This is a genomic window from Rufibacter aurantiacus, from assembly GCF_017916345.1.
GTDB lineage: Bacteria > Bacteroidota > Bacteroidia > Cytophagales > Hymenobacteraceae > Nibribacter > Nibribacter roseolus.
On the sequence record NZ_JAFMSV010000001.1, the window covers coordinates 288357 to 346027 of the forward strand.

49 protein-coding genes and 1 riboswitch (2 of these 50 cut by a window edge) are annotated in these 57671 nt (G+C 51.6%); of the genes, 25 read left to right on the plus strand and 24 right to left on the minus strand.

The features are described from left to right. Nucleotides 1-2264 carry the 5' portion of a SusC/RagA family TonB-linked outer membrane protein gene (locus J3P34_RS01130; RefSeq protein ID WP_210486064.1) on the minus strand. Its footprint begins 694 nt before the window's first position, so only the first 2264 of its 2958 coding nucleotides appear in the window; its start codon is at nt 2262-2264; its stop codon lies beyond the left edge, outside the window. A gap of 476 nt (nt 2265-2740) precedes the next feature. Further along, nucleotides 2741-2844: riboswitch (SAM riboswitch) on the minus strand. 718 nt (nt 2845-3562) lie between these two features. Between J3P34_RS01130 and J3P34_RS01135 the strand changes: the two genes are divergently transcribed. Next, on the plus strand, nt 3563-4045 hold the full coding sequence (locus J3P34_RS01135; protein ID WP_210486065.1) for a phospholipase D-like domain-containing protein: 483 nt from the start codon (nt 3563-3565) through the stop codon (nt 4043-4045). Between the two features lie 15 nt (nt 4046-4060). Here J3P34_RS01135 and J3P34_RS01140 read toward each other — a convergent pair whose 3' ends face one another. From J3P34_RS01140 to J3P34_RS01150, 3 genes are all read right to left on the minus strand, one after another. Next, a complete protein-coding gene (locus J3P34_RS01140; protein WP_210486066.1) occupies nt 4061-4402 on the minus strand; it encodes a hypothetical protein in 342 nt (113 codons plus the stop codon). Nucleotides 4403-4505: 103 nt separating this feature from the next. Continuing rightward, entirely contained in the window at nt 4506-4847 is a 342-nt protein-coding gene (locus tag J3P34_RS01145; RefSeq protein ID WP_210486067.1) for an STAS domain-containing protein, read from the minus strand. A 19-nt stretch (nt 4848-4866) separates the two neighbouring features. Beyond that, the gene (locus J3P34_RS01150; protein ID WP_210486068.1) at nt 4867-5031 is read right to left on the minus strand and encodes a hypothetical protein; all 165 of its coding nucleotides are present in this window, start codon (nt 5029-5031) and stop codon (nt 4867-4869) included. 382 nt (nt 5032-5413) lie between these two features. Here J3P34_RS01150 and J3P34_RS01155 point away from each other — a divergent pair, with 382 nt between their 5' ends. Further along, entirely contained in the window at nt 5414-6349 is a 936-nt protein-coding gene (locus J3P34_RS01155) for an isoaspartyl peptidase/L-asparaginase family protein (RefSeq protein WP_210486069.1), read from the plus strand. A 955-nt stretch (nt 6350-7304) separates the two neighbouring features. Here the strand turns inward: J3P34_RS01155 and J3P34_RS01160 are convergent. The 3 genes from J3P34_RS01160 to J3P34_RS01170 form a co-directional block, all read right to left on the minus strand. After that, nucleotides 7305-7703 (minus strand): hypothetical protein, encoded by a 399-nt coding sequence (locus tag J3P34_RS01160; protein ID WP_210486070.1) that lies wholly within the window; start codon nt 7701-7703, stop codon nt 7305-7307. Nucleotides 7704-7728: 25 nt separating this feature from the next. Then, on the minus strand, nt 7729-8238 hold the full coding sequence (locus tag J3P34_RS01165; RefSeq protein ID WP_210465882.1) for a GAF domain-containing protein: 510 nt from the start codon (nt 8236-8238) through the stop codon (nt 7729-7731). A gap of 341 nt (nt 8239-8579) precedes the next feature. Then, on the minus strand, nt 8580-9632 hold the full coding sequence (locus tag J3P34_RS01170; protein ID WP_210486071.1) for a chemotaxis protein CheB: 1053 nt from the start codon (nt 9630-9632) through the stop codon (nt 8580-8582). Nucleotides 9633-9944: 312 nt separating this feature from the next. Between J3P34_RS01170 and J3P34_RS01175 the strand changes: the two genes are divergently transcribed. After that, entirely contained in the window at nt 9945-12926 is a 2982-nt protein-coding gene (locus J3P34_RS01175; protein ID WP_210486072.1) for a CheR family methyltransferase, read from the plus strand. A gap of 47 nt (nt 12927-12973) precedes the next feature. Continuing rightward, the gene (locus tag J3P34_RS01180; protein WP_210486073.1) at nt 12974-16063 is read left to right on the plus strand and encodes a PAS domain-containing sensor histidine kinase; all 3090 of its coding nucleotides are present in this window, start codon (nt 12974-12976) and stop codon (nt 16061-16063) included. A gap of 756 nt (nt 16064-16819) precedes the next feature. On the opposite strand, the gene J3P34_RS01185 is transcribed toward J3P34_RS01180, so the two are convergent. Next, complete coding sequence (locus J3P34_RS01185; RefSeq protein ID WP_210465886.1) at nt 16820-17155, minus strand: STAS domain-containing protein; 336 nt, start codon at nt 17153-17155, stop codon at nt 16820-16822. Nucleotides 17156-17218: 63 nt separating this feature from the next. Then, entirely contained in the window at nt 17219-17569 is a 351-nt protein-coding gene (locus tag J3P34_RS01190; RefSeq protein ID WP_210465887.1) for an STAS domain-containing protein, read from the minus strand. A 296-nt stretch (nt 17570-17865) separates the two neighbouring features. On the opposite strand from J3P34_RS01190, the gene J3P34_RS01195 reads away from it, so the two are divergent. Continuing rightward, nucleotides 17866-18516: a response regulator gene (locus J3P34_RS01195; RefSeq protein ID WP_210465888.1), complete on the plus strand. Its 651-nt coding sequence runs from the start codon at nt 17866-17868 to the stop codon at nt 18514-18516. 387 nt (nt 18517-18903) lie between these two features. Here J3P34_RS01195 and J3P34_RS01200 read toward each other — a convergent pair whose 3' ends face one another. Further along, nucleotides 18904-19164: a hypothetical protein gene (locus J3P34_RS01200; protein ID WP_210486074.1), complete on the minus strand. Its 261-nt coding sequence runs from the start codon at nt 19162-19164 to the stop codon at nt 18904-18906. 368 nt (nt 19165-19532) lie between these two features. On the opposite strand from J3P34_RS01200, the gene J3P34_RS01205 reads away from it, so the two are divergent. Next, nucleotides 19533-20531 (plus strand): cation diffusion facilitator family transporter, encoded by a 999-nt coding sequence (locus tag J3P34_RS01205; RefSeq protein ID WP_210465890.1) that lies wholly within the window; start codon nt 19533-19535, stop codon nt 20529-20531. Nucleotides 20532-21972: 1441 nt separating this feature from the next. Here the strand turns inward: J3P34_RS01205 and J3P34_RS01210 are convergent. Beyond that, nucleotides 21973-22977 carry an endonuclease/exonuclease/phosphatase family protein gene (locus J3P34_RS01210; protein WP_210486075.1) on the minus strand — a complete coding sequence of 335 codons (1005 nt, stop codon included), beginning with the start codon at nt 22975-22977 and terminating at the stop codon, nt 21973-21975. A gap of 728 nt (nt 22978-23705) precedes the next feature. Further along, nucleotides 23706-24809: a PA0069 family radical SAM protein gene (locus tag J3P34_RS01215; RefSeq protein WP_210486076.1), complete on the minus strand. Its 1104-nt coding sequence runs from the start codon at nt 24807-24809 to the stop codon at nt 23706-23708. A gap of 298 nt (nt 24810-25107) precedes the next feature. Between J3P34_RS01215 and J3P34_RS01220 the strand changes: the two genes are divergently transcribed. Beyond that, nucleotides 25108-25545, plus strand: coding sequence for a hypothetical protein (locus J3P34_RS01220; RefSeq protein ID WP_210486077.1), 438 nt, complete (start codon nt 25108-25110; stop codon nt 25543-25545). A 101-nt stretch (nt 25546-25646) separates the two neighbouring features. On the opposite strand, the gene J3P34_RS01225 is transcribed toward J3P34_RS01220, so the two are convergent. The 7 genes from J3P34_RS01225 to J3P34_RS01255 form a co-directional block, all read right to left on the minus strand. Further along, nucleotides 25647-26048, minus strand: coding sequence for a c-type cytochrome (locus tag J3P34_RS01225; protein ID WP_210486078.1), 402 nt, complete (start codon nt 26046-26048; stop codon nt 25647-25649). A 4-nt stretch (nt 26049-26052) separates the two neighbouring features. After that, entirely contained in the window at nt 26053-26697 is a 645-nt protein-coding gene (locus tag J3P34_RS01230; RefSeq protein WP_210465895.1) for an SCO family protein, read from the minus strand. Further along, nucleotides 26694-27116: a hypothetical protein gene (locus J3P34_RS01235; RefSeq protein WP_210486079.1), complete on the minus strand. Its 423-nt coding sequence runs from the start codon at nt 27114-27116 to the stop codon at nt 26694-26696. The genes J3P34_RS01230 and J3P34_RS01235 overlap by 4 nt, the downstream gene beginning before the upstream one ends. 561 nt (nt 27117-27677) lie before the next feature. Continuing rightward, nucleotides 27678-28670 (minus strand): hypothetical protein, encoded by a 993-nt coding sequence (locus J3P34_RS01240; protein ID WP_210486080.1) that lies wholly within the window; start codon nt 28668-28670, stop codon nt 27678-27680. A 113-nt stretch (nt 28671-28783) separates the two neighbouring features. Further along, nucleotides 28784-29050: a hypothetical protein gene (locus J3P34_RS01245; RefSeq protein WP_210465898.1), complete on the minus strand. Its 267-nt coding sequence runs from the start codon at nt 29048-29050 to the stop codon at nt 28784-28786. A 162-nt stretch (nt 29051-29212) separates the two neighbouring features. Beyond that, nucleotides 29213-29845, minus strand: a complete 633-nt coding sequence (locus tag J3P34_RS01250; RefSeq protein ID WP_210486081.1) for a hypothetical protein — start codon at nt 29843-29845, stop codon at nt 29213-29215. Nucleotides 29846-29949: 104 nt separating this feature from the next. Beyond that, nucleotides 29950-30240, minus strand: a complete 291-nt coding sequence (locus tag J3P34_RS01255; RefSeq protein ID WP_210486082.1) for a hypothetical protein — start codon at nt 30238-30240, stop codon at nt 29950-29952. 659 nt (nt 30241-30899) lie between these two features. Between J3P34_RS01255 and J3P34_RS01260 the strand changes: the two genes are divergently transcribed. From J3P34_RS01260 to J3P34_RS01285, 6 genes are all read left to right on the plus strand, one after another. Continuing rightward, entirely contained in the window at nt 30900-36083 is a 5184-nt protein-coding gene (locus J3P34_RS01260) for a T9SS type B sorting domain-containing protein (protein WP_210486083.1), read from the plus strand. A 6-nt stretch (nt 36084-36089) separates the two neighbouring features. Further along, nucleotides 36090-37112 (plus strand): PorP/SprF family type IX secretion system membrane protein, encoded by a 1023-nt coding sequence (locus J3P34_RS01265; protein WP_210486084.1) that lies wholly within the window; start codon nt 36090-36092, stop codon nt 37110-37112. Between the two features lie 494 nt (nt 37113-37606). Continuing rightward, a complete protein-coding gene (locus J3P34_RS01270; protein WP_210465903.1) occupies nt 37607-37999 on the plus strand; it encodes a hypothetical protein in 393 nt (130 codons plus the stop codon). Between the two features lie 286 nt (nt 38000-38285). After that, nucleotides 38286-38489 (plus strand): hypothetical protein, encoded by a 204-nt coding sequence (locus tag J3P34_RS01275; protein WP_246850340.1) that lies wholly within the window; start codon nt 38286-38288, stop codon nt 38487-38489. A gap of 297 nt (nt 38490-38786) precedes the next feature. Next, nucleotides 38787-39350, plus strand: a complete 564-nt coding sequence (locus J3P34_RS01280; protein WP_210486085.1) for an HD domain-containing protein — start codon at nt 38787-38789, stop codon at nt 39348-39350. A 21-nt stretch (nt 39351-39371) separates the two neighbouring features. Then, the gene (locus J3P34_RS01285; protein WP_210486086.1) at nt 39372-40361 is read left to right on the plus strand and encodes an ABC transporter ATP-binding protein; all 990 of its coding nucleotides are present in this window, start codon (nt 39372-39374) and stop codon (nt 40359-40361) included. A 343-nt stretch (nt 40362-40704) separates the two neighbouring features. On the opposite strand, the gene J3P34_RS01290 is transcribed toward J3P34_RS01285, so the two are convergent. Beyond that, nucleotides 40705-40995, minus strand: coding sequence for a YciI family protein (locus J3P34_RS01290; RefSeq protein WP_317195399.1), 291 nt, complete (start codon nt 40993-40995; stop codon nt 40705-40707). Nucleotides 40996-41444: 449 nt separating this feature from the next. On the opposite strand from J3P34_RS01290, the gene J3P34_RS01295 reads away from it, so the two are divergent. The 8 genes from J3P34_RS01295 (at nt 41445) to J3P34_RS01330 (ending at nt 50710) form a co-directional block, all read left to right on the plus strand. Then, complete coding sequence (locus J3P34_RS01295) at nt 41445-43949, plus strand: TonB-dependent receptor (protein ID WP_210486087.1); 2505 nt, start codon at nt 41445-41447, stop codon at nt 43947-43949. Between the two features lie 1004 nt (nt 43950-44953). Then, nucleotides 44954-45241, plus strand: coding sequence for a DUF1456 family protein (locus J3P34_RS01300; protein ID WP_210486088.1), 288 nt, complete (start codon nt 44954-44956; stop codon nt 45239-45241). 151 nt (nt 45242-45392) lie between these two features. Beyond that, nucleotides 45393-45773: a VOC family protein gene (locus tag J3P34_RS01305; protein WP_210486089.1), complete on the plus strand. Its 381-nt coding sequence runs from the start codon at nt 45393-45395 to the stop codon at nt 45771-45773. 506 nt (nt 45774-46279) lie between these two features. Further along, nucleotides 46280-46669 carry a YybH family protein gene (locus J3P34_RS01310; RefSeq protein WP_210486090.1) on the plus strand — a complete coding sequence of 130 codons (390 nt, stop codon included), beginning with the start codon at nt 46280-46282 and terminating at the stop codon, nt 46667-46669. Between the two features lie 372 nt (nt 46670-47041). Continuing rightward, a complete protein-coding gene (locus J3P34_RS01315) occupies nt 47042-47473 on the plus strand; it encodes a DUF5655 domain-containing protein (protein ID WP_210486091.1) in 432 nt (143 codons plus the stop codon). Nucleotides 47474-47493: 20 nt separating this feature from the next. Further along, on the plus strand, nt 47494-48180 hold the full coding sequence (locus tag J3P34_RS01320; RefSeq protein ID WP_210486092.1) for a hypothetical protein: 687 nt from the start codon (nt 47494-47496) through the stop codon (nt 48178-48180). Nucleotides 48181-48483: 303 nt separating this feature from the next. Then, nucleotides 48484-49707 carry a tyrosine--tRNA ligase gene (gene tyrS, locus J3P34_RS01325; protein ID WP_210486093.1) on the plus strand — a complete coding sequence of 408 codons (1224 nt, stop codon included), beginning with the start codon at nt 48484-48486 and terminating at the stop codon, nt 49705-49707. Between the two features lie 613 nt (nt 49708-50320). Then, a complete protein-coding gene (locus tag J3P34_RS01330; RefSeq protein ID WP_210486094.1) occupies nt 50321-50710 on the plus strand; it encodes a YybH family protein in 390 nt (129 codons plus the stop codon). 114 nt (nt 50711-50824) lie between these two features. Here the strand turns inward: J3P34_RS01330 and J3P34_RS01335 are convergent, their stop codons facing one another. Beyond that, nucleotides 50825-51313 (minus strand): YybH family protein, encoded by a 489-nt coding sequence (locus J3P34_RS01335; RefSeq protein ID WP_210486095.1) that lies wholly within the window; start codon nt 51311-51313, stop codon nt 50825-50827. Nucleotides 51314-51590: 277 nt separating this feature from the next. Here J3P34_RS01335 and lepB point away from each other — a divergent pair, with 277 nt between their 5' ends. Together lepB and J3P34_RS01345 are read left to right on the plus strand one after the other, a co-directional pair. After that, a complete protein-coding gene (gene lepB / locus J3P34_RS01340; RefSeq protein WP_210486096.1) occupies nt 51591-52691 on the plus strand; it encodes a signal peptidase I in 1101 nt (366 codons plus the stop codon). Between the two features lie 203 nt (nt 52692-52894). Further along, a complete protein-coding gene (locus J3P34_RS01345; RefSeq protein WP_210486097.1) occupies nt 52895-53422 on the plus strand; it encodes a hypothetical protein in 528 nt (175 codons plus the stop codon). Between the two features lie 325 nt (nt 53423-53747). Here the strand turns inward: J3P34_RS01345 and J3P34_RS22200 are convergent, their stop codons facing one another. Then, nucleotides 53748-53870, minus strand: coding sequence for a hypothetical protein (locus J3P34_RS22200; RefSeq protein ID WP_282597061.1), 123 nt, complete (start codon nt 53868-53870; stop codon nt 53748-53750). On the opposite strand from J3P34_RS22200, the gene J3P34_RS01350 reads away from it, so the two are divergent. Then, nucleotides 53862-54557, plus strand: a complete 696-nt coding sequence (locus tag J3P34_RS01350; RefSeq protein WP_210486098.1) for a DUF6089 family protein — start codon at nt 53862-53864, stop codon at nt 54555-54557. The two genes, J3P34_RS22200 and J3P34_RS01350, sit on opposite strands and share 9 nt — an antisense overlap. A 197-nt stretch (nt 54558-54754) precedes the next feature. Here J3P34_RS01350 and J3P34_RS01355 read toward each other — a convergent pair whose 3' ends face one another. Both J3P34_RS01355 and J3P34_RS01360 read right to left on the minus strand, forming a co-directional pair. Beyond that, nucleotides 54755-56470: a GMC oxidoreductase gene (locus J3P34_RS01355; protein WP_210486099.1), complete on the minus strand. Its 1716-nt coding sequence runs from the start codon at nt 56468-56470 to the stop codon at nt 54755-54757. 2 nt (nt 56471-56472) lie between these two features. Beyond that, nucleotides 56473-57009: a gluconate 2-dehydrogenase subunit 3 family protein gene (locus J3P34_RS01360; RefSeq protein ID WP_210486100.1), complete on the minus strand. Its 537-nt coding sequence runs from the start codon at nt 57007-57009 to the stop codon at nt 56473-56475. 324 nt (nt 57010-57333) lie between these two features. Between J3P34_RS01360 and J3P34_RS01365 the strand changes: the two genes are divergently transcribed. Beyond that, nucleotides 57334-57671, plus strand: the 5' portion of a protein-coding gene (locus J3P34_RS01365; protein WP_210486101.1) for a M48 family metalloprotease. Its footprint extends 316 nt past the window's final position; only the first 338 of its 654 coding nucleotides appear in the window; the start codon lies at nt 57334-57336; its stop codon lies off the right edge, out of view.

Genomic DNA, 57671 nt, shown 5'->3' on the forward strand with positions numbered 1-57671 from the left:
TCAATACGGTTCTTGTTCCGGGCAATATTGAAATCAGTGGACCACTGGAAATCATCTTTCTGGATGTTCACCGAGGAAATGCTCAGCTCCACTCCTTTGTTGCTCACCTCGCCCAGGTTCTCATACACGCTGGAATAGCCCAGTTTGGAAGGCACCGGCACCTGGATGAGCAGGTCTTTGGTGTATTTGCTGTAGTAGTTGGCCTCCACTTTGATGCGGTTCTGCAGGAAAGCCAGGTCCAGACCCACGTTCCACTGACGGGTGGTTTCCCAGGTCAGATCGGGGTTGCCCAACTGGCTGGGGCTGATGCCCGGGTTGTTCTGGTAGTTTCTGCCGGCTCTCCACAGGCTCTGTGAAGGGAAGTCATTGATGCCGTTCTGGTTACCGGACAACCCGATGTTGGCGCGTAGCTTGATTTGGTCAAACGGCAGGTTTTTCGCGAACGCCTCCTCTGAGACAATCCAGGACGCTCCTACCGACGGGAAGTAGCCCCACTTGTTACCCGCCGCAAACTTAGAGGAACCATCGGCGCGCAGGCTACCGTCCAGGCTGTACTTGTCTCTAAACGTGTAACTCGCCCTTCCGAAGAAAGACACCAACCCGTTCTGGCTCGAAGAAGTGCTCCCCGTCTGGATGGAAGATGAAGCGATTTCCTGGAAATTATCGCTCGGGAACTTCTGGCCCGAGAGCGTCAGGAAGTTGTACTTGGTGCTTTGGAGGGTATTTCCCAAAACCAGGTTCAAACGGTGGTCATCGCCCAAAGCTTTGTTATAGGTCAAGACCTGCTCGTTGATTAGGGTCACCAGGCTGGACTGCGTGTTGCTGCCGTTTCCGGCCGGAAGGCCCACGCTGATCTGGGTGTTGTTGTAGACTTTGTCTATGTAGCTGTTGTAGTCCAGGCTCCAGCTTGATTTGAACGACAAGCCCGGCAGAATCTCGTACTCGGCGTACAGGTTCCCGATGAGGCGGTTGCTGTGGCCCTGGATGTTCAGGTTCTCAATCAAGGCCAGGTGGTTGTCAAAGATGCTGTGGCGGGCATAGCTGCCATCCTCGTTGAACACGGGCAAGAACGTCTGCACGTACAGGGAGGAGTTAATCACCCCCTGCGCACTGTTGTCGTTGCGGCTCACGTTACGGTGGCTGTACGCGCCCGAGGCACTGATGCCCACCGTCAGTTTCTCGCTCAGGTTATGGTCAAAGTTGAACCGTCCGCTGAAACGCTCAAACTGGGCAGGTTTCACAATCCCTTCCTGTAAGAAATAACTGCCCCCAATAAAGTACCTGCTTTTGTCTGACCCACCCGAGGCTGACAAATCATAGCTCTGGGTTTTGGCGGTCTGGAACACATCCGGGATGCGGGAATAGGTGGTCTGCTCCTCCGGTAAGCCGCGGCCTCCTTCAGCTTTCGGGCGGAACGGCCGGGCAGCGAAAGCGCCGCCATCGTTCAGGAAAGCCTCATTGATGAGTTCGGCCTCCTGCTGCGCGTTCACTGTTTCATAAAGCTTAGGCGCCTTGGCCCAACCGAAGTACGTCTGAAAACTGATTTTGGAACCCGCATTCAGTTTGCCGCGCTTCGTGGTGATGAGCACCACCCCGTTCGCTCCCCTGGACCCGTAAATGGCCGTGGCGTTGGCGTCTTTCAGTACCTGAATGCTCTCAATATCTGTGGGGTTCAGGTCCGCCAGCGGATTGAAAGTCTGTCCACCTAAACCAAGGTTGCTCAGTGACTGATTGTTGATGAACACGCCGTCAATCACATATAAAGGCGAGTTGCTGGCATTGATGGAAGTGGCCCCGCGCACACTCACGCTGATACCGCCACCCGGCGCGCCGCTGGCCGAGGAAATCTGCACCCCGGCCGCTTTTCCTTGGATGAGTTGGTCGGGAGAAGTAACCGGCAAACCCCGCAGGTCTTCCACGTTCACGGTACTCACCGAGCTGGAAACTGCCCGCTGCGACTGCGTCCCGTAGCCCACTACCACAATCTCGTCCAGGCTTTTGGTGTCTTCTTTCAAGGTCACGTTCACGGTGGCTCCGTTCACCACCGCTTCCACAGACGTGTACCCGATACTGGAAAACACCAGCGTCTGGCCAGATGTTGCCGGAATGGAATAACGCCCCTCGGCGTTGGTGAAGGTGCCGCTGGTAGTGCCTTTCAGCACCACGCTTACGCCTGCCAGGGCTTCGTTGCCTTTGGTACCGGTCACCTGCCCTGTCACCGATTGGGCCTGGGCAAAAGCAGCATGGGTCAGCAATATTGCCAATAATACCCCTAGACTTACTAGACTTTTTAGAGTACTACTTGTATACGTTTTCATTTTTATAAAATAATAAAGACAAGATGATTCTTACCCGGCCTCAGGACGACACCGGTGATTCTTTTAAAGAAGCGAAAGGAGGATGTTAGCGCCTCGAATCCTGTATCAACAACAGCACATTCGGGCGAAGGTGGGCATGGCACCCATGGCTGGGACAGCGGGATAAGTGTGGAAGGATGTTCCGGAGGGAACATAGTTCTCCGGGGAAGAGAAGGGTAAAGAATGGTCCATAATGAACTAAGTTTGAAAAAAAGAAGACAAAAGCGCGCGTCACCGCAGGGTGAACAAGGCTACGCCAGGAAAGATGGAGGTGATGCCAGTTCTAACAGCAACAACAAGCCTGCATAAGCAGGATCTGCCGGGACGCAGGATGGCTGTTAGTAGTAAGGCGGGTGTTCAAACGCTGTAAGTGCATGGTCATTAATTTATAGTTCCCAAAAATGGGCAGGTGTTAGCACCTTTTCGGCGGGGCCGAAGGTTGCTAGAGGGTCCTGGAGCCTGCTCTCTCGCCTCTTCTTTATAAATCTCCAATAAAGATGCCCTAAAGGTAAGGGCACAACTTTTACAAAAACAACCTTTTTGCAGAAAATAATTTTTCCAAGTTTTCCTTAGCACTCCAACCAAATACAAATAATCCAACAAAGCAGAAAAAAATAAGCCCTTCTCCTACTTATAATTCAAATACATTTTTTTGAATCAAATACCCACTAGAAGGTTCACTGTAGAAGAGAATTCTGAAAACAATAAGTCTCTGGCTGTTAACCACCTCCACTCTAAAAGTAGCACGCATATAGTCCCCCTTTGAAGGGGGACATCCAGGCATCGTATCTAAAAAGTGAGTATTTGGAAAGCGACCGCTAGTAGTGTGTTAGCCGTTGTTGGTGTTATCACCAACAACCAAATCTGCGGTGGGCGGCGCAAGGACACCCACAAAGGATTGCCCCTACAGTCGTGAATACGGGTGATCAGCATGTGTTGTCATCCCCCTACCCCCTTCGAAGGGGACGGAATATGTGTTCTTTTTTTAGAGTACTATGCCTACAGAACAATGCCATTAGATTGGAGGAAGGTAACCAGGAAGGTCAAGTTGCCTTTACAGGAGCATTTCTCTGGGTTTTCTTTTTCAGGGCTACTTTTTGGAAAACAGGTAAAAAGCGGGTGTAGCCTAGAGTTTAGGCTGGGTTTAGCAACCCTGTATCTGGTTAGTTTGTATCTTACGCGCCAGAACCCTTAATCTTTCCTCTGTGAAATCTGTCCTTTCGTTGTTCAAGAGTGCCCCTAAAGTAAAAAACGCCGCCTACTTCAGTCCGGGCGAGGATTGTCTGATGGCCATTCTGGAGTTTATCGGGGCGGCTACGGCATCGCTTAAGATTTGCGTGTTCACCATCTCAGATGACCGTATCACCAACGCAATTCTGGCAGCATACCGGAAAGGGGTAGACATTCAACTGCTCACGGATAATGAGAAGCTTTTTGACAAGGGCTCAGACATCAGGCAGTTAGCGCAGGCGGGGATCGCTGTTAAGATAGACAACACCCCTAATCACATGCACCACAAGTTTGCCATCATGGACCACACGCAGGTGCTCACCGGCTCCTATAACTGGACCAGAAGCGCTGCCCTGTACAACCATGAGAATGTTCTGGTCACTTCAGACGCCCACGTGGTGGCAGGTTATTCAGGTGAATTCAACCAGCTGTGGAAAGAAATGGAGCGCTTCCGGTAAACGGATAGGGCCAGGTTACTGATCGGTGGGTTTAGGACTGCCTGGTTGGATTTGGTTGAGCTTCATGCGTACCAAAAACTCGCCAAACTGGGCATTGTCATAGGTAGAGCAGTTGTCAATGATGAAGCCTTTGAGACCATTCTTTGTCTGTACCGCGTACAGGACCGCCACGCTATGGGCGCCTCTGAATTGCTGAAACCGATGGTAGGCATCTACCTGTACTTCTTCCGGGGCGAAAACCTCCTGGGTCTCCGCGCAAAGCCATCCCTGTGGGCTGTATTGAAAGTTGTGAGAATATCCTTGCTGGTTTAAATAGGCCAGCCCCTCCTTCATGTCTTTGAATTCTTCCAGCCTCATGCTGTTTCTACCTCCTCGTGCTTTTCTTGAAGCCCTTACAAGACCTCAAACTTTTCTGTGTAGCCCAACCCTTCTGCCGGATAGATTAAACAGCCTGACCTTTCTAAGAAGCCTGTACCAAATGGTAGGCTTCCTCAAAATCCGGCACTACGCTGAAAAATGGTTCCACCCGCAGGAGTTGCAAAATTTGCCGCTGCTGTCGGCTAAGATTCAGCAGGGTAATATTTACCTCATAGACCTTTAACAAAAGCAATTGGTTCACAAAGTGACAGAATCCCAGCGATTTAATGCATTTCAGGCTGGCGCAGTCTACCCAGATATTGACCTGTCCGCCCTGGCGCGTACCCTGCAGCCGGCGTAGCAGACGCTGGTCAGACGCATCAAGGTCTTGCTGCAGCACAATAATTACTTTTTCGCCTATCTTTTCTGTGATGATCCTCTGCATGGCTTTCCGTCTCATTTGATTACTCTTCGGTTGATGTAAAAGGCATTTGGGTAAGGTTTTCATCCTGCGGCCTGGCAAGGGAATGGCTTCCGGCTGGGGCACCACCCTCTTTTCGGCGCAGCCATTTCTTCCCATTATCTGGTGACTTGAGCCAGGTTTTCCTGTATTTGGGATGAAAGGTCATAGGTTTTCTATTGCAGGGTAGAGATTGGAGAGGCCTAAACAGAACAGGTAAAATTTATATTTAAAACTCCCCTTGGATACTATGCATACGCGCTACGCCCCCTGGAAAGTGCCGGAACAAACACGGCAAATAGCCAGAGAAAACACGGAATTTTATAAAATACCACCCTACCGGCCGCAGACTTTGACTTTATTAAGGACGGTTTATACCTCTCAACTCTATTTTGCTCCAAAATCTGGAAAACAGAGCCAAAAACGGCTCATCAGTAAATTCCCTACTCCATTTCAGTATTTAACGGACCAACTGCGCCCCTTGCAGGCCGTACACTCAAACACCGGTACAGAACCCGGCACGTGCCATACAACTAAAAGACACTACCGTTATGAAGAAAAACTTCGTCATTGCTATTCATGGAGGAGCCGAGAACCAAAGCCGCGAAGAATTGGGCGAGGCCAAAGAGGCCGCCTATCAACAGGGCCTGGAAAACGCCCTGATGGCCGGCTGGCATATTCTGGAGCAGGGAGGCAGCGCCATTGATGCCGTAGAAGCCGCCGTGAAAAGCATGGAAAATAACCAACTTTTTAATGCCGGCCGTGGCGGAAGCCTGGCCAAAGACGAAAGCATTGAGTTTGATGCCGCCATCATGGACGGCAAAAACATGAAGGCGGGCGCCGTGTCTGGGGTCAAGCACGTGAAACACCCTATCACCCTGGCCAAAACCATTATGCAGCGTTCCCCGCACGTTCTGCTCACCAGTATTGGGGCCGAGAACTTTGCCATGGAACAGGAACTGGAAATGAAAGGCGATGACTACTTCAAAACCGAGGAAAAGATAAAGTCTCTGAGGAAGGCGAAGAAGAAAGAGAAGGATGAGCTCCTGAAAGACACCGTAGGCGCTGTGGCCCTAGACATGGACGGCAACCTGGCCGCGGCCACTTCTACCGGAGGCCTGGAAAACCAGTACCCCGGCCGGGTGGGTGACTCTCCCATCATTGGTTCCGGCACCTACGCCAACAACGAGGTGGTAGCCGTTTCCTGCACCGGCGATGGCGAGGGCATCATGCGCGCCAACGTGGCCCATGAACTGTACGCCCTTATGAAATATAAAAAGCTGCCTTTGAAGGAAGCCGCACAGGAAGCCATGACTGTGTACAAAGACCGCATTGAGGGGGACCGCAACTTCATCGCACTGGACCCGCAGGGCAACGTGGAGTTCAGCTTTGAGACCGCCCTCATGTTCAGGGCCTGCAAAAAGAACCATGACCCAACCTACCTGGCCATCTGGAAAGATGACACCGGGGAGTGGGAACAAGAATAAGCTTTTAAAATAAGGCTGTTTTCACATCTCGGCGGCCAAAACTCAAACGGAGATACCTACCCCTCCCGGGAGAGGATTTTGGTTTTCGGGAGTTGCTCTTGCTATTGACTGCGTAGGAGCCTGTTGGTGTTGATCAAGGTGAATTTGAAGGTAAGGTTCAGGTGCCCCATTACACAACTGAAACAGGTGAGCCAGAGCTTGAACCTACTTAAACCTGGTAACAAAGAATAAAATCAACCTTAAAAAGAGGCGAGCCATACAACCTTTGCCCTGGCTGCCATGGTAACTCAAACCGGCAGAAAATACGAACTCCCATTTAGGGCTTGTTTTCAGAGAAACAGGCCCTAAACGGGAGTTTGGTTTTGTTTTTAGGATGGTGACAGGAGCGTTACACTCTGTTTCTGGATTGGGGGTTTGACGAAGAATAAATATACAAGGGCATTGTAGGGTTAAGCGCTTCGTTAACGCCCGTTTTGGTGATGTAATATACCGGCTCGGCAAGACCCTGGGTGCTAATGAGGTATCCGTGGCTTTCCAGGGCTTTACAGCAGGCCTTTACTTGCTCCAGGGGCAAATCAGTGGCCTGGCTCATTGTTACGGGGGAAACCGGCAAGTGCACCGGCGACGGATCTCCTTTGACTAAACTAAATACGGTTTTCAGAATCTTCTCTTCCACTCTCATACCTTCTCCTTTCTGATTATTCTACCTGTTAACGAGTATTTCACAAGCAGGTTGTAATAATACGTACTTTTATTGGAGTAAATACGGTATTCTTCAGAAACCAGGTATAAACTAGCAATCCAGCTTAGCTAACAAGAAGCGGCAGGTGTTTAGGGGCTGAATAGAGACTTGCGGTAAAAAGGAAAAGGGGCTTGAAGCCCCTTGAGGTAATTGACAGTTGTTAGAAATTTGAAAGGCGCACCATCCTGGATTTTGCACCTGCCCTACAAAAAGCTACACAGCACAGAGCCATTCCTCGGCGGCGGTCCTTCCATTGAAAGTGGTGACCAGGATGCCTTTTATACCGAAATCTATGGTCTTTTCTACAGACAACCTGGCGTAGATGTCAGGCGAGTAAACGTGGGCCAGAAAGCGGCATCCGGCCTTTTCCATGCGGGGTACCCAGTCAAGGGCTACCCACTCCGCTGAGTCTGACCACATGCCTGTCACGTGGGTGTTGTCATTGAGCAGTTTAGCGCAACGGTACACGGTCATGAACCGGAGAATCTTCTCGCAGCCATCCCGCACGGTTTCCTGGGTCTGCTCCCCTTTCCAGTCAGCGGAGAGGGTGTCGTTGATCAGGTCATACCGGATGGTGATATATGATTCTTGGGCCAGTTGTTTTCCGTGCATAGCTGCGTTGGTATGGTGAATGCTTTTAGGTGGTACCGCGCTCAATGTTATCCATGACCACAGAGGCCAGGTTCTCCAGTACCTTCCGCTCTGCTTCAGAAAACTCCCGGGGCTCTGTGTCCACAATGCAGAGTGCCCCTATGTTGTACCCATCGCTGGTAGTGAGCGGGGCAGCCGCGTAGAACCGCAGCCCCATGCCACCCGTCACCATAGGGTTGGCCAACAGGCAGGGCTCCTGCAGCGCGTTCTCAAACACAGTGGCTTCTTGCCTGAGCACCGCCAATGAGCAGAGGCTGGTACCCCGGGGTACTGGCTCAGTTACGTCCAGGCCTTCATTGCCTTTGGTGTGCACGTACTCATCTTCCACCAGGTTCACCAACGCAATGGGCACGTTGAACATGCGCGCGGCCATGCTCGCGATGTGTTTGAAAGGCCCCTCTTCGCGGTGGGTGTCCAGGATATTAAAGCTGCGCAACTTGGCCAACCGCTCGTCTTCATTGTCGGGGATGATAGGTATCCCGAAGGTATTCTCCATTCTAAATTCAAAAGGGGATGAAAAGCTTTTTGTGTTGCCCTGTTCATGAGGTATACCTTTGCTTTTTTTCTAATGTTACCAATTTTCAGGACAAAAGAAGGTATGGTTCAGGGTTCCCCGGGCATGAAAACAACATCAAAGCTAGGGGGAATCATTCCATCAAAGGCGCAGACCGGGGTATACTCAAGGCTACTGCCCGGGCGGCGCTTTACTTTCATGAAACTAGCCCGCTCAGGCAAGGCCAAGCCGTGCCATAATAAACATCAGGGGAGTACAGCAGAAAGAGTAATTCTGCTTTAAGCCTGTTTTCCGGAAAACAAGCCGAAATCCGAAAGGAGGTATCAACTGGCTTCCTTTTCATCAGAATCCTCCTCAGACTCAAAGCGGTTTTTGGCATTGGCGTTGGCCATGAGCAGGTGCCGGATGCGGGCAATATGTTCTTTAAGCTCCTGGGCGCGCTCTTGCTGGGTCTCGGCCCAATGGCTGTGACCTTTGCGGCGGTCCTGCTCGGCCATGGCGTTGAGCAGGGTGCGGCGTTCCTCCAGCATGCGCAGGGCAATCCAGAGGGTTTCTTCAATAGACTCCACGTTGGCGTTGAGAAAGGCTTCTGGGGTAAAGGCGTGGCCAGCGTGGCACCGGAAATGCTTCACGTGGCCCTGGTTCACCTCCCAGAGTGCTCCCCCGCACGTGGGGCAGGAGTACGGAGAGCGGGGGCCCATGAGTTCTGTATCCTCAATCTCCCCGGTATCTACCATCAGGCGCTCGGCAATGGAGGCTTCATAGGTGATATCCTCCGGCACCTCGGCCGAGGAGGAGGCGGGCACAAACACCAGCTCCTGCAGCAGTTCGCCCATGGCCGAGACCGGCACCACGTAGTCTACCTCTATCTCGTTCAAGACGCTTTGGGGCATGTCTGGGTACTCGGCGTCTTCGGGCTTCTGCACCATGGTAATACCACCGCTGCGCTTGATCATTTCCATGCCCACGGTACCGTCTTGCAGCATGCCCGTGAGCACAATGCCAATAACCCGGGGGCCGTAGGCGGCGGCGGCAGACCGGAACAAAGGGTCAATGGCAGGCCGGAACAGGTTTTCCCGCGGGCCTTTGGTGACGAGGATCCTACCCTTCTGCAGCAGCATGTGGTTGTCCTGGGGCACAAAGTACACTTTGCCGGTTTCAATGACCTGCTCATTCTGGGCCACAAAACACTCCAACCCTGAGGTCTTGTTAAGGCGGTTCACCAGCACCTCGGCATTGGAGTTTCTGGACAGGTGCTGCACAATGAAAACAGAAGCCGGCAGGCCTGAGGGCAATTGCTCCAGCAAGGCGCAAAGCGCGTTCATGCCCCCGGCGGAAGTACCAATCACAATGATGTCATGGCGCGGAAGAGTCATAGGTTGGGGTTGTCTTGTTCAATAGTAAGTACGCACGCAGCCTGAAAAAAGCCAGATTTCTGATTCTTATGTGTAAACCGCGCTTTGCCCGCGGCAAGTACCTACCCAGCACCTACGCATTAATGCGGTTTCTTTAGGGCATGGAAGGCCACCAGGCTTGTTTGTGCGGTATAAATAGTACCTTGGAGGGTTATATTGAAGGCCAGCAACACCTTGGCTGGCGGGCGCCTGGGAAATTCTACATGAACTGGTTCTGGAAATAAATCGCCCACCTGCAGAAAAGCAGGTCTCCCTTTTTACGTACACAAATTTATGGACAACACAGAAACTGAGAACCCTACCGCTCCCACTCCCCCCAAGCCAGAGCCCTCCAGCCCCAAGGCACGGAAGGGCGTGGTGAAGCCTGCCAACCCTGCCCCGGAGTTCCAGGTGGTGGGCCTGGGAGGCTCAGCGGGGTCTTTAGAAGGGTTTGAGATTTTCTTCCAGCATTTGCCCCGCGGCACCAACATGGCCTTTGTGGTGATCCCCCACCTGGATCCCACCCAGAAAGGCATGATGACCGATATTATCAAGCGCTATACCTCTCTGCCGGTGCTGCAGATAGAAGACGGCATGCCGGTAGAGCCCGAGCACGTGTACGTGGTACCGCCCAACAAAGAGACCTCCCTGGAAAGAGGGACTTTCAGGTTGCATGACCCAGAGCTACCCAACGGCCAGCGCATGCCCATAGACTTCTTTTTCCAGAGCCTGGCCCAGAACCGCCGGGAGCACGCCATCGGGGCCATCCTTTCGGGAATGGGGTCAGACGGTACGCTGGGCGTGAAGATGATCATGGAGAACTTTGGGATGGTCATGGTGCAGGACCCCAACACCGCCCGCTTTGACGCCATGCCCCGCAACGCCATCAAGACCGAGTTTGTAGACTACGTACTGCCGGTGGAGGAAATGCCCAGGAAACTGGTGTCATACGCCAATATGCCCTCCATCAAAACCAAGAACATGGTAGAGGCCCACAAGTCTACCATCATGCTGCAGAAGATCTTCACGCTCATCCGCAACAAAACGGGCCATGACTTCTCGCTCTACAAACGCAACACCATTTTCCGGCGCATTGAACGCCGCATGAACAGCCACCAGATGGTGCTGTTCTCTGAGTACGTGCAGTTTCTGCAGGAAAACCCGCACGAGGTAGAGCAGCTTTTCAAAGAACTGCTCATTGGCGTGACCAAGTTTTTCAGGGATTCTGAGGCCTTTGCCATTCTGCAGGAAAGATACCTGCCAGACCTGCTCCGGAAAAAGCAGGAAGGAGACTATGTACGCGTGTGGGTGGCGGCCTGCTCTACCGGCGAAGAAGCCTACTCCATAGCCATTATGCTGCAGGAAACCATGGAGAAACTGAACCTGAACCTCAAGGTGCAGATCTTTGCCACTGACATTGACCCTGAGGCTATTGCCCGCGCCCGGGCAGCCACCTACCTGGAGAGCATCTCGGCAGATGTATCGCCGGAGCGTTTAAGGCGCTATTTTATCAAATCAGACAATAACTACATTGTTAAGAAAGAGCTGCGTGAAACAGTGGTGTTTGCCGTGCATGACATTAACCGTGATGCGCCCTTCACCAAACTGGACCTGCTCACCTGCCGCAACATCCTCATCTATCTTTCCTCAGAGCTGCAGAAAAAGCTGATCTCAATTTTCCATTACTCGCTTAACCCCGGCGGGTTGCTGTTTTTGGGTTCCTCAGAGACCCTCTCCGGCTTCCCGGATATGTTTACCGCCCTGGATACTAAATGGAAAATCTCCCGCCGTGACGAAGCGTCCATTCCCCTGGCGCGCCTGGTGGAGTTTCCCTTTACCTATAAAACTATAGAAACCGTGAAATCGCAAACAGAACCGCAAGCAGCCGTGAAGAGAGAAACGGGTCTGGGCCAGGTGGTTCAGCGCCTCATGCTGAACCATTTTGCCCCTCCTACCCTCATTGTAAACTCGGCTGGTGACATCTTCTACATTCACGGGCGCACGGGCAAATACCTGGAGCCTGCCCAGGGCCAGGCCACGCTTAACATCTTTGACATGGCCCGCGAAGGCCTCACCTTTGAGCTGAACAACCTGGTAAACCGGGCCTCCATGCTCAAGGAAACGGCCCGGGCAGAGAACATCCAGATAAAAACCGACCACGGCGTGCAGCACATAAAACTCACGGTCACGCCCCTGGAGGAACCAGACCAGTTGCGGGGCCTGATCATGGTGGTGCTGGAAGACATGCCCAAGCCCAAATCACGCAGAAGCCGCAAAGAAAGCTCTGAAGAGGCATCGGGCAAAGATGCCCGCATTGCAGAACTAGAGAAGGAGCTGGTGTACACCAAACAGCGCCTGCAGACCACCCTGGAGGAGATGAATTCCTCGCTGGAGGAGCTCAAGTCCACCAATGAGGAGCTGCAGAGCGCCAACGAGGAGCTGCAGAGCACCAATGAGGAGTTCATGACGAACAAAGAGGAGATGCAGTCTTTGAACGAGGAGCTCATGACCATCAACCTCCAGTACCAGACCAAGACCGAGGAGCTCACCAATTCCAACAATGACATGAAGAACCTGTTGGATAGCACCGAGATTGCCACTATCTTCCTGGACAACGAACTCCGCATCAGGAACTTCACCCCGCAGGTCACCCATATTTTCAAGCTGATCAGGTCAGATGTGGGCCGCCCCATCACGCACATTGCCTCCAACCTCAAGTACCAGCACATTGATGACGATGTGCGCGAGGTGCTTGACCGGCTCCAGAGCAAAGAGGTGCACCTGCAGACCCTTGACCACCAGCATTGGTACTCCATGCGGGTGCTCCCTTACCGCACGGCAGACAATTTCATTGACGGCGCGGTGGTCACGTTCACCAACATCACCAGTTACAAACAACTGGAAGCCAGCGTGGCGGCCACCACCCTGTACGCCGCCAACATCATAGACCTTATCCAGCAGCCGCTGGTGGTACTGGATGGGCAACTGCGGGTAGAGAGCGCCAGCAACGCCTTCGCCCAGGCTTTCCAGCTTATTCCGGAGCAGCTCAAAGGCCAGTGGCTCTACCACCTGGGCAACGGCCAGTGGGACATTCCCGAGCTGCGCGAGCGCATGAACAAGTTGCTCAACCAGGGCACTGAATTACAGAATGTGGTGCTGGAGCATGAGTTCCCGGCCGTGGGGTACCGTAGAATGATCCTTAACACCCGGCGGGTAGAGCAGACAGAAGACAAACCGTTTAAGATTCTGTTGGCCATTGAGGTTTTTGAGAAATAGCTTATTGCCCAGTTGGTGTTCCATACCAGACCCAGAACGCATCTTTTATGAATAACAAGCGGAAAGATTCCCTCAATGGCGAGCCCCATGACTTTTCCCTGCTAAGGCGTGAGGCTGAGAAACTTCAGCGGCCCGTAACGGCCGCTGACGTGGAGAACATGCCCCCGCATGAAATACAACGCCTCATCCAGGAACTTCAGATTCACCAGGTAGAACTGGAGATGCAGAACCACCAGCTTCAGATAACCACCCAGGAACTGGAGGCAGCCACCGCCAAGTACCAGGACCTCTACCAGCGGTCGCCGTTTGGGTATGTGACCCTGGACAAAAGCGGGGTCATAGAAGAAGCAAATGCCAAGAGCATACAACTGCTGGCGGCCACCCGCGACCTTCTGGTAGCCCGGCGTTTCAGTCAGTTTGTGCACCCAGACAGCCTGGACGCCTTCTATGGCTTTTTCAAAAAAGTGCTTTTCTCAGACACCATCCAAACAGTAGAGCTGCAGGTGGTCTCCAACAACGGAACCGTTTTCTACGCCCAACTGGAGGGCATGCTTTTGCGCCGCGAGAATGCCCCAGACCAGTGCCGAATTGCCTTTCTAGACGTTACTGAGCGAAAAACGGCCCACCTGGAGCTTGCCCAGAAAGAAGAGATAATCTCTGCGGTGCTCAACTCCTCTCTTGACGCCATCCAGGTGTTCAAAGCCATTCGCAACAGCGAGGGCAATATCCTTGACTTTGAGTGGCTTCTGCTTAACCGTACCGCCGAGCTTTTCCTGAACTCCACCCTGGCGCAACTGCGCCGCCGCCGCCTTACTGAGGTGCTGCCCTCCCTGCTCACAGACGGCCACTATATCACTTTTCTTGAGGTGGTGGAAAACGGGCGGACAGCCACGTTTACGGCCCATTTTAAAGAAAACGGGCCAGAACGGTGGCTCAACTGCGTAGCCGTGAAGCTAAATGATGGTTTTGTGCTCACTTTTGAGGATGTCACCCAACAGCGCATTGCCAATGAAAAGCTGCAGGAAAGCCAGCTACTGGTGAAAAAGACCGCTGAGGCCATGCCCGATTTCCTGTACGTGGAAGACCTCACCCTGGGCCGTAACATCTACAACAACCGTGATTTTCTGGCGTACCTGGGCTATACCAAAGAAGACATCAACGCCCACCCGCGCGATTTACTGGACACCCTCTACCACCCAGATGATGCGCACCTCATCCATACCCGGGCCACCCGGTTTGAGGAAGTGCCCAAAGGCGAATGCCTCACCTATGAGGTCCGGGTCCAGGCCAAAGACGGCGACTGGCGCCACATCATGTTCCGGGAAACGGTCTTCAAACGCGGCACCTCGGGCAAACCCTTGCAACTAGTGGGCGTGGCCGTGGACATCACGGAGCGCCACCAGAAAGAACAGGAGTTGCGGCAACTGAATGAAACCGTAACGGCTATTCTGCAAAACCTGCCCGTCACTCTCTGGCGCATTGACAAAGATGGCCACGTGCTGGAATCAAAAGGGTCTGGGCTCAGAGGCCTGGGCTTTGCTGAGAACGGCCTGGTAGGCAATACCTTTGAGGCGGTTCACCCAGAACTGCACCTGCAGATACAACAGGCCCTGCAGGGGCAAAAGATTTCCACGGTGGTGGAGTTTGAAGTGGCCGGAGAAAAGGTGTACAAACAGGTGTTCCTCTTCCAGGACACCCACACAGAAGAAGCCATTGGTTTTTGCCTGGACGTAACAGACCAGAAACACGCCGAAGAGGAAGCCCGCTACCGCACCATGCTCCTGGACCAGTTGCTCCAGAACCTGCCCCTGGTGCTGGCCGTGCTGAACCTGGAGGGAAACTATATAGAAATAAAAGGCACCGGCCTGCGTAGGGTGGGCATAGAAGACAATGCCCTGCTGGGTAAAAGCATTTACAGGGTATTCCCCCAGTTGCGTGGCAACATTGAGGATATTCTTACGGGCGAAGTCAAAAGCTTTACCGCCGCCTTTGAGCACCAGGGCAAAAACGTGTATTTCCAGAATTACGGCTTTCTGGACAAACACCACCAGAAAGCTATTGCCTTTGGCATTGACATCACCAACCTGCAGGAAGTACAGAACCAGCTTACCCTTGAAAAAGAGTTTTCTGAGAACCTGCTGGAAACGCACCTGCACGGCATTATTGCCCTTGACCGGGATCTCATGATCTCTACCTGGAACCACGCCATGGAGCAGATGTCTTCCCTAACCCGCAAACAAGTATTGGGCAAACCGGTGAGTTCCATTTTTCCGGCGCGGGCCAAATCCAGGCTCCAGAAGAAACTGGACAAAGTGCTGCAAGGCGAACAAGCCACTCTTACCCATTTGCCTTTTCTACCCGAGGAACGGTCTTTTGAGATTACCCTTACCCCGCTCTACAACGCTAACCGCGAGGTAACCGGCATCTTGGGCATTGTGCGCGACACCACCACCCAGAAACGCCGGCAGAAAGAAGAAACCCAGTTCCGCCTAGATCAGCAGAAAGTGGTAATGGACGCCATTCTCACCACCCAGAACGAAGAGCGCAAGCGCATTGCCGAGGCCCTGCACAACAGCCTGGCCCAGCTGCTGTACGCCGCCAAACTGAACCTGGAGGAAATAGAGTCTGAAAGGCAGGAGGCTGGCCAGCAAGAGACTTCGTTTAAGAAAGTGGCCGGCTTCCTGGAAGAGGCCATCAAGGAAACCCGTACCCTGGCCCATGAACTCATCCCGCGGGTACTGGTAGACTTCGGGCTGAAGTCTGCCCTCAAAGACTTGGCCACGCGCCTCTCCACCAATTCTTTCTGCGTACAGTGCGTGATCACTGGCTTTGACCACCCCACCGACTATGGCCTGGAAACCCACCTGTTTCGGTTTGTGCAGGAACTCCTCAACAACATCATGAAACACGCCGAGGCCTCTGAGGCCCTGGTGCAGGTGGTGGACAAAGGCAAGGCGGTGCGCGTGCGCGTGCAGGACAACGGCAAAGGCATGCCCCAGAACAACCCAGAAAAAGCGGTATCTAAAGGCATAGGCCTCACCACTATCCGTAACCGCGTGAAACTCCTGCAAGGCACCATGGTCATTGACTCCTCGCCCGGCGAGGGCACCTGTATTACCATTGATATTCCGCATTAAAGGCATACGGATTTTAGGGCAGTTTTTTATAAAACAACCTTAAAACCCCGCCGCTTGCACACCTCACCTTCTGCAGAACTTTACCCTAAAAAGGCAGCGCTCCCGCAAGAACGCTGCCTTTTTAGGGTAAAGTCTTGACTGTTTTATTCTGTTGATTCTCTTGAAACCAATAGCAAAAACAGAACAGCATTATCTTAAGGCATTGGTTTTGGAGCGATGCTTTATATGCTTTATTCCTGATCAAAAAAATGCAAGAATTAAAACATACCCCTGAAAAAGGGGCACCTAAAGAAGGTATTATTTTCTTCTAATTGCCTCTGAGGGCAGGCAACGTCTGGGTTAGTAATAGCAAAGCCGTTCTTGCCTATCAGGCACCTTTACGGCATACCCCATTAGACCCAACTTTAAGGTAAATGACGGAGGGCTGCTCATAGAAAGCAAAGGCAGCCACAAGCTTAAAAGAATAGAAAGCAGTTACCTGAATGGCCCAGAAACTGACTAGTTCTGGCATGGTACAGGCGAGGCTTAAGCACCCTTTGATCTTGAGATGGTGCAAAAGGGGTAGGTTTGCTCCCAAGGTATTTGGCAAAGCACGCCATGGGCAAAGCGCTATATAAAACCAGGAAGCGCGGGATTGTCAAAAATAAGGAATGATGCCAGGCTTGGTTTGGAGAGGCAGGTTGAAAGCGCTCTACCTGCAAAAAAACCAGCCCGTAATGGCTGGCACAGAAGATATTACCAGGTTGGCTGCATGAATTATTTTTCCTGCAGCAGGGCCTCTTTTTTGGAAGGCACAATGGTCATGATCAGATGCAGGCCCAGGAGCTCAAATACGTTCTTCACATGCGCACTCATCCCGTACAGCACCAGGTTTATGTTTCGGGCTTCTAGGGTACCCAAATGAGAAATAAGTACGCCCAGCCCTGCAGATGAAATGTACTTTAGTTCTTCGCAGTCAATCCATAGCTGTTCAATGGGCTTGCAAAGCGCCAGCTCAATTTCCTTATCCACCTCCAGGCAAGTAGAAGCATCCAGCTCACCGTTCAAGCGCAGGATATAGATGTTAGCCTCTTCTTCAATTGCTATGGTCATCCTCTTTTTTTATATAAAGTAAAGAATTTTTTTCTTATAATCCATATTAATTAAAAGTAAATTTTAAGCCGATTTTTTGGCATGAACATACTTAATTGCAGTATCCAAAGAATCAACCACTTTCACCAAAGAATCAAAGCCAGAAGAATTTATTAACCCATGGATATTATCCTTCAGATTAAATAAAATAAGCTCTTTTTTTTGCTGTTGCACCTGCTGCACATAAGGTAACAGGTTACGCAATCCGGTGGGGGTTACATCTGTCACGCCAGAGAAATCCAGGAACATAAACTTCCTATTCTGTTGCAAGACAATCTTTAGTTGGCTCTTTACTTTCTCCTCAGAAAGACCATCTAAAGCCCCTTTCAACGAGACCAGTAAACCTGCGCTTGTAAATTGGGTAGAGATTTCCATGGTCTTCTGTAAACGCTCAACTATATGTTAGATAGACACAACAGCATGACAGTTCACAAATATACCCCGATAAAATCCCCTTTGAAACGTCATTAATACCGCAATTTAGGTATACGTATTAATACGTAGTTCTCTACTTTAATAGCATAAATTCTTTGAGAGGAGAGACAAAATATAAGCATCTCCGTATTAATACTAAATATCAACTCTTTTATTAAAGGATCCCCACTTAAATTAGCTTAAAAAAGAAATTCTTGATTTATTTAACGTCTCAGTCAAATAACACTTAAAAGGTGATGATAAAAGTAATTCTAGTAGATGATCATACGCTGATCAGAGATGGGTTGAAGTCTTTACTTAAATCTGAAAGAACTATACAAATAATTGGTGAGGCAGAGAACGGACAGCAACTTTTGGACCTTCTGGAAACCACCACCCCAGACGTGATTATGTTAGACTTGAACATGCCTGTGATGGATGGCTTTGAAACCTTACAGCACCTGCAGCAGAAGCACCCTAACGTAAAGGTGCTCATCCTGACCATGCTGGACCAGGAAAGTTACGTGCACAAAGTGCGCTCCTCAGGCGCTATGGGTTACGTACTCAAAACGGCCGGACGAGATGAGTTAGTGCACGCCATTAAAACCGTGGCCAATGACAACTCCTTTATTTCTTCTGAGGTTGCTCTTAACCTTTTGAATAAAGCAAACAACCCAGAAGGGGCATCCGCTACCACCAAATCAAAGAACAACCCAGAGCTCTCCAAACGCGAGATGGAAGTTCTTAAACTTATTGCCGAAGGTTATACTAACGCCGAGATCGCTGATAAACTCTTCGCCAGTAAGCGCACCATTGAGTCTCACCGCCAGCACCTGATTGAGAAGACCAAAGCCCGCAACACCGCCACTTTGATCAAGTACGCAATTCAGGAAGGTCTTATAGACTAAAGCCACTAAACCAAAAGTTAAACGGGCACTTCCGTTTCAGGGCTCCTTTCAAGGAAACTGCCCTGAAACAGAAGTGCCCGCTTTTATTTACCTCAACGGCACCTATTTTTCTTAGAAACCAGGGCACCCTGTGCAAACTCTGCCATTTCCTAAAAGCAGGGACAAGGCTGTCTGCCTTCTGACGCTGGAATGGCTTCTACCAACTTTAATAAGGCCAATCCGGCAAAACTCCCTTTAAGATCATTTTGGTAAAAACAGCCAGCAAACAGGTTTCTCTGTTAGCAAAGCACCTTGCCTTAGAAGCCGGCGAAAACAGAAAAGGCCTTGCCGTTTTGCAGCAAAGCCTGACCTTTTATAAATTGAATAGATCTCGGGTTGGGGGAGTATTTACTTTTTCAACGCGGGTAGCCGAAGAACATTTTTCCCAGTTCCCTGAGTCTGAATGTACTTCTGGCGCAGATCCTGCAACCTGGCTAAGGAATCATTGATGCTGCCGGTGTCTACGGGCAACAACATGCTGTTTTTCAAAATCTTTTCAATGGGCTTGCCCACCACAGCTTTTTTAACAGAGGAGTTCATAAGATCTCGCCAACAGGTAAAAGTAAATTCATGTACAAACAGCGAATTTATGCTATGGGGTTTGTTCATACAATAGTACTTATATGAAACAACTAAGGATTTTGTTGCATTAATTTTGCATTTGCGGCATTTATTTTAAATTTTTATCTTTACTCAACTTAACACCTACCAAAATGCATCCAATACTGGGGTTCCTGTTTTTCTTTCTGGGTCTGCTTGCCTCCTTTGTTTCCTGGCTTCTGTCTTTCCTGTTTAGCTAAGCCTTAGATCATAGGGCCACCTCTGCCCTGTTTACCCACAGCGATCCCTTTCCAGGTTTCCAGTATTTCTTCTTGTCTGCTGCTTGCCGGCGGGTTAAAAAAAGCCGTACTTTTGCACCCCCTTTTGCCGCTCTTCACGTTTGTAAGGCGAAAGTATCTTTTTTAACCTGCAAGTCTATGCCCTCCACCTCACCGGCGGTTTCTTCTATCCGTATCATGGCCCTTATGCTGGTGTTGGCGCTGGTGCTGCTCAGCGTTAAGTTTGGGGCCTTTTTTCTCACCAACTCCAACGCCATCTTAACCGATGCCCTTGAGTCTATCATCAACTTTGTGGCGGGCGGCGTAGCGTTGTACAGTGTGTACCTGGCAGCCAAACCCAAAGACAAAGACCATCCCTACGGACACGGCAAAATTGAATTCATTTCCTCTGGCCTGGAAGGTTCGCTTATCACGCTGGCGGGCGTGGCTATCATTGTCAAGTCTGTCTATAACCTGCTCTACCCGCAACCCATCCATGCCATGGATGTGGGTATCTTTCTTACCCTGGCTACTGGGTTGGTCAATTACCTGGCCGGCCGCTACCTCATTAAGCGGGGCACAAAGCACCATTCCCTCACCATCATCGCCAACGGCAAGCACCTGCTCTCAGACGCATACTCCAGCCTGGGTCTGGTCATAGGCCTGGGCTGCATTTACTTCACCAACATCCTTTGGCTGGACTCGGTGGTGGCCATCATCTTCGGGTCCTTCATCACCTACACCGGCTACGGCATTGTGCGCAATTCTATCTCGGGAGTAATGGATGAGGCCGACCATGAGCTCATGGACCGCATCATCACCGTCCTGAACCAAAGCCGCCGCGAGAATTGGATTGACCTCCACAACATGCGGGTCATCAAGTACGGTAGCCAGCTGCACATAGACTGCCACCTCACCCTACCCTGGTACTTCAACCTGCAGGAAGCCCACAAAGAAGTAGAGCTGCTCCAGGACATGATCTCCGAGGAGATGGGTGATGTAGTAGAACTCTTCGTGCACCTGGATCCCTGCCTTCCCCCCGCCAGCTGTTGCCTCTGCACCAAATCTGACTGCCACGTCCGGGAGCATGCCTTCGTTGGCCGCGTAGAATGGACCCTGGCCAACGTAAGCGAAAACGAAAAGCACGCCTTACATTAAATAACCACTTACTTCATTTACGCTGTTTGCTGGTTTTAACCTTTAAGCCGGGAGGTGCCTAAAGGTAGGAGCTGTTTAAAGCCTGTTTTCAGAAGAACAGCCTTTAAAACAGCTCCTTTTTTCTTGCCTATGCACTCAGTCTAACAGACGGGCTAGATTTAAAACGAGACATGCCTTGATAGTTTGCCATCTGATTTATAGAAAGCAGCTCCAAAACGCATGACTTCTTTCCAAGGGGAAAGCCCTACGATTCTTCAGAAAGCAGTTGTACGGCAGTCTTAGTTGTTGGTGATAACACCAATAACAGTTGGCGAGGTTGATCGGTAGGCGAAGTTGAGAACGCATTATTACATAGCAAGGCTCAAATTATAAGGTCACATTTCCAGGAGGGACAAGAATGTAGGGGCACCTCTTGTGGGTGCCCTTTGCAGTAGCTACAGGTTATTTCCAGGAGCTGTTGTTTATTGCGCCAGAACCGTTGGAGACAAGGCATGCCCTGTCTCTACATTTTTCAACCAATGATAACAAGACGAGAACAGCTGCATTTCCCTCCGTCCGAAAGGACGATGCAGGCATTGCAGCGGTTCTAGAACCAAGACAGCCACATGCAGAGAGGCGGAGGTTGGGCGCATGCGTAACCCAACCTCCGACGAGCGCAGGCAATGGCTTCCCTAATGGCAATGCCCTGCGTTTACGATGCAACAGAGGACGGTGGCTAGGTGTCACAAGAATGAAGAAAAGACTGTCTGAGCGTCAGCGAGTTTCTTTTCTTCTTGATTCTTTTGGTTACTTTTCTCATCAAGGAGAAAAGTGACAAACCTCCAAACGGAGGAACAAGCGCGGGAAACAGAGCAACAAGGAAGTGAGAGGTAGCTGCGGTTAGTGGTGAGAACACCAATCATGGCGATATACTACCAACTGGAACCTCTTCCAATTCGCCAATCAGGAGATTGGCTGTCCGGGAATTGCGGAGAGCGCTGCGCTAACTCTCCGCACAACGCAAGCGAAATCCGAGTTTGAGGCTAGCGCCTCACTGCAGTTGCAAACTGCAGACCATGGCAGGTCCAAGTCACAGACTTGAACCAGGAAAAGAGGAAAAGGAGCAGCAGAAGGAGTTATTACCTACCCCTTTCATTGGGGGTACAAGGCAGATGGGAGTCCAGCCTTCTTACTGCAAGGACAATCTACTTGGACCAGGAAAGAGAATTGAAGGAGGTACAGTTTGGTCTAACAGAAAGAAGAACCACACAGCTGAAAACACCCACGGCCGCAAGCTAGAAGCAAACCTATAGAATAGGAAAAAGTATACTTCTACAACCCCGCTATTGGACTGCCAACAAAACACCTTCCCAAAAACGCCCAGATAAAACCACATCTGTAATCATAGCGTTTTTCAGAGAACAGATTAAAACTATAAAGAAAAGGGTATCCCCAGAATATACTATTCTTTGGAACCAGCAGCAGCTGGTTCCAGCCATAAATCACTCACGATGGCATAGTGATCAGAGAGATTCTGACGGATGGTTTTATAGCCCGAGCCTACCATGCGCGGGTCGTGCAGGAGGTAGTCAATGCGCAGGATGGAGAAGAGTCCGTTGTAGGTGTTGCCCAAACCCCAGCCGCTTTCCCCGAAGGAATCCTTCAGGCCTTTGCTAATTTTATTATACGTGAACGAGGCCGGCGGGTCATTGAAATCACCGCAGACGATGACCGGGTAAGGGGAGCTTTCAATGTGATCCGCGACAACTTTGACCTGCCGTGCGCGCTTCACGGCGCCTACCTGCAGCCGCCGGATGATGTTGCGGGAGGCGATGATTTTCTCATCATTGGAGGGTTTGGCATTGGGGTTGCCCAGGAACTCATAGTCTTCGCGTTTGAACCGGTTAGACTGGAAATGGACGTTGTACACCCGCACGGTATCCTGGCCAACCTTCAGGTCTGTGAAGATGCACAGGTTATTGGTTTGCTCATTGAAAAAGATGCTGCCCTTGTTCACAACCGGGTACGTGCTGAAAGTGGCAATTCCCCAGTGGTCGCTGTTGCGCATGGTCTCAGTATAGGCCACATGGTGGTTTCTGGCCTTCTGTAAACGCAGCAGGGTGTCAAGGTTGTTTCTTCCGGCCTTAGAGGAGGTATAGAACTCCTGGAAGCAGATGATGTCTGGGGTCTCGTCCTGCACCATCTTGAAGATCTTGTCTCGGGTGAGGGGGTTGCCGGTCCACTCATAGAGATCGAACAGCCGGGCGTTGAAACTTAGCACCCGCAGCTTCTGAGCTTGGGCCGGAACCTCGGTCTGGAACAGGTTCAACTGGATCTGGTTCCGGAGGTTATCAAACCCGATAAGCAAGGCAAAGAGGGAGATGAACAAGGCCCGGCTTTTGACCAGGAGCCAATACAGGATGAAGAGCAGGTTCACCAGCAGCAAGCCCGGGTATGCCAAGGCCACAAGGCTAGCTACCCAGAAAATTCCGGGGCTAATATAGGAGGCCACATGAGAGAGAATTAACAACGCCGCTGCCCCTATGTTTAAAAACACAATGAGTTTAAACAGGAAACTTCGTCTGATTCTCCTTCCAGCCACAGTGCTTGCTTGTGTAAGGGTATTCCCCATGGCTAAAGATACAAAGACCCTCTCTTTTTAGAAAAAGTTATATTCATAAAGAAGCAGAGGAGAGCACCCTTGGTGCACTTACCCGGCAACTCACTTCTTAATGGTAACGTAATAGCATCAAATATCTTTTCCAGCTGCTTATTTATTTCAGGCTTGTTTCTTTTGGGGGTATTAAACCTAAAATATAAATAAACCAACTTAAGCAACTGGATCAAAATCAAATATCCTCAATTACATTCTTCTTATAATTAACCTGGAACACCTGTTTAGGGCCTTTGATTCCTTTACTTGCCGCTGCCTGAGGCTTTACCCCTCAAACCATTCCTAAATACTTCCTGTGGCTTGAAGCAGACCTTTCTTCCTGTAGCCTCCCAAACTGGATAATAGCCTTTGCTTTACCCTATTTCGGCTGAGACACCACCCTGACAGGCTGTCACAACATCTACGTTTCTCTATTAAACCCAGCCTTTTACCTAGCGCTTACCAAACCAAAACTTCAAGCCCAAAAGATAGCTTTTGCAGGTCTACCAGGAAAAAGGAGAAATCACTTGGCAGGGCTGCATTTAAAACATAGAAAGCTGCTTTCCTGTGCGGGGGGTGAAGGCAGTAAGATCATAAGGGGGCATAGATCGGCCCTGAAGATATTTGTGTTTGGAAACCTTGAAGAGCGCCTGAATGGTCTCGGCCCATCTCCCCTCCCCTGCCATCCGCCTCCCAAACTGGCTGTCGTTGAGGGTACCGCCGTGGCAGGCTTTGATCTGGTTCAGCACCTTATTGGCCCGGTCTGGGTAGGCTTTATGGATCCAGTCTTCAAAAGTTTCTCCCACTGCGCCGTTCAGCCGCACAATGGTGTAAGCCGCCGATAGGGCTCCCGCCGCTGCCGAGGCCTCCAGAATGGCGGGCACTTCATGGTCGTTCAACCCCGGGATAATGGGTGCTACCATCACGTTCACGGGTAGGCCCGCCTCAGATAATTGCCGTACCACCTGCAGGCGTTTGGCCCCGGTGGATGTGCGCGGCTCCAGTTTCAGGCGCAGCTCTTCGTCCAGGGTGGTGATAGAGATATTCACGTGCAACAGCTGGTGCCGGTGCAGTTCGGAGAGCAGGTCAAGGTCGCGCAAAACCAGGGCATTTTTGGTGATCAGGCTCACCGGGTGGCGGTACTGCAGCAACACTTCCAGCAAACGGCGGGTGATCTTCTTTTTGGCTTCAATGGGCTGGTAGCAGTCTGTATTACCGGCCAGCATAATGGGCTTTACCACCCACTTCGGGTGTTCCAACTGGGCCCGTAGCACCTCGGGGGCATTCTCTTTTACAATGATTTTCTGCTCGAAATCCACCCCGGCACCTAGCCCCCAATAGGCATGCGTGTTGCGGGCGTAGCAGTAGATACATCCGTGCTCGCAGCCCTGGTACGGGTTCATGGAGTAGCCCTGCCCCAGGTCTGGGGAGTTGATCTCGTTTACTATGGTTTTGGGGAATTCCTTGAAAAACTGGGTGGCGGCTTTCTGCTCCCAGGGCTCATCTATCCCTTCCAGATGCTCCACTACGTAGTCGTTTTTCAGGAACGGATTAGTGGGGTTATACTGGGCACCTCTTCCCTTCCTGAGGCCTTGGTCCTGAAAAGGCCGGCCCTCTTTTCTCCCTTTAGAAGCGTCATTTTCCATAGCTAAAATTATTAGCTTTTGACTTCATTCCCAAATAATACCATTATTTTTAGCTTCCAACTTTTTGGACCAGGACGTTTGTTTTGGCTTGGGAACTTCTACGGTAAATGCCTGCTCTCTTTTCGGGGCCCGGTCTGAGACATAATTCATTCAGGGTTTTTACCCTAGTAGCTCGTAGGGATAAATACGTATTTTTCTACAAATTCTGAGATTATTTTAATTAAGTCCAGACTAAATAAATTGCAATCACGTAGGAAGATTCATGTGAACAAAGTCAAACTTAACCTTTCACTTAGCTATGAAAATTAACGCATTGAATTGGGGTGCGGCTTGCGCTCTGGCAGCCATGATGGCTTTCTCGTCTTGCAGTGGCGGAAACAAAGAAGACCAGGCAAACGGCACCACTACAGACAACAGTACAGTGGACAGCAACACCATGGATGATGGTACCAGCACTACCACTGACATGAGCTCAGATACTATGGGCACTACCACCGGAACCACAACCGGGACCACTGGTACAACCGGTACCACAGGCACTACCGGGTCAACCGGCGGTACTACCGGAACCACTGGTACTACTGGTACAACTGCCGGAACCACTGGTACTACCGGAACTACAGGTACTACTGGTACAACAGGCACTACTGGTACAACCGGAACAACAGGCACTACTGCCGGTACTACTGGTACAACCGGAACAACAGGTACTACTGCCGGCACTACAGGCCGTTAATACCCCAGCCAGTCTCTGGCTTTAACGTATTGCCTGAAAAGCAAAAAAGCGCATGTGGTTCTTTAACCATCTGCGCTTTTTTCTTTTAAAGGCATCTTTCCTTACGGGCAATTCTTCACCTGCTCCCTGATTTCCCCAAAAGAAACCCGCCGGGCTGGTGATTTGAATTCTTTCTGCATGTAATTGATAATATTGGTTAGGTCTGCCTCAGACAACTTTGCATTACCCGGCATAGGCTGGTTGTATTGCCGACCATTGACCATGATAGGGCCTTTTATGCCTTTGCGCAGGAGACAGGCCAGAATATCGCGGTTCTTCTCTATATAGTCTGAGTTTACCAGCGGCGGGATGACTCCCCTGAGCCCCTCCCCGTTCTCCAGGTGGCAACTGGCACAGTTACGCCCGTAGAGCAACTCTCCTTCCTGGCCCCTTTCCGTAAAACAGCCTGAAAGCAAGACGCCCAGGAAAAGGAAAAACAGCAGGTACTTTGCACTGTAACCCATACCGCTACTTCTTTTCTGCGAGCAACACATCCATGTCCCGCATCAGTTTGTCTACGTCCTGGGCATTGGTGCCGTCATAGTGACCGCGCAGGCGACGTTGCTCGTCTACCAGCAGGAAAGCGCCGCTGTGCTCAAATCCGCCGGGCACAGTCTTGTCTACCATGGCGCTGGTGAAGTAGTATTTCTGAGCCATGTCCAGGATGGTGTCGCGGTCTCCGGTCAGGAAATGCCAGGTATTGCTTTTCACCCCCAATCTATCGGCGTAGTCACGGAGCACGGCCACGGTGTCATGGGTGGGGTCAATGGAGTGCGAGAGCAAGGTTACCCGCGGGTTGTCTTTGTACTTCTCATACACCCGCAGCAACTGGCTTTTCATCTTAGGACAGATAGACGGGCAAGAGGTGAAAAAGAAATCCGCCACGTAGATCTTGTTGGCTACCGTTTGCTGGGTCACCATCTGGCTGTCCTGGTCCAGGAACGCAAAATCAGGAATGGAATGGTATATGGTGTCTACGCTTGGTTTACCGTCTACCATGGTTACTTTGGGTTCACGCGGACCCAAAATGGGCAACTGCTTGTTTTCCGGGGCCGAGGTACAGGCCGTGGCCAGCACCACTCCCAACCCAAGCGCTAAAAGGGTATTTTTCATTTAGAAGTTCTGTAAAGGGAATTCAGGGAATCGGCGGTCCGGAGGCTTTGGGCAATGGCGCGGCGCACCTCTTCTATTTTAACTTTTTCCTGCTGCAGGTAAGACAGGGCCTCATCTGGCACTTTTCCTTCCGGCGACTTGTACCCATGCATCCACTGCATCATGCGCTCATCGGCGCGCACCAGATCAGAGATCCCGTTTGTGAGGCTTCGGCGGGCCAGCGTATCCTGCACCACCACCGAGTCTTTCAGGTAGGCAAGTTCCTTGCGGCGGGAATACAGGTCGCCCATTTTGGCCATGGCTGAGTCATGGAGCGCCAGCACCTCTGTTTGCAACACCTCTACTTTCTTTTCCGGCGAAGGCGCGCAGGACGCCAAAACCAAAGCCAGGAAAAACAGCGGAAGCCGTGAAGTCTTCATATAGGAATACATTTTCAGGTGCAAAGGTAGATGCTACACCCATAGAACGCACTGCTTTCCGGTAGATTATCAAGGATTCTGTTTTAGAACCATCCTGTTTCTGGCCCATTTATGAAAAAGTAGGGGCAATCCCTTGTGGTTGCCCTTGATGTTGGCGAGCAAAGTTTAGGTTGTTGGCGATAACACCAACAACAGCAGAAAATTGCAAGGGCAATCTCCGCTGGCGCGAGCCGCTGGCTCGTGTCCGCACGCATTCCTCAACATTGCCTTGCTGAAGAGGAAAAGGGGCTCTGCAATACGTGTGGACACTAGCTACAAACTCGCGCCAGCGCAGTTACATAATTCAACAAGGGCAACCACAAGGGATTGCCCCTACATGTTCAAAAAAATATCAGGTATCATGAGAGACAAAGCAGTGCCTGTCCTCTACAAAAAACAGGCACTTGGTTTTGGGCCTGTTTTCACTAAAAGAGCGCTGAAACAGAAAGCCCACAAATCACACTTGTATAAACAAAGAGCGGCTGCCTGGTGGGCAGCCGCTCTTTGTTCAGTGGTTTCTAATTACCAGCTGAAGTCTTCGCGGGAAGGGGGTTGCGTTCCCTGGCCTCTCACGTGGCCGCTGCTTGGGTCGTAGCGGCGGTCCTGGCCTTCTTCTGAGCGGTAGTCGCGGTCGTTACCCCAACTCAGGGAGCCGGCCATGTTGCCGTAGTTCTCGCTTCTGCCACCCTCGCCTTGTTGGTTGTGGTGTTCCCGGCGCGGTCTGTTGTAGTCAAAGTTAGCGCCGCCCTCGGCCTGGGTTCTGCGGTCAAAGCCGCTGCTCATTTGTCCCAGTTGCCGGCCGCGCTCATACTCGCCCCGGTTGTAGTGCGACTGTGAATCGTCATAGATCTCGTAGCGGCTGTCATCGCCTCGGCGGGAGATATCATTCGTCCCGATGTCTCTCACACCGCCTCTTGAGCCGGCCCGGTCTGAGGGTTCCCAGCCTCTGGTGTTGTCTGCGCCGCGGCTACCCGGACGGCCGGAGCCGTCGTACTGCTCGCGCTCACCCGGGGCAAAGCTGTTGTGGTCGCGGTAAGCGCCGTAAACCTGGCGGTTTACGTGGCGGTCTTCTTCGCGGCCGTGGCCACTGCTCCAGCGGGAACCGTCTCCTGAGTTCTGATTATGCGATCCGCCTCTGGAAGAGCCGAAGCCCTGGGCCCCGCCGTAGCTGCCCATGTTCCCGAAGTTGCGGGTAGAGTGCTCCAGACCGTTGTTGTCTTCGTGGGCGCCCATGTTATCAAAGCGCTCTCCACGGCGGTTGGGATTCCGGCCGTAGTCACGGGGAAGCTCGTGGTCTCTTTCACGGCGGCGGTCCTCGTTGGAGCCTTGGTACTGGCTGCTGCGGTAATCATTGCTGATATCGCGGTCATTGAAGTTGTTGCGGCGGTCCAGGCGATCGTAGTCCCGGTCGCGGTCGTTGTCTAAACGATAAGATCCGCGGTATTGGTCTTCATCGGAGCGCCGATTATCTGAATTGTGATGACCACGGTCATCTGGTCTATGGTTTCTGTTCATGGTGTTAGACTTTTGGTGTAACAAACAGCTTATGTAAACGGCAAGAAAGGCGATCCGGTTTTAGGCCCGTTTTCAGGAAAGGGGCTTAAAACCGGATCGCCTCCAGTTCCGCGCTATTTGGTGCGCAGGTTGTTCGCGTTGCTGCCGTCCAGCTCAGTGGTGTCTTCCTCGTCCTCGGCGGCCACGTTTCCCTCAGAGAAGCGGCCTTCGGGCTCATGGTCCAGGAAGTCTGCCTCAATGGCCTGCAGGCGGCTGCCGCCCAGGTCTGGCTTGGCGGTCTCATCATCCTCCGTCTTGCTTCCTTTTACCGGAACGGGGTTCTCATCTGGCAGGCGTTTGCTCTCGTCAGAATTGGTGATGTTGTCGTTTTGGATAGGCATAGGTTGGGTCTGTAAATGAAAGCAGCCACTGCGGCCACCTCTACTCTGTTTGTACGCTCCCAACTGAAAATGTTTGTTATCAAATCATGAAGAAGCCCGTTCTGAGGCTGTTTTACAGAAAACAACCCCAAAACGGGCTTCTATACCAATGGCTGACTTGCTTTAGTTTTCGCTGAAGGGCTCCATCTTGATCTTCTCAATCATAAGGTACTTCTTGAACTCGTGCAGCATGCGGGCCATCTCCTTGTCCTGCTCCTCCATCTGGTGCTTCTCAGCGTCGGCTGAGTGGATGGCGGTGCGGAGCTGCTCCAGGCTGACGGCCATGTGGTCACGGGCTTCCTGGGCGCGGGCGCGCAGCTCGTCCTCAGACTGGAGGGCGGCAATGTTTGCCTCCAGTTCCTGCAGGCAAACCTCCAGGAAGGGAATCATGTCCCAAGGGTTGTTGGGGCGATTCCAGGTGAACTCAATGTTGCAGCGGCGGCACTTGTAGCGGTTAGATTTCCAGCCCAGCTCATTGGTGGCCACACTGGTTTTCTTGAGCATATCTGCTTTGCTGCAGGTGGGGCACTGGGCGTGGTCCTCAATAATGCCTTTGAGGGTCTCATGCTTGTCCATCACCTGCTGCCTGAAATCGGCGTGACTGTAGATTTTTTCGGTGAGCCGTTCACAAGCGGCATTCAACTCCTGGTGCTCCTCGGTCAAGGTGCCTTCCGCAGCCAACCGCTCGCCCCGCTTTTTGAAGAAAGTGATGAGCTTGATGACTTCTCTCTCGTTTTCCGTGATATGCTGCTTCATGTGATGGATCCTGATGCTTATTTACCTATTTACCCAAAGATACAAAAAAGCAATCGTACCCACTTAGATTGACAGGTGGCAACTTCAGGCCGCAGGATTATAGCCTAAAAAAAACCGAAGCGTTTCTGGCTTAAAAATAAAAAAGACAGAAGAAGAAAAGCGAGTATTCTGGGGAGGGAGATCCTGAAAAGGATAAAAAAAGCCTCTCCTTCCGTAAGGAAGAAGAGGCTAAAAAAAGAAGGGGCAGGCGGTTCATATGTCATCAGCGTCTGTAGCATATCCCCCAATAAGCACCAGAACTTTTGACGCCCCTGCAATGCAGAAGTGCTCCGCCGCCCCTTTATATCTTTAATGTTGTGACCAACAAACTGTCTTTGTTGTTTTAACTGTGTCAAAGGTAATAGGTTTTTTCCGCCCTGCTACTGGAATTCGGTGAGCGGCCCGTTTTCCCGGTTAAACCTGCCTTTTTCAGGGTTGAAAGAATTTTTCAGTTTTTTTCTGACTCAGAATCCTTCAATTCACCTCTACTCCCCTTCCTTCTTCTTCCCTTTCTAGGAGTTAACGTGTCTAAATTAGGAAATAAAAGCACACCCTAAATTACCTCCTATGATTTTGTTAAAATAATTATATTACAATATTGAGTGCAAAAAATTTATCTTTGACGAAATTATTGAACTAAAGGTTTCAATAAATTTGTTAGACCCACATAAACCTGACTTACAACATGATTTTTTTAGACTAAATACTTTTTAGACCTAAGCACAGACAAAAACAAAAATTCCTCCTAAGTACAATTTATAAATACTATATATGAAACAACTATACATTCTTTTCCCCTTTCAATCCTCTGCTTTATACAGCAAGCCACAGCAGAAAAATAATTTTGGTTTCCCAGAGAAGAACCCTTCTCAGATAGTGATTGGGCAAACCTCACCCCAACTGGTGTAATTACTCCCTCCGCACAAAAACCATGACACTAGGCACTAGGTGCCCTGAGCCTGGTTTTGCATGCCCCATATTCTCCTAATAACCATTCTTATTCTTTTCTGGCACCATGGCGCCTTTAAAAAAGTTCTTTCAATCACTGGGCTTCCTGTTCCTGCTGAGCTTTGTCTCCTATGCCCAAAATTGCCCCGACAAGCCTGATGTCTCCCTTGCTGATGCCAACGAGGAGAACTTCACCCGATGTAGTTCGGTAGGCGGATCAGTTGAGTACAACCTGGTGGTCTCCAACATCTCCACCACTGCTTCCAAAAACAAGACCTACACCATTGAGTGGGGCGACGGTACCTCAAACACGTATCCGGCTTCTTTTACCAACGCGAGCCACGTCTACAAAACCCAGGGTAGCTTCAACCTAAAATTCACCATCACCCACCAGAATGGTTGCTCTGACAGCAGAATTTACTCGGTTTTCAACGGCAGCACGCCCGGTATTGGTATCCAAAGCCCCAACAACACTTCAGACTGCGCCCCGGCCGCTTTTACCTTCGGCATCACCGGTACCCAGGGCAACGCTCCCAATACTACCTACGCCATCTGGTTCGATGATGGCACTGACACCCTCCGCTACACCCAAGCCACCCTTCCCTCTACCATTACCCACGCTTTCACCAAATCTTCTGAGGGCAAACCCAAAGGCTTCACCATGTACGCCGTGGCCTATGGATGTATCCCTAAGCAGGCCGAGGTAAGCGGGATTATCATATCGGCCAAGCCGATCCCGGCCTTCAGCATGACCCCGGAGAGCCCCTTCTGCGCAAACCAGGTAGTGACCCTGAATGATCAAACCAAAGGAGGCTTTAACGGAAACAACGTAGGCGGCAACACGAGCGGCTACCGCCGGTTATGGACTATCCTGCCCAACGTAGGCTGGGAGTTCACCAACTCTACCAACGCTTCGTCTACCAACCCCTCTATCCGCTTCACCCAGAACGGAACCTACAGAATCTCTTTAGCGGTTACGCCATCAGGAACCAGCACCACCTGCCAAGGCGACTCCATTGTGAAAGTGGTGGAAGTACGTGATATTCCTTCTGCGGCCACCGCTTTACCGGCTACTATCTGCTATAACACTACCGCTACCCTTAAGGCACAGGGCGATGCTACCCTCTTCAGATGGTATGCCAGCGTCACAGCCACCACACCTCTGGCTTCCAGTGCCACCTTCACTACACCAATACTGAAGGCCACCACCACTTATTACGTAGAGGCTGCCCTGAACAGCAGCGGCTGCGCCAATCCAAGGCGCACTCCAGTTACGGTAACCGTAGTGCCTCTGCCAGCCCTTCCCACAGCCCCTGATGTGACTACCTGCTTCGGCAGCCCTGCTACCATAAAAGCGACGCCTACCACAGGAGCTAAAGTGTACTGGTATGCCACCGCAACCGGAGGCGACACCCTGGCAACCGGCAACACCTTCACTACGCCTGCCCTTAGCACAACCACCACCTATTACGCTGCCACTGTATCTGCGGAAGGATGCTTTTCATCGGCCAGAAAAGCCGTGAAGGTGACCGTTCAGCCCGTAGTCACGGACAACACGATTAGCGCCCTGCAAACCCTCTGCCTTGGAGAGTCTGCCGCCACCCTGACGGGCTCTGCCCCTAAAGGCGGCTCCGGCACTTATACTTTTGTCTGGGAAAGCAGAACCGAGAACACGACGTTTGCTAAAGCGGCCGGCACGAGCACCACCGCCACTTACAACCCAGGCGCTCTTACGCAGACTACCTGGTTCAGACGGGTAGCCACCTCCGGCAGCTGTACCAATATCTCTGAGCCCATCCAGATCAAGGTAGTACCCGCCATTATTAACAACACCTTTGCGGCAGCTCCGGAAATAGTTTGCTACGGTTCCACTACCACCTTAAACGGTTCTATTCCGGCTGGCGGAAACGGCGGCACCCCGGTATACCTTTGGGAAACCAGCACTACCAGCGCTACAGCAGGCTTCAAAGCTGCCGAAGGCGCTAATACCGGTCAGTCTTATGTTACCGGCGTGCTCACGGCCAACACTTGGTTCCGCCGGAAAGTGACCATTGACGGTTGTACCCAAGCTTCACCAGCGGTTTTGGTTACGATCAACACCTTCTCGTTCCCACCAACGGTAGCCAATGCCACCATCTGTAACGGCGGCACGGCCACCCTCACGGCAACCGCTCCTGGCGGGCCTTATGAGTGGTACACCAGTGCCACCGGAGGCACTCCGTTCTATACCGGCGACCAATACACCACCCCAGCCCTTACTTCTAACACTTCCTACTTCGTGCAAAGCCTGGCTACTGGCAACTGCTCAGAGGCGCGTACCGAAGTTAAAGTGACGGTATTGCCGGCAATCTCCAACAACACCATTGCCGGAGAACAGGTAGTCTGCCAGGGCAGCGTTCCTACGGCCCTGACCGGATCAAAACCATCGGGCGGAAACGATACCCCGGTGTATACCTGGGAAAGCAGTGTGAACGGTTCAAGCTTCGCCGCTGCCGCCGGCACCAACACAAACCAGAACTACACGCCAGGTGCCTTAAACCAACCAACCTGGTTCCGCCGCAAGGTAACCATGGGTCCATGTGTGGATTATTCACCTGCCATCAAAGTGGATGTGACGCCGGTACTCAACCCGGTTACCATGCCCGCAGACCTAACGGTGTGCGACAATTCCTCTTCGCCTATCATCCAGGCACCAGTTGCCACCGGCGGAAATGGCACTTACACCTATAAGTGGGAGAAAAGTATCACCAGCGCTACCGCCGGGTTCACCACCGCCACCGGTGCTTTTGAGGAAGCTTCCTACGCCCCGGGCATCCTGCGCGCCACTACCTGGTTCCGGAGAATCACTTACTCAGGAAGCTGCCAGATTGTGAGCTCAGCGGTGAAAGTGACGGTGCTGCCATTACCGGCTCTGCCGATTGCCAAAGACGTAGTAACCTGCCAGAACGCCACCGCTACCTTAACCGCGACCCCGGCTTCTTCCGGGCAGAAAATCCAGTGGTTTGATACGGCTACCGGCGGCAACCTGCTGGCTGGAGGCAACACCTTCACCACGCCGGTTCTCCAAGCCAATACTTCTTACTTTGCCCAGGCCCTTACAGCTAATGGTTGTATGGCTCCTACGCGGGTAGAAGTGAAGGTAACGGTAACCCCGCTCCCGGCCGCGCCTGAGGCGATTGCCACCACGGTATGCCACTCAGAGAAGGCCGTGATCAGCGTAAAGAATCCGGGTACCGACATCACCTATGAGTGGTTTGCGGCCTCTACCGGAGGTACGGCCCTGTTCAGAGCTCCATCCTATACCACGGCTTCGCTTACCCAGACCACTACTTACTATGTACAGGCTTTGGCAGGCGGATGCGCCGGCCCTAGAACAGCCGTAGTCGTGACAGTACAGGATCCAGTGGGCAACAATGTGCTTTCTGGCACGCAGGAAGTCTGCGCCGGCACCGGTACCACAACACTTACCGGTACCCAGCCAACCGGTGGCACCGGCACCTACACCTACCAGTGGCAAAGCAGCACCGACGGTATTTCATTCTACAACATCACCGGGGCAAGCCAAACGGAGAGCTATTCGCCGGGCACCATGCACCAGACCACATGGTACCGCAGGGTAGTGAAATCCGGTACCTGCGTGCCGCATGTAAGTTCTGCCATTAAAGTGACGGTGAGTGAGTCTATCATCAACAACTTTATCCAGGACAACCAGGTTATCTTCATCAGCACCGTTCCGGCGCCCTTTACCGGCACCTCGCCAACGGGCGGCACCGGTACTTACCGTTACCAGTGGGAAAGCAGCCTGGATGGAAAAACTTTCACGGCCATTTCAGGCGCTACGGGTAAAACCTACACCTCAGGCGCTCTAAGCCAGACTACCTGGTTCAGAAGAGTAGTTGAATCAGGCGGCTGCCAGGTGATCAGTAATGTGGTGAAAGTATCAGTGAACTCCGCCATTACGGAGAACACCATTTACGAGGACCAGAACATCTGTACGGGCACGGCACCTTTGACATTGTCTGGCACCGACCCGATTGGTGGCGACGGCACCTTCAGCTACCTGTGGGAAATGAGCACCAGCAGCGCCACCTCCGGGTTTGTGACTGCCTCCGGTAATGCAACCGGCAAAACCTATAACGCTCCGGCCCTTACCCAGACGACCTGGTTCCGGAGAAAAGTAACCTCGGGTGGGGTTACCTCCATCTCCGATGCCGTGAAAGTGACGGTCTTCTCAGCGGTAACCAGAAACACCATATCCACCGACCAAACGGTTTGTATCGGCTCGGCGCCTGCGCGCCTTACGGGGACCCTTCCAGCCGGAGGCAGCAACTCTTACGCTTACGTGTGGGAAAGCAGCACCAGCGGCCCTACTTCTGGTTTCGGGACGGCCTTTGGCAACAGTACGGAGCAGAATTACACCCCGGGTGCCCTGCAGCGCACCACCTGGTTCCGCCGGAAAGTAGTATCAGGCAGCTGCTCAGACAACTTGAGCAACGTGGTACAGGTAACCGTGACCGCGCCGCAGCCGCCAAGTGTAACAGAAGCATCTATCTGCGCCGGCACCACCGCCACTTTGACCGCGGTTCCTGCCGCCGGCTCAACGGTGATTGAGTGGTTTGACAAGCCGGAAGGCGGCCGACTGATGGGTTCAGGCCTGACTTTCACCACGCCTATTCTGAAGGAAACCACCACGTTCTACGTGCGGTCTGTAACCCAGAACTGCGCCAGCGTGCGGATACCGGTACAGGTGAACATCCCGGCTCCAACCGCCGATGCCGGACCTGACCAGAACATCGTGCTGGGGAACTATGCTACCCTGGAGGCGAAAGGCGGCTTAACTTACAGATGGTCACCAAGCACCGGGTTGAACAACTCGCAAATCGCGAATCCAGTGGCCAAGCCAACCGAGACGACTACCTACACCGTGACCGTCACCACGCAGGACGGCTGTACCTCTTCTGACCAGGTGACCATTACCGTGCTGAGACCCGTGGAAGTGCCCAACGGTTTCACGCCAAACGGCGACGGCATCAACGACAACTGGGAACTGCCTAACCTCAAGAGCTACCCAGATTGCCAGGTAGAAGTGTTCAACCGCTGGGGCAACAAGGTCTTTGAATCTAAGGGTTACCAGAAACCATGGGAAGGCCGCCTGAACGGACAGCCGCTGCCAGCCGCCACTTATTACTACATCATCCGCCTGGGCGGAAAACAAGCACCTATCACCGGAAACGTCACCATTATCAAGTAAGCCCACATGAAAAAGCTTGCCATCATAGTTCTATTCTTGGGTGTTCTGTCTCCGGCCATGGCGCAGCAGAAAGCCCAGTACAGCCAGTACCTGTTCAACAACTTCCTGCTCAACCCGGCCTTATCTGGGATTGAGAGCTACACCGATGTGCGCATGGGTACGCGCCGCCAGTGGGTGGGCGTGGACGGGGCCCCGGTTACCTATTACATAAGCGGGCACTCTTCTTTTGGAATGAGTGACCGGAACGCTCCAGTTGGCCCAGGTGCCGGCAGAGGGTTTATCCCCAAGCTGCCGTCCAAGAACCCACGCTCTACCAAGTACCACAAGTCACGGCCACACCACGGGTTTGGCGCGGTGGCGCAGGTAGACAAAACCGGTCCGCTGAGCACCACCAACCTGAACCTGACTTACGCCTACCATCACCCCATCACCCGGAAGGTGAACATGTCGGTTGGATTGGCGGGTGGCATGATCCAGACGCGCCTGAACGGGAACGAGCTGCACCTGATCAACCAGAACGACCCTAGCATCAGGCCTAGCTCCATGGGCCGGACCAACTTTGACCTGGGCCTGGGCACCTGGATTTATTCTGATTACTTCTACGTAGGCGCCTCGGCGGCCCAACTCCTGACCAACACGTTCTCGTCCCAGAACGAAGGCACCAACGATCCGGAGCAGAAACTGCAGCCGCACTTCTTCCTGACCGGTGGGTACCGCATCAGAATCAGGTATGACTTTTCGCTGGAGCCTTCAGTGATGCTGAAACTAGCCAGTCCTAGTCCGTTATCGGTGGATGTGAATTTCAAGGCAACGTATGCCAACCGTATTTGGGCCGGTATGTCTTACCGCCACGGCGATGCGGTGGCAGCTCTGGCAGGCATGAACGTGAACCATATCCTGGATGTGGGTTACTCCTATGACCTGACCACCTCGGGCCTGAACGCTGCCAGTGCCGGCAGCCACGAGCTGATAGTTGGGATAAAGCTCCGCAACAAAGCCCGGATGCTTTGCCCTGAGTGGCTCTGGTAGAGCAAGGAAATACCCTTATATAAGAAGCCCGCTTTACGCCTCTTTTCTTTAAAAGAGGCATAAAGCGGGCTTCTTCGTTTTACTGCCTTTTGCCCAAAACCGGACTTAAAACCAGCCGCTAAGGTTTTTTTAGAATCCAGAAAGTGGTCCCTCCTTGAAAGATTTCCATTTCTCATTCCTTCAAGGCTTCGGCTTTCAGACTATTCGTCACCTTAATCTGCACTTTCACATGGGTGCAATTATCTAGCTTCCTGTATTGGATTCAGGGACTATACTTTTCATACGTCAGTTTTATCCCGGAGGCTTTCTCCACCTGCCAATAATTGTACTTTAAAAACTTTATCGCTTAAATAATCTAATAAGCGGCTGTTTACGGCATTTCTGCTAAAACATGGTTTTCACTTCTCCGTAAAATCAACCAAAGACCAAAGTAAGACATTACTAAGATTATCCAACTCAAAACATACTCCACTTACCTTCTAATTTCACAACCCATGAAAAACTTTACTCTTTCCCTTTGCTTCGTATTTGCCCTGGCTTTTTCTGCCTCCGCGCAAGTGGCACCCCAGAACGAATCCGTTGAGAAGACGGCGGCCTCCATCAGCCGGTTAATGGTTCAGTCCATGGGGATGAATGAAGTGGAGTATATCCAGATCAGGAACTTAAACCAGGAACGTTTGGCTAAGGCCGCCGAGGCTTCCAGAAAATACGCCAGCGACGGTTCTAGCTTAGAGGCTTCTTTGCGCGAGATTGAAGAAGAATTTGAAAACAAGCTTTTCACCATCTTGAATAGCCGCCAGTTAGAGGCCTATGCCGCCTTCAAAGCCAAACCAGAAGCTAATTTCCTGTCCTTGGTTGAGCAGGTTTCTCCCAAGGCTAAGAAGTAAGACATCATATCCTCCTGAACAGGAAGAGGGCCCCCAAGTTGAGGGCCCTCTTCTTGTTTAGGGAAACTCACCAGCCAAGGCAAAACCCATTGAAGAAAAAGCTACCTTTATGCCCGCAATCCTCCAGATGGGCCTTTACTGATTTGCACCACCGGTTACTGATTGTCTTCCTGCCCGCTTTTACACGTATACAAGTAATTTGAAGAACCCAGGTCTTTGCCGCAAGCAGGAAAGGCCGTAACTCTTTTTGCCTATGGAATGGTTTAAAATATATAACCCCAAAGCCATGAATTCTTTCCAGTTCATTGCGGTGACGGGATTGGTGATGTCTGCGGTGGCGCATATTCTCATGCACCTGTGGGGCAAGGAAGTAGATTCCTTCAACTACCTGTACCTTTGCTGGGGAGCGCTCTTCGTGTTTGGGTCTATCCAGAACCTCCGGCACAAACCCGAGGACGATGATCACCACCATCACCACCACCATCATTAATGAGAGAATGACTGAAGGAGTGCATGAGAGAATTGGGTAGTTACTTTTAATTACCTATGAGAAGATCTGATGATGACTTCTTGGCATTACGGCTCACCTACTAAGCTATTTATTTCGTTAATAATCAGCACCGGGATTAATGCCCATTTTTACGAAAGGAAGGTCAAACCATGAGGTGGCCTTCCTTTTGCTTTAGAGTCCGTTTATGAAAAACAGGCTCTAAACAGGCCCGGCAGCAGGCATTTCTTGTGCATCTGCGGCAACCGGGCTAACTTACTCGTTTAAATTCCATTTAAGATGACCAGAGAAGAAGCCTCACAGATCTTACACCAATATACCAAAGGCGACAGCCTTCTACGCCACGCCCGCACCGTTGAGTTGGTGATGCGCGCCTATGCCCAGAAACTTGACCAAGACCCCGAACTATGGGGCAACACCGGTCTCCTCCACGATGCAGACTACGAAGCTTTCCCCGATCGTCACCCGCACGTAGTGGTGGATCTCCTGCGCGAGCGCGGCGAGGAAGAAATGGCCCATGCCATCTCGGGGCACTACAGCCACTGGGGCGTACCGCACAACAGCCTCCTGGACAAAGCCCTATTGGGTTGCGATGAGATCACCGGTTTTGTGGTGGCCTGCGCCCAGGTGCGCCCGCAGCGCCTCTCCGGGTTGGAAGCCAAATCGGTGCTGAAGAAACTGAAACAGGCCAGCTTTGCGGCATCGGTAGACCGCGGCGAGGTACGTTTGGGTGCCGAGCTGCTCCAGGTAGACTTAACCGCCCACATTGACTTCATTATCCAGGCCCTGCAACCCCATGCCGAGGAACTACAACTGACGCCGGTCTCCACCGAGGCTTCCTAACAGAAGACTCCTTTCCTTTTTATGACGTTTTTACAAGTAGCCGGCATTTCCAAGCAGGGCGAAAAAGAGGAGGTCCTCAAGGACATCAGCTTTAGCCAGCAGGAGTTCCAGAAGATTGCCATCGCCGGGGAAACGGGCTCAGGGAAAAGCACTTTGCTCAAGATCATCGCTGGCCTTATCCAGCCCGATGCCGGCACCGTCACGTTTGAGGGCGACCGCGTGAAAGGCCCCGCTGAGAAACTGGTGGCCGGTCACCCCGGCATCGCCTACCTTTCCCAGCAGTATGAGTTGCCCGAGTTTTTGCGTGTGGAGCAGGTGTTGCGCTATGCCAACTCGCTGCCGCAGGAAGACGCTGAGGAACTGTATGCCGTGTGCCACATCAATCACTTGCTCAGCCGCAGAACCGATCAACTCTCCGGCGGCGAGCGCCAGCGCATTGCCCTGGCCCGGCTGCTGCTCACCTCGCCCAAACTGCTCCTGCTGGATGAGCCTTTCTCCAACCTGGACACCACCCACAAAAACCTCCTGAAAACCATCATCCAGAACATCAGCGAGCAACTGGACATCACCTGCATTCTTATCTCACATGACCCGCTGGACAGCCTCTCCTGGGCCGATGAAATCCTGGTGATGCAAGCCGGCACAGTTTTGCAGAAAGGCACCCCGCAGGAGATTTACCAGAGACCCGCCAATGAGTACATCGCCGGCCTTTTTGGGAAATACAATTTATTAACAACCACTCAGGCCAAGGCCTTTCTTGAAGGTTCAGTTTTAGGCCTCAATGGAAAAAGCGTGCTAGTCCGGCCGGAGAGTTTTCAGATTGGAGCAGAAGGAAATGGTACAGTGAAGGGAAAAGTCAATTCCATTACGTTCTTCGGGAGCCACTATGAATTGCAGGTAACCTTACCCTCCGGCGAGGTTCTGGTCAGAACAGGACAAGGGAACTTTAACAAAGGCGACACCATCTTTCTTTCCCTCGCCCCAGATAAGGTGTGGAGTTTTCCTGCGTAACCGCTTAATCTATTGTTAACTGAACTGGAAGTAATAGGCAAGTATCTGCCTAAGGGTAATCTTTGCCACGCATTCCGTCCCCCTTTGAAGGGGGTAGGGGATGACAAGGCAGTATGAAGAACCAAGTTGCTTTACTAAAGGGCGAAGGCTTCAATGTAGCTCTTCAACCAAGGACAACCGCAAGGGATTGCCCCTACATTTTGGGAATGCGTGTGATCAGCACGAGCAATCATCCCGGGCCTTCAAAGGGGGACGATATGCTTAAAATAAAAGGAGCTTCGGGGCTGTTTTCTGAAAAACAGCCCCGAAGCTCCTTTTGCATGTTGAGGCACGCTTTGGGTGACTAGACTACAGCTACTCTGAATGGCTTGATGTCTACTTTCTCCCAAACTTTCTGAAGGAGATAAGGCTCCTGGTCCAGGTAGGCTTGCAGGGCAGCTTCGTTCTCAAACTCAACAACCAGGGTAGAACCGATCATCTTCTCTTCGGGGCTGAGCATGGCGCCCCCTAAAACAAAGTTTCCAGAGGCTTTCAGTTTCTTTACCATTTCCAAGTGATCCGGGCGGGTAGCCATTCGGCGGTCAAGGGCTTGGGCATCGGTGTAATCAAAGGCGGTGATAAGGTATTGTGGCACGAGAATTAGCGTTAGTTCTGGCTTTGAAGGTACAGAAAATACCCAAACCATGTTTCATGACGACGAAAATCCGTGTCAAACCTGGGCTAATCTAAATGCTCGCCTGCAGATTTATTGAGTTATCAGAAGCGAGCAGGAAAGCATTACTCTCAGATAGAAGTTGACTCTGGATTACCTATCCAGCTTGTCCCGATCAGCAAAAAAAGGCAATGAGAAAGAAAGCATCATATTCTATTGACTGTCCTGCTCGTTTCGGGGCTGTTTTGCAGAAAATGGCTCTTAAGCAGAGACATTTGGAGCAGATTTGTCTCCTGCTCGTTTAAACCAAAGGCTGGAAATTGTGTCAAAGGAACTCCGCCAAGCCAGTGAATAAGAAGTAGTGGAGAAGTGAAGTCGCTGGTGGAGGATTTTTCCTGTTGCTTTAATCCCCCTTTGCCCGTTCTGTCTGTATGGCCAACGTAAAACAGCTTCTTCTCCAAACCATTATTGGCTTGCTGGCTATGCTGGCCATCCTTGGCCCCTCTCCTATGAAGGCGGCACCTGCAAGGGCGTCCATTTGGCAAACCAATGGGGTTCCGGTTTCAGGGACGGTGGTGGATGCGGTGACCAAGGCGCCCGTGGATTTCGCTACGGTAGCGCTGCAGGAAAAAAGCGGTACAATCATCACCGGGGTACCCTGCGACCAGAACGGCAAATTTACCTTCCCCAAAGTGGCCCTTGGCGACTATAACCTGGTTATCAGTTTCATCGGGTACAGAACCAAAATACATCCTATTCAGGTCTCGGGCGGAACGGCGCCCATTCAATTAGGCCAGATTTTACTGGATACTGACAGCAAGGCCCTGGAGGAAGTGGTGGTGACCGGCGAGAAGAACCTCATCCAGGAAACCGATGATGGAATGGTCTACAACGCCGAGAACGACATCACCAACATCGGGGGCACCGCCGCCGATGTGCTTAAAAAGGTGCCTTCGCTGTCTATGGATATGGATGGCAACGTGGAGATGCGCGGCAGCAACAAAATCAAGATCCTGATCAACGGGAAACCCTCTACCATGCTCGCTGATAACCTGGCCGAGGCGCTGCAGCAGATTCCGGCGGATATGATCAAAAGCGTGGAGGTGATTACCAGCCCCTCTGCGAAGTATGATGCCGAGGGTACTGCCGGCGTGGTGAACATCATCACCAAGCAAAGCTCCATTGAGGGCATGACCGGCCAGGTGACCGCCACCGCCGGAAACCGCAGCAACAACCTGAACACCAACCTGAACGTGCGCAAAAAGAAACTGGGCGTGCGGGCCAGCGTGGGCGGCAACTTCAACGACCGCCTGGGTGATTCTGAGTCTGATCAGGTCTATTTCCGGGAGGAAAACCTCATCCAGACGCCTACCAAGCTCATCCGGCAGAGCAGCGCCTTTGAGAACAACGGCCGCTCGTTCTTCTCGCAGATGGGCGCCGACTATGACTTCAACGAGCACAATAATCTTAGCGCCAGCATCAGGGTGAACCGCTCCCGGAACCTGAGTGACCGCACGCTCTCCACGGCGCAATTCACGCCCTCGGGCGAAGAGCAGACAGAGAATTACCGCTTCCGGGACATTGACAACCTGAACCGCAACAACGGGGTGGAGACCAACCTGCACTACAAAAAGCGATTCAAAAAGAAGGACCAGGAACTGGATGTCATGGCCATCTTCAACAGCAACGCCAGCGACAGCGACTACAGCCTGACGGAGGAAAACCGCACCGCCCAAATTACCCGCCTGGAGCAGAGCGATAACCACAGCACCGGCCAGGAGTTCACATTCCAGGCCGATTACGCGCATCCGTTTGAGAAACTGGGTCGGCTGGAAGGCGGCATAAGGGCAGTACTCCGCAACTCGGGCAGTGACTATAATTTCCTTTTCTCCCGCGCGGCTGATGCACCTTTGACCGAGGACCCGGCCCGCTCCAACCTGTTCAGCTACGAGCAGGATGTTTACTCGTCCTACCTCTCTTATACCCTTCGGTGGAAGAACCTGTACACCCTGCGCGTAGGCGGCCGCTATGAATACACTTCGGTGACGGGAGAGTTCGCCACGAACAACGTGGAGACGAACCTGGACCGGCCTTTCCACAACTTCATGCCCAACCTGATGCTGATGCGGCGCTTCAGCAAAGACCAGCGCCTGCGCCTGAGCTACGCCACCCGCATCCAGCGGCCGGGCATGAACCAGTTGAACCCTTACCGCAACGAAAGCAACCAACTCAACATCCGGTACGGCAATCCCAACCTGGAAGCCGAGATCACCCATAACACCGAGCTGAACTACAGCTGGCTCCTGAAAACCACCAGCTTCAATGCCTCCATGTACTGGCGGCAGACAAACAATGACATCAACCAGTACCAGTTTCCCATTCGGGAAAACAACGACACCCTGAACACCACCTTCGCCAACCTGGGCAAGAACGCCACCTATGGTACCAGCCTTAACGCCACTACCCGTTTCAAAGAAAAGGGCCAGATTGGCGTGAACCTGAACCTGTTCTACAATGACCTCACCAGCTTTGTGGGCCGCAACCTGATCCAACGCTCGGGCTTTATGTACAACCTGGGCGGCAACGCCTCTTACCGCTTCGTGAACGACTTGAGTGTGCAAACGGCCGGTTCCTTCAACTCGCCCCGGCTTTCCCTGCAGAGCCGCAGCACCTACAATTACTCCTACAGCCTGGGCCTGCGTAAAGAGTTCTGGAAGCGGAAAGGTGGCGTGAGCCTTAACGTAGAGAACTTCCTGTTCAGCAACAACTCCATCCGGACTACGGTCACCAACACCAACTCCAGCAATTTCAACCTCAATAACAACTACAACCGCGTAGTGCGGGTGAGTTTTAACTACCGTTTTGGGAAAATGGAGTTTAAACGGGATAAGGCTTTGGAGAAGTTTACCGGAGGGGAAGGAAAGAAGAAAGGATAATTCAGGATTTTTCTTCTCTCATGTTGCTGGTTCAAGTCTAAGACTTGGACCTACTATGGCCTGCAGTTTGCAACTGCAGTGAGGCGCTAGCCTCAAACTCGGATTTCGCTTGCGTTGTGCGGAGAGTTAGCGACGGCGCTCTCCGCACTTCCCGGACAGCCAATCTCCTGATTGGCGAATTGGCAGAGGTTCCTGTGGGTAGTTGAGGTCGTTGGTGTTCTCACCAACGACCTCAACTACCCTTCAACTCACTAACCGCAGCTACCTCTCAATCCCTCCCTTACCAAGCCTCAGAACTGCAGTCGCGGCCTGCCCGCGTTTGTCACTTTTCTCCTTGATGAGAAAAGTAACCAAAAGAATCAAGAAGAAAAGAAACTCGCTGACGCTCAAACAGTCTTTTCTTCATTCTCTGTGACACCTCGCCAATGTCCTCTGTTGCATAGCTTACTTACGCTACTGCCAATTGCAGAGCCACTAATTGCGCTCGGCGGAGGTTGGGTTACGCACGCGCCCAACCTCCGCCTCCCTGCATGTGCCTGCCTTGGTTTTAGAGCCGCTGCAATGCCTGCATCGTCCTTCGGACGGGTGGAACGCTAGCGTGGTTGTCTTATAATAATTGATTGCAGAATGTAGAGACCAGGCACCGCCTTGTCTCCAGCGGGTTATCCGCACTAACCGGCAACTACCTGCAAGGACACCCACAAGAGGTGTCCCTACATGATCTAATTTTTCTCCCACCAATCTTATTCGCTATTGTTTGTGTTGTCACCCAGAACTAGAATTACGGTTTAGTTAATCACCCTCTTTAATTAGGCGTGGACACCACATCCTTCATACTTTGTGTATGAAAAAGGCTTGCACCACATCCTTCAGACGCTTCTATCTGGTTGTTTAAGGCAAATCCTCCATCGTTTTTAGGGACCAAATTAATTTAACCTTTGGGATACATGCTTCCTTTTCTGCTGCGTATATGTACTTTCGCGGACAGATAAATACGAGAGACTATGACCAACAACGATATCATGAAGAAACTGCGCGTGGCGCTTCAGCTCCGGGATGATGACATCATCGATATCCTGGGTCTGGTGGATTTTAAGGTGACTAAAAGCGAATTAGGCGCCATTTTTCGGAAAGAGGACCATCCTAACTACAAGCCGTGCGGCGACCAGCTACTGCGCAACTTCCTCAATGGATTGGTGATTCACATGCGCGGCACTCCCGAGGAAAAGAAACCAACGGCCACTCTGGCACCTACCCGCAAACCTATGTCTTACCCGCCGCGCAAAAAATAAGCACCGCATTCTTACTTGTCGTTTAGGACCTGTTTTTTAGTAAAGCAGGGCTTAAACGGCTTTTTATTTTTTACCGCTTGTTTGGGTTAAGCCACAACTGGCTGCACCTATGGACCGGGTATTTTCCTATCTTAAGTTAAAACTTAGCACTATGGAAAAAGTATCTGTGCCCGAAGGCTATCAAACCGTGATGCCATATCTCATTGTACCCAATGCCGCCCAGTTCATGGATTTTCTGCAAAAGGTTTTCCAGGCTGAGGAAAAATTCAGAACTGCGCGCGAAAACGGTAGCATTATGCACGCAGAGATGATCATTGGAGACAGCACCCTCATGCTAGCCGAAGCCACCGAGGAATGGTCGGCGCAGCCCGCAGGCCTCTACATCCATGTTGCGAACGCCGACGAAACTTACCGCACTGCCTTAGCCCAGGGAGCCACCTCCCTGATGGAACCTTCTGACCAACCCTATGGTCGCAGTGGAGGCGTCAAAGACCCCTTCGGGAATACCTGGTGGGTGACCTCGGCTTTGTAAAAAGCAGTAATTTTCCTTTCCAACTAATAAACGCTGCTGTTGACATTGTCAATAGTGGGTTTTGATGTGTAAACCCAAGCCAGAACATTGTCAATTGGCCTCAACTCTCGTTCTTAGAACATTCCCTCCTGCTCCACCTCCTTTCTGAAATTGGATGTTCCTTTTTACCTGATTTATTTATACCTTCCTGTAGAAGAACAATTTACCACTGCCAGACAAATGACAACTGGTGCCAATGCAGCGGATATGGGCTGTATGTCAGGCCTGTTTTCCTCAAATCTGCCCGGAAACGCACGGCTTCTTTAGCGCTTAAGGCAAGTACTGTTTCTGCTTTCTCATTCCCCACAACGGCGGCTATCACTTTCCCGCAGCCGTCGGTAATCTCTTAGACTCACCCAGAACACCCCGGTGGGGAGTATTGCATCGGCCACAAAACAGGCGGGATCTGCGCTGCTCCCGGATTACTGATTCTAAGTTTTCTCACCATCCTCAAAAACCAGAAACTTATGCAAACAGCTGAATCAACCATCACCGATGAGATCAAAACCCAATGTCGTGAATTTGAAAACGCCTTTGCCAGAGGAGACGCCGCCGGCATAGCCTCCCTCTATACCCAAAATGGCGTGATACTACCTTCGGGCAACGACATAGTACGGGGCAAAGAAGGCATCAGGCAGTTCTGGCAAGGTGCCATGGATGCGGGTATAAAAGCATGCCGTCTGGATACCTTTGATGTAGAACAAGTGGACAATACCGCCATAGAGATGGGATACTACACCCTATTGGGAGATGGCGGCCAAGCCCTTGATCGAGGCAAATACCTGGTGGTCTGGAAAAAAGAAGCGGGCGACTGGAAACTCCAGAAAGACATCTGGAACAGCAATCCGGCCTCTTAGCACCGGCGCAAACTTCACCATAATACTTCATGAAAGCCTTAGAATAGCAAGCCTTCCTGGAAACACCGGAGGCTGCTGTTTTAAGGCTTTCTTTCTGAAAAAAGGCCCAAAACCCAGAACGGCATTTCTGCCCAACTCTAGATGCTTCCCTGGTTCAGGCTCGGTTTACGGACTAACCCCACCAATGATGAACATTCATCTTTAATTGCATTCCTGCATCTGGAGAGGTATTCACCTGGAGGATGTTATCATAAAAAGGGCTAAAACCGTTCTTATGGTCTTGCGCTTTCAGAGCCCACCATAGTAATCAATTAACCATCGTTGTGTTTCCGGCTTGTTTTCCGGTAATTGGGGCTCAAACGTCTTTCTTCAATGTGGACCTGCCCCACCTGCACCCAGTCTTTCCTGCGCGCCAACCAGACCCACTCCTGCCTGGACAAAACCGAGGCAGATTTCCTGCGCGGTAAGTCTGCCGTGACCGTAGGGCTGTACCACCATTTCCTGGAGCAGTACCGCACCATCGGTGATTTTAAGATACACCCGGCCAAGACCATGATCTCGCTGGCCAGGAACACGCGCTTCTGTATGATTTACAAACTGGGTAGAAACTTTATAGACATTTACATTCCGCTTAACAAGGTTTATGCTGATACGCTGTGCTTCCATAAAATTGGACATATAGGCGAAAAGCTAATCAATCACTGGTTAAGACTTTATCAGCCAGAAGACATCAATGAAGAAGTGCTACACTACATGCGTCTGGCGTATGAACTGGACGCGAAAAAGGGAGAAGAAAACCAATAACAAAATTCCATAAACAGACCATGGCCACTCGCCCGCTTCTCCAATCTGGCACTGTCTTAGTTCTTACCGTTTGGGTGTTAGGCTTAACTATCCTAGGGGTCTATACCTTTGGCCTGGGCCGGCATCACACGTTTTTCCAAAACTCGCTTTGGTCTACCACGCTGCTGTCTATCGGGTTCTTTGCGTTTGTAACCACGGGACTGTACCGGGGTGTGAAACTCAGAAATACCATGGGCAGTCTAGCTGATAAACTCCCCTTCCGAGCTAAATTAGGCAAGGACCAAGGGAACAGCAGTTTTATAGAAGGAACAGACATCTTCACCTCCTTCCCTAACAGCGGTGGTTCTAACGCTTCAAGCAGTATTCCTTCTGACGCTTCAAGCAGCTGTGGAGGTTTTGAATTGGGAGACCTGGGCGAGGCAGAAGGCTGCGGGGCAATTCTGCTTGGCATATTGGCTTGGAGCGTGGCCGGCTTAGTGCTCGCTTTTGTGCTTTGGTTGTTTGGCGAAGTACTACTAGTGGCAGTGGGCATGTTCATGGCCATGTTGTACTGGATTTTCTACCGCGCCCTACGGTTGGTGTTTCGGCACAGCCCCCAGACCAGAGGCCAATTCTTTAAAAGCGTGCGGTACGGATTAGTGTATACCTTTTTGTACAACAGCTGGATCTACGGCATCTTTCTGCTGCTAGCATATTTACAGAGCTAGAACTTTAAACCTCTTTTTTCAAAAAAAGCCCCAAAACAAAATTTGCGATTTTGGCCAAAAGCTTTTTCCTTTACCGGAAATTCAGAATACAGAAATGACGCTTCACCAGCAATCTTTCTACCCTTACGCAGCCTATTCTACCTATTACCCAATAGTCGTAGCCTGGGATTGCTATTCTTGATTTGGAACAGATTTACCTAATCATACAAAAGCCCAGGTTCACGGACCTGGGCTTTTTTGTTTTTTACCCTGCCCGGTCCGGCCCTGTGCGCTCCCAATTTTTCACTTAAAACCATAAAGCACATGACCACCGAAGACCAATTAACCCAGTTAAAAGAAAACGTAGAGATCTTCTTGCCAGACCATGCCCTGGAAGAAAAGCTGGCTTTGGCCCAGAAAGAGAACCGCAAACTCATTATCAAGCTGGGCTTTGACCCTACCGCGCCAGACCTGCACCTGGGCCACGCCGTGGTTTTAAAGAAGTTGCGGCAGTTTCAGGACCTGGAGCATACCATCGTCATCATCATCGGGGACTTTACCGCACGAATAGGAGACCCCACGGGCAAAAATAAGTCGCGCCCACCGCTGAGTGCCGAGCAGGTGGAGATCAATGCCCAGACCTACGTGAACCAGTTGTCTAAAATCCTGGACGTAAGCAAATGCCAGATCCGCTACAACTCTGAGTGGCTGGGCGCCATGAACATGACCCACACCATCCAACTGCTCTCGCAGGTGACCCTGGCCCAGATCATGCAGCGCACCGATTTCAATAACCGCTTTGGGAAAGGCCTGCCCATCTCGCTGCATGAGTTGGCGTACCCGCTCCTGCAGGGCTTTGACTCTACCCAGATCCACGCCGATATTGAGATGGGCGGCACCGACCAGCTGTTCAATTGCTCCATGGGTCGTCAGTTACAAGAAAGTGCGGGAGGTCCTGGGCAGGCAGTATTATGCATGCCGCTGCTCAAAGGCGTAGACGGCTCGGCTAAGATGAGCAAATCAGAGCACAACATCATCGGGTTGACAGACGCGCCGCAGGAGATGTTCGGGAAGATCATGTCCATCCCCGATGCCCTTTTGCCCGAGTACCTGCACCTGGTCACGGATTTCAGCCCGGCCCAAAAGCAGCAGTTACTCTCCCAATTGAAGCAGGGCGAAAACCCTATGGTGCTGAAAAAGAAGATTGCGATGGACGTGGTACAGCAATACCATAGCGCCGAGGCCGCAGAGCAGGCCCTGGCCTTTTTCCAGAACCAGTTCCAGAACAATCGCTTTGAGGAAAAGGAATTCACCCAGGTCTCGCTGTCCGCGCTCCCGCTCAAAAGCCTGGACAGCTTCAGTTTGCTGGAAGTGTGTAAGGAACTGAGACCCGAGGAAAGCAAGACTAACCTCCGGCGGTTGATTGAGGCGGGCAGCGTAACCGTGAACGGTGAAAAAGCAACTGATTCGCATGATCTCCTTGGACCTGAAAGTCTCCCGCTCAAGATCAAGATAGGGAAACGAAGCTTCTTTGAGGTACTGGCTTAGGCTTGGAATCTTCCTGGGCCACCCACCTGGTTGCAGAGCAGAAGTCTGCGCAAGCGCACCATGCCTCCTACCTGGAAAAACCTCAATCTTTCTTGAGGAAAATTACAGGCCAGAGGCATAGTGCGCTGCGCGAGATGGGGTTTTTACGCCCTGTTTTTTTAAAACCAGACCCTAAACACTAAGGAGACTATTCAGAAAATCACCTTCTTTCTTGAATCAGGTGCCTAAGTTTCCTTCAAGTGCCGTATAACTTGTTACCTGATTTATTATTTATATCTTCCTTTTTCCTAACGATTTAGCGTTTCTCTAAACCTGGGGCGTAGGTAAAGGTTTGTGCCTTTAGACGGCCCGAGGTTCTGTTTTTGGGATGTTCCTGGTAAAACAGATTAGAAACAGAGGGCACCCCGGGCGCTTGCGTCAACAACTGCTTACCGTATTTCACTTTCCTTCCACGGCAGCTGCCACTTCCACCTGACTGCCGGGAACCGTTTACAAGTATCTTTGGACACCCCGGCGGGGAGTAAGACAAGGCTAGGTTACAGACCACGTGGCCTCTGCGCAACTCCCGGATGATTGCCTCTAAGTTCATTTTACCACCAAAAAACGGAAATCTATGCAAACAGTCCACCCAGACATCACCGATGAGATTAAAACCCTGTGCCGAGATTTTGAGAGTGCCTTCGCCAAAGGAGACGCCGCGGGGGTGGCCGCCCTCTACACCCAGGACGGTATGCTGCTCCCCTCCGGCAGCGACATTGTGCGGGGCCAGGATGCTATCAGGCAGTATTGGCAAGGCGCCATGAATGCCGGCATGAAAGAGTGCCACCTGGAAACCATAGACGTGGAACTGCTAGAAAATACCGCCATTGAACTGGGACATTTCACCCTGCAAGGCGACGGCGGACGTATCATGGACGAAGGGAAAAACATGGTAGTCTGGAAAAAAGAGTCCGGCGAATGGAAAATCCAGAAAGATATTTGGAACAGCAGCTCAGCCTATTAGCGCCTGCCCAAGCCTCCAAATAAACCCCATCAAAGCCTCAAAGCAGCCGATGCCTTCTTGAAAAGAGGCGGTTGTTTTGAGGCTCCTTTTTTGCAAACAGGTCCAAACCTTGGTCTATAAAGGAACTACTTTCTCCGGCTCGTTGGTAGAGGCTATGCACTCCAGTTTCCAATCACCGTTTTTCTGCTTCCGGTAAATAGAGACCCAGGCATAGTGGGTGGTTTCCTCAATGTTCCGGCCCGTGCTGTCTTTCGTGGTCAGGACCACCAGTTTGTCCACTACTGCATAGGCCAGCGAACGGTCTTCAGAAAACCTTATGACGGGCGGCTTCACATCGTCCCATTTCTTGAATTCTACTGAGTTGAAGTAGTTCTGGAAGGCTTCTGTATCTGACTGGCCAGAACTCACATGGATTTTGCCGGCATTCACACTGATCATATCCGGGGAAGAACTGGCGAACATGGCCTTGGCGTCTTTGGCAAAGTGGGCCTGGCGTTGCTGGGCATGCAGTTTCAACAGTTGGGCCTTATCTTTTTCTGCCCCGGTCTTATCTGAGCACGAGAAAGCCACCAGAAAGAAAAGCAGCAATACGGTTGTCTTCATGGCGAGGGATTATTTTAGGATGGAAAGCACAAAGCAATGACGTCTCCGGAATCCAAGAGAAACACAGGCCTTGGGAACCGAAGCCAGATCCACAAAGCGGCTTTTCTGCTGATTTGGTAAAAACAGCAGAAAAACCAGTCTTTGGCCGCTCTTCCCCAAAGGGATTCTGTTTAACCGGCCCTCTGCAAAGCTAGGATTTAGGTAAGAAGGAACACAATAAAACCAAGGAAACATAGTTTTATTCTATATTCTGGTTTCCAGGTAACCTCTTTGCTCTATGGCTGTTAAATTCTGGGGAAAGAAAGAGAAACGCTCTTCGCCCAAAAAGAAAAAATCGTTCTTGCGTGAATGGGCCGATGCGGCCATGTTCGCGGTGGTCTGCGCCACGCTCATCAGGTGGCTCACCTTTGAGGCCTTTGCCATCCCCAGTTCGTCCATGGAACAGTCGCTGCTCACCGGCGATTACCTTTTTGTGAGTAAGCTGCACTACGGCTCGCGCGCGCCCATGACGCCGCTGCAGGTGCCCCTGACCCACCAAACCATCTGGGGCACCAATCTCAATTCCTTCTCAGACCTGGTGCAACTGCCTTATTACCGTTTGCCCGGCTTTACCCATATCAAACACAATGACCCCGTGGTATTCAACCATCCGGAGGAAGTGGAACGCCCCGTAGACCTGAAAACCTACCTTATCAAACGCTGCATAGGGGTGGCCGGAGATACCCTCCAGATGAAACAAAAGCAGGTATACCTCAATGGCAAGCTTACCCATATCCCCGGCAAACTGCAGTACAGCTACTTCCTTAAAATTGATGGCTACGTGCAGGAGAAGTTCTTCAAAAAACACGGCATCACGGATGTATACCCGGCGCAGGGAGGCTACGTGGTTCACACCTTGCCCCAAACCGCCCAGGAACTCCGCTCCTTTGATTTCATTAAAGAGGTGGCTTCCCTGGAAACGCCGCCGGGGGTAAAAGATCCTTCGGTTTTCCCCCAGGCCCCAGAAACCTATGGCTGGAACCAGGATAACTTCGGGCCGCTGTACATTCCCAAAGCCGGCGCCACCGTGGCCATCACCCCGCAGACCTTGCCGCTGTATGAGAAGATCATGCAAGTCTACGAGCACAATCCAGGCTTAGAGATAAAAGGCGGCCGGGCTTACCAGAACGGCAAGGAACTGACGCACTACACCTTCAAACAGAATTACTACTTTATGATGGGCGATAACCGCCACAACTCCCTCGACTCCCGGTTCTGGGGCTTCGTGCCGGAGGAATACGTCGTGGGCAAAGCCGTGCTGGTCTGGATGTCATCTGATTCCAGCGCCAACTTCACAGATAAAATCCGGTGGAACCGCCTGTTCCACACCATAAACTAAAAGACAACTGAACAGGCGTTCTTAGGGCTGCTTACGGGCAATCCTAGGAACTGTCCTGCTGCATTTATTTAGGCAGGTTCTTCACCCAGAGAGATATTCTATGGGCGTTTAGGTGCATTATTTCAAAAATCAGCCTCAAACCAAAATTCCCAACTATCAAAGGGACCTGTACCGCCAGGGATTACCTGACCAAACCATCATACATGAAAAACATTTTAGCCCTCCTCCTTCTCCTTGCTGGGAATTCTGTTTATGCGCAGGACACCCCCAACCCAATCAGGAAAAACACCATCTTCTTTGAAATTGGGGGAAACAGCTTCCTATACTCCCTCAACTATGACCGGCTTCTGGTCAAGAAACCAAACTGGGGCTTGGCCGGACGCATTGGGGGCTCCTACTTACGTGACACCGGAGTGTTTGAGAACACAGACAACCACTTCTACGCTGTTCCGCTGGAGTTGTCTTTGCTGGTTGGCAAGAGCAACCACCAGTTAGAAATAGGAGCTGGGGCAACCCCATTCTACAAGGATTACCAGGAGGAGTCTGGCAAGGACAACTGGTCTTCTGTTGCCCCCAATGCCCGGATAGGCTACAGATATCAGAAAAGCGACGGCGGCTTGTTTTTCAAAGCAGGCTTCACCCCGCTGATCGCCTTCAAAAAAGATTATAACTCTATTAACCCCAAGCATGTGTATCCTTGGGCAGGTTTAGCTTTTGGTTATACTATATAAAATAATTTTAGTAATTTATAAGCAAAATGCAAACAAATACATTTATCCAGTTTCCTCCTTGGGCAAAGCTCTCCCGGGAATTGGCGCTTCCGCAGTGTAGACTCATTTTCAGGGTCTACAAACATGCAATTGGTGGATGCTTCTGAGTTGACGTGATCTTTAGGGTACCGGGTAACTAGTGGCAGTGGTGAGATAAAAAGCGCTTTTATGCTTCTACATGATCAAAATTACGATCAGGGCCTATGTTCCGTTTCTTCGGCGACTATCCAAAACAATGCATGCCTCAAGTCCTAGGGCAACCCTCTTTCAGCGGGCAACCGACTCCCTAACAGATTTCCATGGCCGGGTCTTGCTCCTGATGGCCGTGCTCTACCTTTTCCACGCGGGTCCGCTCAGGGCTCAGGGCCAGCCGTCCGATGTTCCAGTGCTCAAACAGAACATGAAGCACGTTTTCAGAGAGGCCAGGAAATTCTCCCTTATTGCAGGCGGTGGAATCACCCTCATGGACAGTGATTACGAGGCCGGAAAGGTGGGATTGATTGAAAAGATAAAGATCAATGGGTATGGTTATAGCGGTAGCGTTGGGGGCATGTACCAGTTTACACCTTACGTAGGTGGCCTGTTAAGCTTAGACTACATTTCGGTGAGAGGCAAAAGACCTCAGGAAGGCTGCTCTTTTTGCTCTGAGATGGTAACCACTTCCCTTTCTGCGGTAATGCTTCTGGCCACAAGAGCGTCGTTGGCCAGGCTATATTCCAAGTCTTTCAGGAGAGGCATTATCCTGGTTCCTTACCTGAGAGGCGGCGTGGGCTTTATGAGTTACCAAGCCAGTTCATACAATGATGAACAATCAGCAGATCCAGCCACTGAATACCCTGATCTCACTTTGGTTGTACCTCTGGGGGGCGGCCTCAGGTTGCGGCTCACAGACCAGATAAGCTTGGCCACTGAGGCGGTCCTCACCATGCCTTTTTCAGATTACCTGGACAACCGGCCCAGTGGCAATAATCTTTTAAAAACCAATGACCAGCTTCTCTCCTTTTCTCTTAAAGGCCTTTATCACTTAGGACACAAACGATCTCAAGCCGTAAGTGGCTCTCTTTTTAAGAAACGTGGTTTTAAAAAGAAGAAGTAGCAAAAGCATTTATCGTCAATCGGGACACTGTAAATGCGAAATAACTGCTCCACTATTGGAGGTGGGGTTTTTAGGTACCATTAATCAGTAAAATGGTCCAAGCACCGTAACGGTCCCCTTACCTGCTAAACTGAATCGGGCCTGTTTTTCTCAAAACAGGCCCGATTCAGTTTAAGCATTAGCCCTCCTTTAGCAGGTTAGATATTCTGCTTTTTCATTTCACTTACGGCATGATCCACGGCGCGGGCGGTGAGGGCCATGTAGGTGAGCGATGGGTTTTGGGTAGAGGTGGAAGTCATGCAGGCGCCATCGGTTACGTAGACGTTGGGACAGGCATGAAGTTGGTTGTATCTGTTCAGCAACGAGGTCTTGGGGTCGTGGCCCATGCGTACGCCGCCCATCTCGTGGATGTCTAGTCCCGGGGCCTGGTGCGAATCGGTTTTCTTGATGTTGGTGAAGCCGGCTTTGGTGAACATTTCCTCCATCTGGGCATGGTAATCAGCTACCATTTTGTTGTCGTTGGCATCGTAGTCCAGGTTGATGTTCAGGAGCGGGATGCCCCAGGCGTCTTTCTGGGTTTTGCTCAGGCTCAACTGGCTTTCGGCTTTGGGAATGGTTTCGCCCATCATGTGAGAGCCTACTTTCCAGATGCCCCAGGAAGGGTTTAGAAGCTGTTTTTTCAAATCGACCCCGAAACCAGACGTATCTGATTCCTGCCCACGGTCGGCCCGGAAACCGGCGGCGTATCCGCGCAGAAAGTCGGTTTCCTGTTTGTGCAGGTTCCGGAAGCGCGGGATGTAGCCGCCGCCCGCTGGGTTACGGCCATCAGTGGCGTACTCTTGGAAGCCTTCGTACTCGGCGGTGATACGGGCCCGGTAGTTATGGAAGGCCACGTACTTGCCCAGCAACCCGCTGTCGTTGCCCAGCCCGTTGGGGAACCGATCTGAGGTGGAGTTTAGCAGTATCTGGTTTGTGCTGAACGCCGAGGCATTCACGAAAATCACCGGTGCGTAATACTCGGTGGTTTCCTTCGTCTGGGCATTGATCACACGCACGCCGGTAGCTTTGCCAGCCTTATCGTCATAGATCACCTCCTGCACCACCGAATGCGGCAGCAGGGTCATGAGCCCCGTGCGCTCGGCCCACGGAATGGTGGAGGAATTGCTGCTGAAGTACCCCCCAAACGGACAGCCGCGTTGGCATATTACCCGGTTCATGCACTGCGCCCGGCCCTGGTCCAGGTGGATCTGGTTGGGCTTGGACAGATGCGCGCAGCGGGCACTAATCACGTGGCGGTTGCCGTAATGGCTTTTGAGTTGCTTTTTGAAGTAGTCTTCCACGCTGTTCAGCGGATAGGCAGGCAGAAACTCGCCGTCGGGCAGTTCCGCCAGGCCATCGTTATTGCCAGAGATACCCGCGAATTTCTCCACGTAGCTGTACCAAGGCGCCAGGTCTTTGTAGCGGATGGGCCAATCCACGGCAAAACCATCACGGCCGGGACCTTCAAAATCGAGGTCGCTCCAGCGCTGCGTCTGCCGGGCCCACAACAGTGACTTGCCGCCCACCTGCTGCCCCCTGATCCAGTCAAAAGGTTTTTCCTGCACGTATGGCTGCTCTGTGTCTTTCACGAAGAAGTGCATGGCGTCTTCGCGGAACGCGTAGCAGCGGCTCACCACCGGGTTCTTTTCCCTCATTTCAGCGGTCAGCTCTCCCCGGTGCTCAAACTCATAGGGCATCATGTTGGTGGTGGGGTAATCCTTGATGTGCTTCACATCGCGGCCGCGCTCCAGCACCAGCGTTTTCAGGCCCTTGCCGGTGAATTCCTTCGCCGCCCATCCGCCGCTCATCCCAGACCCGATCACGATGGCGTCAAAGGTGCGCTGCTTTACACTGTCTACATTCAGATTGGCCATGGTTAGCTTTGCTGTTTTGTCTTTACTGGGAAATATGCGTTGTACCGGCCCGGCACCAGTTCATAGACCCGCAGTTTGGTCATGACCAGTTCTGAGTTGAGGTAGCCGGTAATGGTGTGGTCTTTGACCATTCTGTAGAAGGCGACTACGTCCTCGGGGGCTTTTCCGGCGTTCACGGCCGAGACTAGGTCCTGGCGCTTTTGGGGGCTGGCCTCCACAAAAGAACTCCCTACCTGCTTTTTGGCCAGTTTCTTAAAACCGTCCAGCCCGGCCATGAAGGCCTTCTGGTCCTTGTCGCCTCTCAGGTCATCTACCATCTTCAGGGTAAAGCGGTGCAGGCCCAGGGTTTTGCCGCCGGGCGTATCAGTAGTGGGCAGGATGGTTTCCACCAGTTCGCCCATCAGTTTCTCGTCCTCGCCGGAGATATCCAGGTTTCTCAACCGGATAGAGGCTTTGCTGGTCTCCATCACGCAGGATGGTGCCAGCACCAGCCCTCCCGTAAACAGCAGCAAACCTTTGACAACAGTACGCCTGTTCATAAATCTTTACTTTAACTAACCTCCTAAGGAGTCTACTCTATCAGAATTCTTTTAATCCATTAATATAACTGAAAGAATGCTAACCCAGAAGATTTGCTAAATTCTGAGCAATTTTTGTTAAATAAGTATTGAAATAGCTGGTGCCGTGGCGCCACCTGCCTTGTTTATAGCCTTAATTTCAGAAAATGCACCCAAAACTTCAGCGGGGAATCACACTTATATTTTGGGCAGTTTGGCAGTGGGGTCACCCGATGCATATTTGAGTTCTACTACTTTTTGGTTATGTTCAAGGATAAGCTTATTACTATATAAAAAATTGAATATATGAAACTCCCCCGCTTCCTGCTCTGCCTAATTTTCCTGACGTTTTTATCCTTTGAGAGTGCCTTCGCGCAGCACTGGATGCCGCCCGTACCGCTGATTCCCAATCCTAAGCTCAAGGACCTGGCCATGGCTAATTACAGTGACAGCCTGAAATCTTATGTGATTGAATACAACCCCGAGTTGGCCATAGAAGTGGGACCATTTGTGACCGCTTACTTCCAGGCCCATGAGTACGGGCACATCTACCGCAACCACGTGAACAAAAAGAAGCTGCGCCACCAAGACCATTTGAATATGCTGCAACTGAACCAGGACATGGAAACCGGGGCAGACCTATA

What these genes read in the sequence shown, in the direction of transcription:
- J3P34_RS01230 (WP_210465895.1), bottom strand. Translation starts at nt 26,697, where the DNA reads ATGAAAAATACCCTTTTAGCGCTTGGGTTGGGAGTGGTGCTGGCCACG.
- J3P34_RS01275 (WP_246850340.1), top strand. Translation starts at nt 38,286, where the DNA reads ATGAATTCTTTCCAGTTCATTGCGGTGACGGGATTGGTGATGTCTGCG.
- J3P34_RS01140 (WP_210486066.1), bottom strand. Translation starts at nt 4,402, where the DNA reads ATGAGGCTGGAAGAATTCAAAGACATGAAGGAGGGGCTGGCCTATTTA.
- J3P34_RS01320 (WP_210486092.1), top strand. Translation starts at nt 47,494, where the DNA reads ATGGCCACTCGCCCGCTTCTCCAATCTGGCACTGTCTTAGTTCTTACC.
- J3P34_RS01225 (WP_210486078.1), bottom strand. Translation starts at nt 26,048, where the DNA reads ATGGGTTACAGTGCAAAGTACCTGCTGTTTTTCCTTTTCCTGGGCGTC.
- J3P34_RS01165 (WP_210465882.1), bottom strand. Translation starts at nt 8,238, where the DNA reads ATGGAGAATACCTTCGGGATACCTATCATCCCCGACAATGAAGACGAG.
- tyrS (WP_210486093.1), top strand. Translation starts at nt 48,484, where the DNA reads ATGACCACCGAAGACCAATTAACCCAGTTAAAAGAAAACGTAGAGATC.
- J3P34_RS01170 (WP_210486071.1), bottom strand. Translation starts at nt 9,632, where the DNA reads ATGACTCTTCCGCGCCATGACATCATTGTGATTGGTACTTCCGCCGGG.
- J3P34_RS01295 (WP_210486087.1), top strand. Translation starts at nt 41,445, where the DNA reads ATGGCCAACGTAAAACAGCTTCTTCTCCAAACCATTATTGGCTTGCTG.
- J3P34_RS01335 (WP_210486095.1), bottom strand. Translation starts at nt 51,313, where the DNA reads ATGAAGACAACCGTATTGCTGCTTTTCTTTCTGGTGGCTTTCTCGTGC.
- J3P34_RS01300 (WP_210486088.1), top strand. Translation starts at nt 44,954, where the DNA reads ATGACCAACAACGATATCATGAAGAAACTGCGCGTGGCGCTTCAGCTC.
- J3P34_RS01220 (WP_210486077.1), top strand. Translation starts at nt 25,108, where the DNA reads ATGAAAATTAACGCATTGAATTGGGGTGCGGCTTGCGCTCTGGCAGCC.
- J3P34_RS01190 (WP_210465887.1), bottom strand. Translation starts at nt 17,569, where the DNA reads ATGGAAATCTCTACCCAATTTACAAGCGCAGGTTTACTGGTCTCGTTG.
- J3P34_RS01240 (WP_210486080.1), bottom strand. Translation starts at nt 28,670, where the DNA reads ATGAACAGAAACCATAGACCAGATGACCGTGGTCATCACAATTCAGAT.
- J3P34_RS01155 (WP_210486069.1), top strand. Translation starts at nt 5,414, where the DNA reads ATGAAGAAAAACTTCGTCATTGCTATTCATGGAGGAGCCGAGAACCAA.
- J3P34_RS01280 (WP_210486085.1), top strand. Translation starts at nt 38,787, where the DNA reads ATGACCAGAGAAGAAGCCTCACAGATCTTACACCAATATACCAAAGGC.
- J3P34_RS01315 (WP_210486091.1), top strand. Translation starts at nt 47,042, where the DNA reads ATGTGGACCTGCCCCACCTGCACCCAGTCTTTCCTGCGCGCCAACCAG.
- J3P34_RS01200 (WP_210486074.1), bottom strand. Translation starts at nt 19,164, where the DNA reads ATGAACAAACCCCATAGCATAAATTCGCTGTTTGTACATGAATTTACT.
- J3P34_RS01180 (WP_210486073.1), top strand. Translation starts at nt 12,974, where the DNA reads ATGAATAACAAGCGGAAAGATTCCCTCAATGGCGAGCCCCATGACTTT.
- J3P34_RS01345 (WP_210486097.1), top strand. Translation starts at nt 52,895, where the DNA reads ATGAAAAACATTTTAGCCCTCCTCCTTCTCCTTGCTGGGAATTCTGTT.
- J3P34_RS01350 (WP_210486098.1), top strand. Translation starts at nt 53,862, where the DNA reads ATGAAGCACGTTTTCAGAGAGGCCAGGAAATTCTCCCTTATTGCAGGC.
- J3P34_RS01260 (WP_210486083.1), top strand. Translation starts at nt 30,900, where the DNA reads ATGGCGCCTTTAAAAAAGTTCTTTCAATCACTGGGCTTCCTGTTCCTG.
- J3P34_RS01270 (WP_210465903.1), top strand. Translation starts at nt 37,607, where the DNA reads ATGAAAAACTTTACTCTTTCCCTTTGCTTCGTATTTGCCCTGGCTTTT.
- J3P34_RS01285 (WP_210486086.1), top strand. Translation starts at nt 39,372, where the DNA reads ATGACGTTTTTACAAGTAGCCGGCATTTCCAAGCAGGGCGAAAAAGAG.
- J3P34_RS01330 (WP_210486094.1), top strand. Translation starts at nt 50,321, where the DNA reads ATGCAAACAGTCCACCCAGACATCACCGATGAGATTAAAACCCTGTGC.
- J3P34_RS01235 (WP_210486079.1), bottom strand. Translation starts at nt 27,116, where the DNA reads ATGAAGACTTCACGGCTTCCGCTGTTTTTCCTGGCTTTGGTTTTGGCG.
- J3P34_RS01305 (WP_210486089.1), top strand. Translation starts at nt 45,393, where the DNA reads ATGGAAAAAGTATCTGTGCCCGAAGGCTATCAAACCGTGATGCCATAT.
- J3P34_RS01195 (WP_210465888.1), top strand. Translation starts at nt 17,866, where the DNA reads ATGATAAAAGTAATTCTAGTAGATGATCATACGCTGATCAGAGATGGG.
- J3P34_RS01175 (WP_210486072.1), top strand. Translation starts at nt 9,945, where the DNA reads ATGGACAACACAGAAACTGAGAACCCTACCGCTCCCACTCCCCCCAAG.
- J3P34_RS01185 (WP_210465886.1), bottom strand. Translation starts at nt 17,155, where the DNA reads ATGACCATAGCAATTGAAGAAGAGGCTAACATCTATATCCTGCGCTTG.
- J3P34_RS01250 (WP_210486081.1), bottom strand. Translation starts at nt 29,845, where the DNA reads ATGAAGCAGCATATCACGGAAAACGAGAGAGAAGTCATCAAGCTCATC.
- J3P34_RS01145 (WP_210486067.1), bottom strand. Translation starts at nt 4,847, where the DNA reads ATGCAGAGGATCATCACAGAAAAGATAGGCGAAAAAGTAATTATTGTG.
- J3P34_RS01265 (WP_210486084.1), top strand. Translation starts at nt 36,090, where the DNA reads ATGAAAAAGCTTGCCATCATAGTTCTATTCTTGGGTGTTCTGTCTCCG.
- J3P34_RS01355 (WP_210486099.1), bottom strand. Translation starts at nt 56,470, where the DNA reads ATGGCCAATCTGAATGTAGACAGTGTAAAGCAGCGCACCTTTGACGCC.
- J3P34_RS01360 (WP_210486100.1), bottom strand. Translation starts at nt 57,009, where the DNA reads ATGAACAGGCGTACTGTTGTCAAAGGTTTGCTGCTGTTTACGGGAGGG.
- J3P34_RS01150 (WP_210486068.1), bottom strand. Translation starts at nt 5,031, where the DNA reads ATGACCTTTCATCCCAAATACAGGAAAACCTGGCTCAAGTCACCAGAT.
- J3P34_RS01245 (WP_210465898.1), bottom strand. Translation starts at nt 29,050, where the DNA reads ATGCCTATCCAAAACGACAACATCACCAATTCTGACGAGAGCAAACGC.
- J3P34_RS01160 (WP_210486070.1), bottom strand. Translation starts at nt 7,703, where the DNA reads ATGCACGGAAAACAACTGGCCCAAGAATCATATATCACCATCCGGTAT.
- J3P34_RS01205 (WP_210465890.1), top strand. Translation starts at nt 19,533, where the DNA reads ATGCCCTCCACCTCACCGGCGGTTTCTTCTATCCGTATCATGGCCCTT.
- J3P34_RS01215 (WP_210486076.1), bottom strand. Translation starts at nt 24,809, where the DNA reads ATGGAAAATGACGCTTCTAAAGGGAGAAAAGAGGGCCGGCCTTTTCAG.
- J3P34_RS01310 (WP_210486090.1), top strand. Translation starts at nt 46,280, where the DNA reads ATGCAAACAGCTGAATCAACCATCACCGATGAGATCAAAACCCAATGT.
- lepB (WP_210486096.1), top strand. Translation starts at nt 51,591, where the DNA reads ATGGCTGTTAAATTCTGGGGAAAGAAAGAGAAACGCTCTTCGCCCAAA.